The 53,135-nt window shown below is 41.8% G+C and carries 75 protein-coding genes (1 of these 75 running past the window's edge); 42 read left to right on the top strand and 33 right to left on the bottom strand.

The window, feature by feature from the left end:
• Both RMY27_RS20360 and RMY27_RS20355 read right to left on the bottom strand, forming a co-directional pair.
• A protein-coding gene (locus RMY27_RS20360) for a 3-oxoacyl-ACP synthase III family protein (RefSeq protein ID WP_322666208.1) crosses the window boundary here: on the bottom strand, positions 1-851 show its 5' portion. The gene continues 247 nt to the left of window position 1, outside the view; the window shows 851 of its 1,098 coding nt (coding positions 1-851); its start codon is at positions 849-851; the stop codon falls past the left edge of the window.
• 13 nt (positions 852-864) lie between these two features.
• Positions 865-2,622: a ScyA-related TPP-binding enzyme gene (locus RMY27_RS20355; RefSeq protein WP_322666207.1), complete on the bottom strand. Its 1,758-nt coding sequence runs from the start codon at positions 2,620-2,622 to the stop codon at positions 865-867.
• Between the two features lie 252 nt (positions 2,623-2,874).
• On the opposite strand from RMY27_RS20355, the gene RMY27_RS20350 reads away from it, so the two are divergent.
• From RMY27_RS20350 to RMY27_RS20340, 3 genes are all read left to right on the top strand, one after another.
• Positions 2,875-3,066, top strand: a complete 192-nt coding sequence (locus tag RMY27_RS20350; protein ID WP_322666205.1) for a hypothetical protein — start codon at positions 2,875-2,877, stop codon at positions 3,064-3,066.
• Positions 3,067-3,088: 22 nt separating this feature from the next.
• Positions 3,089-3,781 carry a haloacid dehalogenase type II gene (locus tag RMY27_RS20345; RefSeq protein ID WP_322666203.1) on the top strand — a complete coding sequence of 231 codons (693 nt, stop codon included), beginning with the start codon at positions 3,089-3,091 and terminating at the stop codon, positions 3,779-3,781.
• Between the two features lie 280 nt (positions 3,782-4,061).
• Positions 4,062-4,931 carry a DUF5895 domain-containing protein gene (locus RMY27_RS20340; RefSeq protein WP_322666201.1) on the top strand — a complete coding sequence of 290 codons (870 nt, stop codon included), beginning with the start codon at positions 4,062-4,064 and terminating at the stop codon, positions 4,929-4,931.
• Between the two features lie 110 nt (positions 4,932-5,041).
• On the opposite strand, the gene RMY27_RS20335 is transcribed toward RMY27_RS20340, so the two are convergent.
• Positions 5,042-6,301: a murein transglycosylase A gene (locus tag RMY27_RS20335; RefSeq protein ID WP_322666245.1), complete on the bottom strand. Its 1,260-nt coding sequence runs from the start codon at positions 6,299-6,301 to the stop codon at positions 5,042-5,044.
• A gap of 3 nt (positions 6,302-6,304) precedes the next feature.
• Positions 6,305-6,559 (bottom strand): hypothetical protein, encoded by a 255-nt coding sequence (locus RMY27_RS20330; protein ID WP_190728057.1) that lies wholly within the window; start codon positions 6,557-6,559, stop codon positions 6,305-6,307.
• Positions 6,560-6,938: 379 nt separating this feature from the next.
• Here RMY27_RS20330 and RMY27_RS20325 point away from each other — a divergent pair, with 379 nt between their 5' ends.
• Positions 6,939-7,265: a DUF4278 domain-containing protein gene (locus RMY27_RS20325; RefSeq protein WP_322666199.1), complete on the top strand. Its 327-nt coding sequence runs from the start codon at positions 6,939-6,941 to the stop codon at positions 7,263-7,265.
• A gap of 165 nt (positions 7,266-7,430) precedes the next feature.
• A complete protein-coding gene (locus RMY27_RS20320) occupies positions 7,431-8,891 on the top strand; it encodes a serine/threonine-protein kinase (RefSeq protein ID WP_322666198.1) in 1,461 nt (486 codons plus the stop codon).
• Positions 8,892-8,939: 48 nt separating this feature from the next.
• Here RMY27_RS20320 and RMY27_RS20315 read toward each other — a convergent pair whose 3' ends face one another.
• Positions 8,940-9,848 (bottom strand): Tll0287-like domain-containing protein, encoded by a 909-nt coding sequence (locus tag RMY27_RS20315; protein WP_322666196.1) that lies wholly within the window; start codon positions 9,846-9,848, stop codon positions 8,940-8,942.
• A gap of 178 nt (positions 9,849-10,026) precedes the next feature.
• On the opposite strand from RMY27_RS20315, the gene RMY27_RS20310 reads away from it, so the two are divergent.
• On the top strand, positions 10,027-10,881 hold the full coding sequence (locus RMY27_RS20310) for a phosphate/phosphite/phosphonate ABC transporter substrate-binding protein (protein WP_322666194.1): 855 nt from the start codon (positions 10,027-10,029) through the stop codon (positions 10,879-10,881).
• A gap of 138 nt (positions 10,882-11,019) precedes the next feature.
• Here RMY27_RS20310 and RMY27_RS20305 read toward each other — a convergent pair whose 3' ends face one another.
• The 10 genes from RMY27_RS20305 to RMY27_RS20260 form a co-directional block, all read right to left on the bottom strand.
• Positions 11,020-11,790, bottom strand: coding sequence for a hypothetical protein (locus tag RMY27_RS20305; RefSeq protein ID WP_322666192.1), 771 nt, complete (start codon positions 11,788-11,790; stop codon positions 11,020-11,022).
• A 629-nt stretch (positions 11,791-12,419) separates the two neighbouring features.
• Positions 12,420-15,185: a GAF domain-containing protein gene (locus RMY27_RS20300; protein ID WP_322666190.1), complete on the bottom strand. Its 2,766-nt coding sequence runs from the start codon at positions 15,183-15,185 to the stop codon at positions 12,420-12,422.
• 551 nt (positions 15,186-15,736) lie between these two features.
• A complete protein-coding gene (locus tag RMY27_RS20295) occupies positions 15,737-16,207 on the bottom strand; it encodes an N-glycosidase (RefSeq protein ID WP_322666188.1) in 471 nt (156 codons plus the stop codon).
• 86 nt (positions 16,208-16,293) lie between these two features.
• The gene (locus RMY27_RS20290) at positions 16,294-17,682 is read right to left on the bottom strand and encodes a transposase (RefSeq protein ID WP_322666186.1); all 1,389 of its coding nucleotides are present in this window, start codon (positions 17,680-17,682) and stop codon (positions 16,294-16,296) included.
• A gap of 324 nt (positions 17,683-18,006) precedes the next feature.
• Positions 18,007-18,252 (bottom strand): hypothetical protein, encoded by a 246-nt coding sequence (locus RMY27_RS20285; protein WP_322666184.1) that lies wholly within the window; start codon positions 18,250-18,252, stop codon positions 18,007-18,009.
• Positions 18,245-18,946 carry a hypothetical protein gene (locus RMY27_RS20280; protein ID WP_322666182.1) on the bottom strand — a complete coding sequence of 234 codons (702 nt, stop codon included), beginning with the start codon at positions 18,944-18,946 and terminating at the stop codon, positions 18,245-18,247. The genes RMY27_RS20285 and RMY27_RS20280 overlap by 8 nt, the downstream gene beginning before the upstream one ends.
• Positions 18,947-18,968: 22 nt before the next feature.
• A complete protein-coding gene (locus tag RMY27_RS20275) occupies positions 18,969-19,319 on the bottom strand; it encodes a hypothetical protein (RefSeq protein WP_322666180.1) in 351 nt (116 codons plus the stop codon).
• Positions 19,320-19,401: 82 nt separating this feature from the next.
• Positions 19,402-19,587 carry a hypothetical protein gene (locus RMY27_RS20270; RefSeq protein WP_322637050.1) on the bottom strand — a complete coding sequence of 62 codons (186 nt, stop codon included), beginning with the start codon at positions 19,585-19,587 and terminating at the stop codon, positions 19,402-19,404.
• Positions 19,588-19,682: 95 nt separating this feature from the next.
• Positions 19,683-19,997, bottom strand: a complete 315-nt coding sequence (locus RMY27_RS20265; RefSeq protein WP_322666179.1) for a hypothetical protein — start codon at positions 19,995-19,997, stop codon at positions 19,683-19,685.
• 84 nt (positions 19,998-20,081) lie between these two features.
• Complete coding sequence (locus tag RMY27_RS20260; RefSeq protein WP_322666177.1) at positions 20,082-20,267, bottom strand: hypothetical protein; 186 nt, start codon at positions 20,265-20,267, stop codon at positions 20,082-20,084.
• Positions 20,268-20,557: 290 nt separating this feature from the next.
• Between RMY27_RS20260 and RMY27_RS20255 the strand changes: the two genes are divergently transcribed.
• From RMY27_RS20255 to RMY27_RS20230, 6 genes are all read left to right on the top strand, one after another.
• The gene (locus RMY27_RS20255; RefSeq protein WP_322666175.1) at positions 20,558-20,968 is read left to right on the top strand and encodes a hypothetical protein; all 411 of its coding nucleotides are present in this window, start codon (positions 20,558-20,560) and stop codon (positions 20,966-20,968) included.
• Positions 20,969-21,044: 76 nt separating this feature from the next.
• Positions 21,045-21,422 (top strand): hypothetical protein, encoded by a 378-nt coding sequence (locus RMY27_RS20250; protein WP_322666173.1) that lies wholly within the window; start codon positions 21,045-21,047, stop codon positions 21,420-21,422.
• 44 nt (positions 21,423-21,466) lie between these two features.
• Positions 21,467-21,718 (top strand): hypothetical protein, encoded by a 252-nt coding sequence (locus RMY27_RS20245; protein ID WP_322666171.1) that lies wholly within the window; start codon positions 21,467-21,469, stop codon positions 21,716-21,718.
• The gene (locus RMY27_RS20240) at positions 21,715-21,939 is read left to right on the top strand and encodes a hypothetical protein (RefSeq protein WP_322666168.1); all 225 of its coding nucleotides are present in this window, start codon (positions 21,715-21,717) and stop codon (positions 21,937-21,939) included. The genes RMY27_RS20245 and RMY27_RS20240 overlap by 4 nt, the downstream gene beginning before the upstream one ends.
• A 68-nt stretch (positions 21,940-22,007) precedes the next feature.
• On the top strand, positions 22,008-22,745 hold the full coding sequence (locus tag RMY27_RS20235) for a hypothetical protein (RefSeq protein WP_322666166.1): 738 nt from the start codon (positions 22,008-22,010) through the stop codon (positions 22,743-22,745).
• Positions 22,746-22,796: 51 nt separating this feature from the next.
• Entirely contained in the window at positions 22,797-23,231 is a 435-nt protein-coding gene (locus tag RMY27_RS20230) for a DUF4102 domain-containing protein (protein WP_322666164.1), read from the top strand.
• Here RMY27_RS20230 and RMY27_RS20225 read toward each other — a convergent pair.
• From RMY27_RS20225 to RMY27_RS20210, 4 genes are all read right to left on the bottom strand, one after another.
• On the bottom strand, positions 23,158-23,493 hold the full coding sequence (locus RMY27_RS20225; RefSeq protein WP_322666162.1) for a hypothetical protein: 336 nt from the start codon (positions 23,491-23,493) through the stop codon (positions 23,158-23,160). The two genes, RMY27_RS20230 and RMY27_RS20225, sit on opposite strands and share 74 nt — an antisense overlap.
• A 152-nt stretch (positions 23,494-23,645) precedes the next feature.
• A complete protein-coding gene (locus RMY27_RS20220; protein ID WP_322666160.1) occupies positions 23,646-23,915 on the bottom strand; it encodes a hypothetical protein in 270 nt (89 codons plus the stop codon).
• Positions 23,884-24,036, bottom strand: a complete 153-nt coding sequence (locus RMY27_RS20215; RefSeq protein ID WP_322666158.1) for a hypothetical protein — start codon at positions 24,034-24,036, stop codon at positions 23,884-23,886. The genes RMY27_RS20220 and RMY27_RS20215 overlap by 32 nt, the downstream gene beginning before the upstream one ends.
• Positions 24,033-24,614, bottom strand: a complete 582-nt coding sequence (locus tag RMY27_RS20210) for a tyrosine-type recombinase/integrase (protein ID WP_322666156.1) — start codon at positions 24,612-24,614, stop codon at positions 24,033-24,035. The genes RMY27_RS20215 and RMY27_RS20210 overlap by 4 nt, the downstream gene beginning before the upstream one ends.
• 218 nt (positions 24,615-24,832) lie before the next feature.
• On the opposite strand from RMY27_RS20210, the gene RMY27_RS20205 reads away from it, so the two are divergent.
• From RMY27_RS20205 to RMY27_RS20155, 11 genes are all read left to right on the top strand, one after another.
• On the top strand, positions 24,833-25,165 hold the full coding sequence (locus RMY27_RS20205) for a hypothetical protein (protein ID WP_322666154.1): 333 nt from the start codon (positions 24,833-24,835) through the stop codon (positions 25,163-25,165).
• A gap of 2 nt (positions 25,166-25,167) precedes the next feature.
• A complete protein-coding gene (locus RMY27_RS20200) occupies positions 25,168-25,524 on the top strand; it encodes a hypothetical protein (RefSeq protein ID WP_322666152.1) in 357 nt (118 codons plus the stop codon).
• Positions 25,508-26,056 (top strand): hypothetical protein, encoded by a 549-nt coding sequence (locus RMY27_RS20195; protein ID WP_322666150.1) that lies wholly within the window; start codon positions 25,508-25,510, stop codon positions 26,054-26,056. The genes RMY27_RS20200 and RMY27_RS20195 overlap by 17 nt, the downstream gene beginning before the upstream one ends.
• Positions 26,053-26,628 (top strand): hypothetical protein, encoded by a 576-nt coding sequence (locus tag RMY27_RS20190; protein ID WP_322666148.1) that lies wholly within the window; start codon positions 26,053-26,055, stop codon positions 26,626-26,628. The genes RMY27_RS20195 and RMY27_RS20190 overlap by 4 nt, the downstream gene beginning before the upstream one ends.
• Complete coding sequence (locus tag RMY27_RS20185) at positions 26,629-26,952, top strand: hypothetical protein (RefSeq protein ID WP_322666146.1); 324 nt, start codon at positions 26,629-26,631, stop codon at positions 26,950-26,952. It abuts the gene before it with no gap.
• A gap of 2 nt (positions 26,953-26,954) precedes the next feature.
• Positions 26,955-29,462, top strand: a complete 2,508-nt coding sequence (locus RMY27_RS20180) for a hypothetical protein (protein WP_322666144.1) — start codon at positions 26,955-26,957, stop codon at positions 29,460-29,462.
• A gap of 2 nt (positions 29,463-29,464) precedes the next feature.
• A complete protein-coding gene (locus RMY27_RS20175) occupies positions 29,465-30,286 on the top strand; it encodes a hypothetical protein (protein ID WP_322666142.1) in 822 nt (273 codons plus the stop codon).
• A 98-nt stretch (positions 30,287-30,384) separates the two neighbouring features.
• A complete protein-coding gene (locus RMY27_RS20170) occupies positions 30,385-30,960 on the top strand; it encodes a hypothetical protein (RefSeq protein WP_322666140.1) in 576 nt (191 codons plus the stop codon).
• Positions 30,960-31,190, top strand: coding sequence for a hypothetical protein (locus RMY27_RS20165; RefSeq protein WP_322666138.1), 231 nt, complete (start codon positions 30,960-30,962; stop codon positions 31,188-31,190). Before RMY27_RS20170 ends, RMY27_RS20165 begins: the two co-directional genes overlap by 1 nt.
• Positions 31,190-31,564: a hypothetical protein gene (locus RMY27_RS20160; RefSeq protein WP_322666137.1), complete on the top strand. Its 375-nt coding sequence runs from the start codon at positions 31,190-31,192 to the stop codon at positions 31,562-31,564. The genes RMY27_RS20165 and RMY27_RS20160 overlap by 1 nt, the downstream gene beginning before the upstream one ends.
• A gap of 9 nt (positions 31,565-31,573) precedes the next feature.
• On the top strand, positions 31,574-32,008 hold the full coding sequence (locus RMY27_RS20155; protein WP_322666136.1) for a hypothetical protein: 435 nt from the start codon (positions 31,574-31,576) through the stop codon (positions 32,006-32,008).
• Between the two features lie 70 nt (positions 32,009-32,078).
• On the opposite strand, the gene RMY27_RS20150 is transcribed toward RMY27_RS20155, so the two are convergent.
• The 7 genes from RMY27_RS20150 to RMY27_RS20120 form a co-directional block, all read right to left on the bottom strand.
• Complete coding sequence (locus RMY27_RS20150) at positions 32,079-33,467, bottom strand: transposase (RefSeq protein WP_322666186.1); 1,389 nt, start codon at positions 33,465-33,467, stop codon at positions 32,079-32,081.
• Positions 33,468-33,791: 324 nt separating this feature from the next.
• On the bottom strand, positions 33,792-34,037 hold the full coding sequence (locus tag RMY27_RS20145) for a hypothetical protein (protein ID WP_322666184.1): 246 nt from the start codon (positions 34,035-34,037) through the stop codon (positions 33,792-33,794).
• Positions 34,030-34,731 (bottom strand): hypothetical protein, encoded by a 702-nt coding sequence (locus RMY27_RS20140; RefSeq protein WP_322666182.1) that lies wholly within the window; start codon positions 34,729-34,731, stop codon positions 34,030-34,032. The genes RMY27_RS20145 and RMY27_RS20140 overlap by 8 nt, the downstream gene beginning before the upstream one ends.
• Positions 34,732-34,753: 22 nt before the next feature.
• On the bottom strand, positions 34,754-35,104 hold the full coding sequence (locus RMY27_RS20135) for a hypothetical protein (protein WP_322666180.1): 351 nt from the start codon (positions 35,102-35,104) through the stop codon (positions 34,754-34,756).
• Positions 35,105-35,186: 82 nt separating this feature from the next.
• On the bottom strand, positions 35,187-35,372 hold the full coding sequence (locus RMY27_RS20130; protein ID WP_322637050.1) for a hypothetical protein: 186 nt from the start codon (positions 35,370-35,372) through the stop codon (positions 35,187-35,189).
• A gap of 95 nt (positions 35,373-35,467) precedes the next feature.
• Positions 35,468-35,782 carry a hypothetical protein gene (locus RMY27_RS20125; RefSeq protein WP_322666179.1) on the bottom strand — a complete coding sequence of 105 codons (315 nt, stop codon included), beginning with the start codon at positions 35,780-35,782 and terminating at the stop codon, positions 35,468-35,470.
• Between the two features lie 84 nt (positions 35,783-35,866).
• Positions 35,867-36,052: a hypothetical protein gene (locus tag RMY27_RS20120; protein ID WP_322666177.1), complete on the bottom strand. Its 186-nt coding sequence runs from the start codon at positions 36,050-36,052 to the stop codon at positions 35,867-35,869.
• 290 nt (positions 36,053-36,342) lie between these two features.
• On the opposite strand from RMY27_RS20120, the gene RMY27_RS20115 reads away from it, so the two are divergent.
• The 6 genes from RMY27_RS20115 to RMY27_RS20090 all read left to right on the top strand — a co-directional run bounded on the left by RMY27_RS20115 (position 36,343) and on the right by RMY27_RS20090 (position 39,016).
• On the top strand, positions 36,343-36,753 hold the full coding sequence (locus RMY27_RS20115) for a hypothetical protein (protein ID WP_322666175.1): 411 nt from the start codon (positions 36,343-36,345) through the stop codon (positions 36,751-36,753).
• Between the two features lie 76 nt (positions 36,754-36,829).
• Positions 36,830-37,207, top strand: coding sequence for a hypothetical protein (locus RMY27_RS20110; RefSeq protein WP_322666173.1), 378 nt, complete (start codon positions 36,830-36,832; stop codon positions 37,205-37,207).
• Between the two features lie 44 nt (positions 37,208-37,251).
• Entirely contained in the window at positions 37,252-37,503 is a 252-nt protein-coding gene (locus tag RMY27_RS20105; protein WP_322666171.1) for a hypothetical protein, read from the top strand.
• Complete coding sequence (locus RMY27_RS20100) at positions 37,500-37,724, top strand: hypothetical protein (protein ID WP_322666168.1); 225 nt, start codon at positions 37,500-37,502, stop codon at positions 37,722-37,724. Before RMY27_RS20105 ends, RMY27_RS20100 begins: the two co-directional genes overlap by 4 nt.
• 68 nt (positions 37,725-37,792) lie before the next feature.
• Positions 37,793-38,530, top strand: coding sequence for a hypothetical protein (locus tag RMY27_RS20095; RefSeq protein WP_322666166.1), 738 nt, complete (start codon positions 37,793-37,795; stop codon positions 38,528-38,530).
• Positions 38,531-38,581: 51 nt separating this feature from the next.
• Positions 38,582-39,016, top strand: a complete 435-nt coding sequence (locus RMY27_RS20090) for a DUF4102 domain-containing protein (RefSeq protein WP_322666164.1) — start codon at positions 38,582-38,584, stop codon at positions 39,014-39,016.
• On the opposite strand, the gene RMY27_RS20085 is transcribed toward RMY27_RS20090, so the two are convergent.
• The 4 genes from RMY27_RS20085 to RMY27_RS20070 all read right to left on the bottom strand — a co-directional run bounded on the left by RMY27_RS20085 (position 38,943) and on the right by RMY27_RS20070 (position 40,399).
• On the bottom strand, positions 38,943-39,278 hold the full coding sequence (locus RMY27_RS20085) for a hypothetical protein (protein WP_322666162.1): 336 nt from the start codon (positions 39,276-39,278) through the stop codon (positions 38,943-38,945). The genes RMY27_RS20090 and RMY27_RS20085 overlap by 74 nt on opposite strands.
• Before the next feature lie 152 nt (positions 39,279-39,430).
• A complete protein-coding gene (locus tag RMY27_RS20080; protein ID WP_322666160.1) occupies positions 39,431-39,700 on the bottom strand; it encodes a hypothetical protein in 270 nt (89 codons plus the stop codon).
• On the bottom strand, positions 39,669-39,821 hold the full coding sequence (locus RMY27_RS20075; RefSeq protein WP_322666158.1) for a hypothetical protein: 153 nt from the start codon (positions 39,819-39,821) through the stop codon (positions 39,669-39,671). The genes RMY27_RS20080 and RMY27_RS20075 overlap by 32 nt, the downstream gene beginning before the upstream one ends.
• Positions 39,818-40,399 carry a tyrosine-type recombinase/integrase gene (locus RMY27_RS20070; RefSeq protein WP_322666156.1) on the bottom strand — a complete coding sequence of 194 codons (582 nt, stop codon included), beginning with the start codon at positions 40,397-40,399 and terminating at the stop codon, positions 39,818-39,820. The genes RMY27_RS20075 and RMY27_RS20070 overlap by 4 nt, the downstream gene beginning before the upstream one ends.
• A 218-nt stretch (positions 40,400-40,617) precedes the next feature.
• On the opposite strand from RMY27_RS20070, the gene RMY27_RS20065 reads away from it, so the two are divergent.
• From RMY27_RS20065 to RMY27_RS20015, 11 genes are all read left to right on the top strand, one after another.
• Positions 40,618-40,950: a hypothetical protein gene (locus tag RMY27_RS20065; protein ID WP_322666154.1), complete on the top strand. Its 333-nt coding sequence runs from the start codon at positions 40,618-40,620 to the stop codon at positions 40,948-40,950.
• Positions 40,951-40,952: 2 nt separating this feature from the next.
• Positions 40,953-41,309: a hypothetical protein gene (locus RMY27_RS20060; RefSeq protein ID WP_322666152.1), complete on the top strand. Its 357-nt coding sequence runs from the start codon at positions 40,953-40,955 to the stop codon at positions 41,307-41,309.
• Positions 41,293-41,841, top strand: a complete 549-nt coding sequence (locus tag RMY27_RS20055; protein WP_322666150.1) for a hypothetical protein — start codon at positions 41,293-41,295, stop codon at positions 41,839-41,841. The genes RMY27_RS20060 and RMY27_RS20055 overlap by 17 nt, the downstream gene beginning before the upstream one ends.
• Entirely contained in the window at positions 41,838-42,413 is a 576-nt protein-coding gene (locus tag RMY27_RS20050) for a hypothetical protein (protein ID WP_322666148.1), read from the top strand. The genes RMY27_RS20055 and RMY27_RS20050 overlap by 4 nt, the downstream gene beginning before the upstream one ends.
• Positions 42,414-42,737, top strand: a complete 324-nt coding sequence (locus RMY27_RS20045) for a hypothetical protein (RefSeq protein ID WP_322666146.1) — start codon at positions 42,414-42,416, stop codon at positions 42,735-42,737.
• Between the two features lie 2 nt (positions 42,738-42,739).
• The gene (locus tag RMY27_RS20040; RefSeq protein WP_322666144.1) at positions 42,740-45,247 is read left to right on the top strand and encodes a hypothetical protein; all 2,508 of its coding nucleotides are present in this window, start codon (positions 42,740-42,742) and stop codon (positions 45,245-45,247) included.
• A 2-nt stretch (positions 45,248-45,249) separates the two neighbouring features.
• Positions 45,250-46,071, top strand: a complete 822-nt coding sequence (locus RMY27_RS20035) for a hypothetical protein (RefSeq protein ID WP_322666142.1) — start codon at positions 45,250-45,252, stop codon at positions 46,069-46,071.
• A 98-nt stretch (positions 46,072-46,169) separates the two neighbouring features.
• Complete coding sequence (locus tag RMY27_RS20030) at positions 46,170-46,745, top strand: hypothetical protein (RefSeq protein WP_322666140.1); 576 nt, start codon at positions 46,170-46,172, stop codon at positions 46,743-46,745.
• Positions 46,745-46,975 (top strand): hypothetical protein, encoded by a 231-nt coding sequence (locus RMY27_RS20025; RefSeq protein ID WP_322666138.1) that lies wholly within the window; start codon positions 46,745-46,747, stop codon positions 46,973-46,975. The genes RMY27_RS20030 and RMY27_RS20025 overlap by 1 nt, the downstream gene beginning before the upstream one ends.
• Positions 46,975-47,349: a hypothetical protein gene (locus RMY27_RS20020; protein WP_322666137.1), complete on the top strand. Its 375-nt coding sequence runs from the start codon at positions 46,975-46,977 to the stop codon at positions 47,347-47,349. The genes RMY27_RS20025 and RMY27_RS20020 overlap by 1 nt, the downstream gene beginning before the upstream one ends.
• 9 nt (positions 47,350-47,358) lie before the next feature.
• Positions 47,359-47,793 carry a hypothetical protein gene (locus RMY27_RS20015; protein WP_322666136.1) on the top strand — a complete coding sequence of 145 codons (435 nt, stop codon included), beginning with the start codon at positions 47,359-47,361 and terminating at the stop codon, positions 47,791-47,793.
• Between the two features lie 223 nt (positions 47,794-48,016).
• Here RMY27_RS20015 and RMY27_RS20010 read toward each other — a convergent pair whose 3' ends face one another.
• Both RMY27_RS20010 and RMY27_RS20005 read right to left on the bottom strand, forming a co-directional pair.
• Entirely contained in the window at positions 48,017-48,796 is a 780-nt protein-coding gene (locus tag RMY27_RS20010) for an SDR family oxidoreductase (protein WP_194044754.1), read from the bottom strand.
• Between the two features lie 110 nt (positions 48,797-48,906).
• Positions 48,907-49,746 (bottom strand): nuclear transport factor 2 family protein, encoded by an 840-nt coding sequence (locus tag RMY27_RS20005; RefSeq protein WP_322666134.1) that lies wholly within the window; start codon positions 49,744-49,746, stop codon positions 48,907-48,909.
• An 84-nt stretch (positions 49,747-49,830) separates the two neighbouring features.
• On the opposite strand from RMY27_RS20005, the gene murG reads away from it, so the two are divergent.
• Positions 49,831-50,904 carry an undecaprenyldiphospho-muramoylpentapeptide beta-N-acetylglucosaminyltransferase gene (murG, locus tag RMY27_RS20000; RefSeq protein WP_322666132.1) on the top strand — a complete coding sequence of 358 codons (1,074 nt, stop codon included), beginning with the start codon at positions 49,831-49,833 and terminating at the stop codon, positions 50,902-50,904.
• 25 nt (positions 50,905-50,929) lie between these two features.
• Positions 50,930-52,219, top strand: coding sequence for a hypothetical protein (locus RMY27_RS19995; protein ID WP_322666130.1), 1,290 nt, complete (start codon positions 50,930-50,932; stop codon positions 52,217-52,219).
• Positions 52,220-52,420: 201 nt separating this feature from the next.
• Here RMY27_RS19995 and RMY27_RS19990 read toward each other — a convergent pair whose 3' ends face one another.
• The gene (locus RMY27_RS19990; protein WP_322666128.1) at positions 52,421-52,786 is read right to left on the bottom strand and encodes a VOC family protein; all 366 of its coding nucleotides are present in this window, start codon (positions 52,784-52,786) and stop codon (positions 52,421-52,423) included.
• Between the last annotated feature and the right edge of the window lie 349 nt (positions 52,787-53,135).

The following is a 53,135-nucleotide window of genomic DNA, read 5'->3' as shown; positions in this document are numbered from 1 at the left end:
AACCAAGCAGTGGGAGTATTAAAAATAAAAAAGTCAATTTGCTCCAGGGTAACACCAGCAGCAGCAATAGCCCCCTTACAACAAGTAAGCAGTAAATCCGCAGCTGTTTCGCCGATCGCTTTATTCGTATCCTTGGGTACCTGCATTTGAAACCGTTGATTGCCTTCTTTGTCCTCAGTAAGTTTAAAAGACAATTGATCGCACAACATACTAGTATTAACCGTCTTTGTACCAAGAATGCCTTGGTCTGGTTTTAGTGAACTAACTAGGAAAGCTCCAGCACCATCGCTAAAAAACCATGAAAGAGTATCGTCTTTATCGAAGAAGCGAGAGTACGTACAAGAGATCGCCACTAGGACATTGCGGTGCATTCCTGCTTGTACTAAAGCACAAGCAGTTTGAAGGGCAATTAGGGTACTAGCACACGATCCATCAAGATTCCATGCGCCACACTGTAGTCCCAGTTGACGAGCAAGAAAGGCGGCATTGCCAAATCCGATTTGTTCAGGTAAAAAAGAGGCGACGAGCAGGAGATCTACGTCATTGACAGAAAGCTTTGCCGCTTTGATGGCATCCTTGGCTGCCCGATACTCCAGGGTCAGCGACGACTCACTAGGAGCAAGTATCCTCTGTTCAAAAGTGCCCCGAAAAGGATCTGAGAGATAAGGCATCATTTCTAACTCAAACTTGTTGCTAGGCGTGGAATTATTTAGAGAGATCATTCTTGCCAAGCTTTTTTGCTCTACTTGAGCCACTATCTCAGGATATTTTTCTTTGTAGTAATCTTTTGTACGTCTAATGCTAGGAAAGGTAACTGCTAGTGAGCAAATGCCCACAGAATGGTACACCATGTTTAAGGTTATTTCAATAATTTGTAGTGCTTTGAGAAATTAAGTTATTAATACGATTTGAAATCGGTGCCTTCCAACTTGGGTCGATTATTACATCAACAACGAACGGATTAGTTGAAACAAGGGCTTTCTCTAGCGCAGCTTGAATGTCAGACTCCCTTTCGACACGAATTCCATCGGCTCCCATCCCGCTGGCAATCTTAACGAAATCCGTCTGCGGAATTTCTACATTTACACCCTTGAACCCTTGCATTGTTGTTCCCTGCTTGCACATGTTATAGCGTGAGTCGTTAAGTACAATCCAGACAGCAGGAATCTGGTGTTGCACAGCTGTGCTTATCTCGTTATTCATAAGCATGGCACCATCTCCGACAATTGCGACAGCCTTGCCATTTCTTGCCAATGCCGTACCTACAACGCCCGTAACGAAATGCCCCATAGACCCGAAGCCAGTGCTGACCCGAAAGCGGCCTGGTTTAGTAAATCGCAGATGGTGAATTCCCCAGGCAAAGGAGTTACCCGATTCAGCCATTACTACTGCATCGCTTCCTTCAACAATCACTTGTTGAATCGCATCCATAAGTACTTTGGGTCGCACTAAACTGCCTGTACATGGCTTGATTAAATCAAGTTCAGGTCGAGGCAGCGTTACTGTTGTTGGGCGACTATTAGTTTCAGAAAAATGCTTCAACAGCTCCTTTATGAACACTTTTATGTCAGACTGGATAGCAAACGTCTTCGCATCTGGATATGCTGCTCCTGGGACATCTCGGTCAATGTCAATATGCAAAAATCCCCGCTGAGGAATCATTGTAGGGTTCCAGAACGATGTAAACTCACCAAGGCGCGTTCCCAGAACCAAAGTATGCAAAGGATAGTACTCTTGCATATATGTCAAAACTGACTTGTGTCCAGCAAAGCCCGTGACTCCTACAAATTGTGGATGATCTTCGGGAAAAATCCCCTTACCACGCGGCGAACACATTACCGTAGCTCCTGTTCTCTCTGCTAGCAGGCGAATCTCTTCGGCAGCATCACGCGCACCGTAGCCAACCCAGATGGCAAAGGGCCCTTCAGACAGTAACCGGACACATTCTGCAATTGTTTCTTCACTTGCTGTTGCTACAGCATGAGACAGAGTTACTCGTGGCAACGAAGTTGTTAGTGAACTTGTCTGGATATTTGTAGGGATACTTAGATACGCGACGAATCCTCCTGATTGTGCTAGCCCGAGGGCAAGCCTTCGAGAAATCTCTGTGAGTTCATCGCTACATTCGAGATTAGTTGCGTAATGGAATATTTGCCCTGAAGTAAAAATACTTGTGCTGGGCATAGTGTATGCGCTGGTTTCTTGGAAAGCCCAACGTCCCCGCTGTGGTGCTGAGGTTGAAGCTGACACAAGAATTACCTTAGCGCCCTCCCAACGAGCAGCTAATAGACCTGTCAAAGCGTTGGTGATCCCTGGACCAGTTGTAGTGAATACCACAACCGGGCGATCGCTAGCAAAATACGCCTCAATGGCTGCAAAAGCTGCTCCAGCTTCATGGCGAAAGTGCAGCACCTGGATGGAACTTTGATGTAATGCAGCCCATACTGGCGCGATCGCACCTCCCGAAACACCAAAGGCATACTGTACTCCCATATCTTCCAGGATTTTTACCACTGCCTCCGCTATCGAAAAAGTTTTGGATGGCTTGCTATGAGATGCCTGTTTACTTGAATTTAATTGTTTAGTGGTATTTGCTTGTGTATCCTGAAATTTAACATCCATACAAACTATACTTAGGAATAATTTCCTTTCTGGAATAACTATTATCCCACACCTATAAACTTAGTAATATTGTAATATCAATGTAATATGAATTTGCTTGGATAACGCCCATATAACTTCGGTTAGCACTGCTATCTAACGTAGGTATAAGGTAAAACCACCTTGGCGATTCACTTTGCCAATCTTTGAACAACCTATAAGTTCCGCGTTGCCCTGATATAAAAAAATGTTCAGAGACTTCAAGAACAGTGGATGTGGCGATGCCTGCGGTGGTCACTGACTTGTACTGAGCGCAGTCGAAGTAGCTTTGTCGTACCACTTGCCTACGGCACGCTCCGTGAACGTGGAAGCAAGCTAGGCGTAGCGTCTCGTAGAGAAGTGCGGACTGCGCCAACGCAGATGGGTTCACCTGTCTTTTGGTCTGTGAAAACTGAACACTATTAATCAAGCTCTGGAGTATAAAAAGGTGATTGACTTAAATAAGTATAAGGCTTTAACTTTCGATTGTTACGGAACCCTAATTGATTGGGAGAATGGCATCTTAGGAGTGCTAAAGCCACTTCTGCTGGCACACAACATTAATTTGGATGACGAGCAAATTCTCAATATTTTTGCTGAATTTGAAGCAGAACTGGAAAAAGGAGAATATATCAAATATCGAGAAGTTTTGAAAACAGTAGTTCAGAAATTAGGTGAACGATTTGGTTTTGAGCCAACTGCTGAGGAACTAAATTCACTTGCCGATTCGATTCAGCATTGGCTGCCTTTCCCCGATACAGTGGAGGCACTTAGAACTTTAAAGCAAAAGTTTAAGCTGGTAATTATCTCAAATGTAGATGACGATCTCTTTGCTTTTTCGGCAAAGCACTTGGAGGTGGAATTTGACCAGATAATTACAGCAGAACAGGCAAAAAGCTATAAACCCTCTTTCAACAACTTCAGGCTGGCTATTGAAAGAATTGATTTACCGCTAGAGCAGATATTACACGTTGCTGCTAGTGTATATCATGATATCGTGACAGCCAAATCTTTAGGTTTATCAACAGTCTGGGTAAATCGTCGAGCAGAGCAAGGGGCTAGTGCGAACTTACCACCAGTCAGTCAACCTGATTTAGAAGTGCCTGATTTGAAAACTCTCGCTGCTTTAAGTTCCCACTAATTTGCTGATTTGAATTTAACCACAAGAGAAACAAAAAGTAGATCCCATTATTGACCGAAAATAGCAGAAAATTGCACGGATATAGAGAGATGCCAAAGAAAGAATTTGTTGTTAAAAAACTAAACAGGGATTGCAACATAGATTAATTCTGTCTTACTCTAGAAAAACTACTATGCCAGTTTAATGTTCTTAAACTTTGGGAACCACATATAACTGGCTTTCCAGGATCAGCGCCCTGCCGATAACCTTGTTCAATAAAACACTTTGATAGCCTAAAACGATGAAAGCATCTGCTAATTTTGACTTTGAAGACGAGAAATTCAATGCACCGCCTTCTCAAGTCCTTCCCTGGTGTCAGATGATTAATCCTCGGTATGGCACAGATGGTATACAATCTCACGGTTTGGCGATTAAGCTGGATAATGCCGATGCTGTCGGCTTTGTGCCAGATGATAATTGGCAGCAAGTTGAGCATGAATTTAGCTCTGGAGTAGAAACAGTCTTCATTAGCGCTACTCCACGCTTGGTCATAGTGCGTCGTGGGCCATTGTCTGTTAAAGACCGGGAAAGTGGTCTAAAACTGGGTACACTCAAAGATAATTATGATGCTTTTTTAGCCGATAAACTTAAATTTAAAACCTTTACTCGCTATCTAATTTTTCTAGTGGGTGAGAATAAAAAGTTTTTACATGAATCACCACTACAACTAACTCTCAATGGTGCAGCCGGAGCGAGTTTCAGCAAAACCTACTGCGAATATCAACAAGGCAGAGTAGTAAGTGGATTCGTTGCTGAACTAGAAAAAGCTTATGCTATCTACCGTAAGCAACCTTTGACACCAAAAGGGCCTTTGTTCCACGCTCACGGGATTTTTTGTCCCATCATTGAGTGTGAAGAAAGAGGTATTGAACCAAATACAGTTTTGGTAGCTTCAACTGTGGACTATAAACATCCCACGGTAGGGACTTTAACGCAATATTTAATTGCTTCCGATGCTCTTGAATCTGCAATGATTTGTAAGACTTTTGAGGAATACAAAGATTTTGGCAAGGAACCTATAAAATCAGAAACCCCTAAATTGGCAATGGCAGGAGTTTCCAACTCTTACGTTTATGCTGATGAAGATGATTTTGCTTATCCGCCGTATTAGCTGAGGAGTGGGGAGCAGGGGAGCAGGGGAGCAGAGGAGCAGAGGAGCAGAGGAGCAGAGGAGAATAATTAATAACTAATGCCCAATGCCCCATGCCCCATGCCCAATATCTATTCTTTGAGCAGCAAATAATATAGTGAACCATTACCGCCTGTAACACCAGCGCGATCGCCTGCTAGTTTACCAGACCCCATAAAATAATCCACCCGACCCGGGCCTTTGATGGCGCTTCCTGTATCCTGGTCAAGCACAAAGCGGCTGACAGTACGCCTCTCTAGTTTGCCACCACTGGCAGGATAGGGAAATGAGTTGTAAATCAGGGCTAACGCTCCCGGTGGCATGAGAGACTTATCTGTAGCAATGGAACGTTCTGCTGTTACTGGCACATGAATACTACCAGTAGCAGGTCTACCGCTTGTTTCTTGAAAGAAAATAAATCGTTCCCAGCGGGGCAGATAATTGTTCAACTCCTTGGGTTTTTGTCGGAAATAACTAATCAGACGTGGCATTGTTAATCCTTCCAGTGGAAGTTTGCCATCTTTGGCTAATTCTTTGCCGATACTAGTCCAAGGGTAATCAGTTCCACCGGCATAGCCAATTGATGTTTTCTTGCCATTAGTTAATTTAATTTGGGCAGAACCTTGGATATGTACCATGTATGCGTCTAGGCGATCGCGAAACCAAAGCAGTTCTAAACCGCGTAACTTGCTCTTATTCCCTTGTAAACCATCCTTTCCTTCCAAATCAATTCGTTTTGGGTGGGGTTTCGGCCATTGGCTGAAATCAGGTGGTAGCCGATAAAGGGGATACTTATATGTTGCAGTCCTGACACGGCTAGCGGTATAAACAGGTTCGTAATAAGCAGTGAACTTAACAGTACCCTTGCCATCGTTGCCCACAGACTGGTAAAAGACAAACTCACGGCGGACAGCGGCTTGTAATTGCGCTGGTGACTTAGAACTGACAACCAGTTGGCGGAAACGTAGCAAACTCCGGCGGACGCGATCAAGAGTGATTTCCTTCATCGGATAATTTTGATATGCTGCGATCGCCTCTTTCTTTGCTAAGTAAACCAAACTGTTATCAATGGAAGCCAAGAGCGCTTTGCGATCGCCTATTTTACCTCTTTGACCCCAAATTTGCTCATCCCAACCCAAGCAAGTCGGCCGGAGTGTACAATCGCTTCCGATAGTGATTGGTTTTAGCGGCGGCGTGATCTCAGGAGTGATCGGTATTGGTATAGGTGGAAGATCGGGAGTAGTCGGTAGTGGCAACGGCAGTAAGTTAGGAACCTGAGCAACAGCCGACCAGAGAGGGTTTACGAGGGCAATTCCTAGACTTAAGGAAAGCAAAGCAAGGGTTTTTCTCATCATTTAGTTGAATCTTTCAACACTGGAACTAAAAATCGGTTCTACCCGGATTGCCACAATCCGAGAAGGGCGTACTACCATATATTCCCCTTGAATATTTTTGATCGGCACGCTAATAAAGTCATTAGAAGCAGATTTTGGCACAAGTTCGCCGCTATACCATTTCTGAAACTCTTGAATAGTAGGAAAACGTACTTCTTCTCGGTGGCCGCTTTCCAGTAGGAGGTATACGGCATATTCATTTGCGGTTCTAGCCATAAAGTTGAATCATTTAAAAAACATTCAACCCATTGTTAACCACGTAACCCCCGAATGAAAAGGGTAAGCATACGGGAGGTTGGGAGCAGGGGAGCAGGGGAGATGAGGGAAATGAGCAGACAAGGCGACAAGGAGATAAACAAAACTCTTAACTCTTAACTCTTAACTCTTAACTTCTAACTCAGCACGGGCTAAACGCCCCGCTACCGCTAACAGCACTCAGCACTCCTAATGCCCAATGACTCTCACTCTAGACGCCTAATCCTTTAAGCAGTTCCTTAAAAAGTGTAAGTTTACATTAGCTCTTGCATAACTCTTTAATCAACCTCTGATAAGTCATTGGCATTGTTGAAAAACAGTTATTTAGGAAGCGAAAATTATGAAACTTTACTATCGTGGTCTGAGCTACGAATATAACCAAAACAAAGTTGGCAGCAAAAAAACAGAACAGCCGTTTCAACCAGTTCCTCAAATTGGGCCAGCTTATAATTTGATGTACCGTGGTGTTAACTATTGTGTAGAGCCAAATTCTAAATCGGCAGAAGTTCCTCTAGCACCAGTAGCCTATAAATTGAGCTTTCGGGGAATAACCTATTTTGTCAATAAAACTCAATTAGGAGAGGTTAGCGTAGTCTCTCAACCAACAACTACTTCAAAAGCTGAGGCACTGGCGATTTCTGAGGAATTATTAAAGCTTCAACAATAATATGCCTGCAAGCCGATCTGGAGTTTAGTTAGTCATAAACTTGTAATATAATCTTCAAAAAATCTTGCTTGAAATTTTGGCACTACCTACTTTATGTCTCAACAAACCTTACCAAAGCTGGTAGTTGTGTCAAGATTAATTTGAGGAATTAAGGCTTGTGACACAATGTTAGGACAATTATTAGACGGACGTTACCAAGTCCTCCAGATATTAGGTGGAGGTGGATTCGGTCAAACCTACATAGCCCAAGATATTCATCGGCCAGGTTTTCCAAAATGCGTTGTCAAACACCTTAAGCCCGTCACTCGTAGTCCTGAATTTCTCAAAACTGCCAGACGGCTATTTACTAGTGAGGCAGAAACACTAGAACAACTCGGCTACCATGACCAGATTCCTCGGCTTTTAGCCTATTTTGAAGAAAACCAAGAGTTCTTCTTGGTGCAAGAATTCATTGAAGGACATACCCTGAAAGCGGAACTATTCCCCAATCAAGGTTGGACAGAAGATCGAGTAATTCAACTACTCCAACAGGTTCTGGGTATTCTACAATTTATTCACAGCCATAACGTTATTCATCGAGATATCAAACCGGACAATATAATTAGGCGGCAACAAGACGGTAAGTTAGTGCTGATTGACTTTGGCGCTGTTAAACAAGTCCAAACTCAACTGCTCACAATTGCAGGGCACACGGGGGCTACTATTATTATTGGTACTCCCGGATATATGTCTACAGAGCAGGGACGAGGTAAGCCCCGCCCCAACAGCGATATTTATTCCTTGGGCATTATTGGTATACAATCGCTGACAGGGTTACATCCGATAAACTTTGAAGAAGACCCAGATACAGGAGAAATTTCTTGGCAGCATCAAGCTAACGTCAGTTCTGAGTTGGCATCTGTGCTATCTAAGATGGTGCTACATCACTTTAAACAGCGCTATCAGTCTGCGGCCGAAGTTTTACACGTGCTTAAGAATCTCGATACTAGAGGAGAAGCGCGATCGCTTCAACTACCATCTTTGACATCTAAAGAGCAAGAATATTATCGTAAAGATTACCAGGTAGAAGCGCAATCACTTCAAGTACCAGATTTTACACAACCGCCTCAAGCTTCGCTTACTCAACAAAACTCAATTGGGTATCCGACTGCTTCTATTCTGTCTGGGGAAAGTTACAACCGCTTAGAAACAATTCTTTTAGAATTTGTCGGCCCCATCGCCTCAAGATTACTACGACAAGTTGCGGCATCAGCGTCCAATTTGGAAGAATTAATTAGTCAATTAGCTCTTCATCTTCGAGAAAATCAACAAATTGATTTTAAAAAGAAAACAACATTTCTACTAGAGAAACCTACTCTATTACAAGAACTTACTGTAAAATCCGACCAATCTGGTATTAACTCAAATAATTTAGCAAATCAAGAATCTAAAGTCATCAGTGAAAAATTTCTGGAAGAGTGCGAACGTGAATTGGCTAATTTAATTGGTCCAATAGCTAAGTTTCTAGTTCAAAAAGCTATGAAATCTTCTGGACAAATCTCTCGTGCAGAATTTGTGAAAATTTTAGCATCACAAATTCCTGAACCTCAAAAAGCTTTGCAATTTGAGCAACGCTTACTTTCTTGATTTTCTCGAAATTGCGTTTTTCTCTATATGAATTACGGATTATTAGCCTTAATTATTCAGCATCTCCAAAGCTATTTTCAAGCTAGCTTTCATCCGATTAAATGCTTCTGCTAACCCGCCAATTTCATCATGAGAGCTTTCTTCAAAATCAGCACTCATATCACCAATACTAACTTTTTGAGCGATTTTCTCTATTCTTCTGATGCGCTGAATCACATATTTTGTAATTAAGAAGTTAATTAAGAAAACTATGAGCGCAAAAATTGCAATTAAAAGCCCCATTATCAATATCCAAGTTTGTTTGGCATTAGCAAAAATATCTTGAGAAGGAACAGAGATTATTTGGGCAGAAACAATCTGATTAAGTTGCCAGCCAAAACCATTTTCCGAGCCATAATTTAGCAACTGACTTTTAGGAGCCTGATCTGGTGTAGAATGACATCGCAAACATTTTGCTTGTGTAATTTTTAGTGGTTGTGCAATGTAAAATACTTCGCCTTCTGACAATTTTCGAAATCCTGTAATTTCTAGAGTATTAGGTTCGTTGCGAAAACGCTCGACAAGTTGAGTTTCAAAATTATCAGCTTTATCCGCTAAATTGGTTGGATTAAGTGTTGCATCTTTATGAAAAAAGTTTTTAAATTCAGGCTTTTTACGAAAATTTTCGAAAACCTCTTTAGAGGAAAAAGTTGGTACTACTTCAGGTAGGAATGTTGGGTTAGTATCTAATCTAGGTTCTAATAGGGGAGCAATACGATTTTGTGTATAATCTCTAACTGCATTCACCATTTGGATGAGAATCTCTGCTTGAGAACTTACTTCATTTTGCGCTCTCCTTTGAAGTACACTGGATAAGGCAACGCCGCTTCCTAAAATACTGATGATGAAAACTAATATTAAAAGCAAGTTAAATTTAGCACCTATTTTTAAGTTTTTTAACGTAATGTTGTTTAACATAACCTAAGCAAGGAAGGTGGCCTGTGATGTCTAATATTTATTTATACCTGTTATAAAGCATCTCAACAGGATCTAAATAAATATTAATTTTTTACTGCAATATAACCCCTTTAGGCAGCAGTCAAATTTATCTAAATTAGTCCTGAAAGCCAAATTATTTTCTTAACCATAATTAGTGATGTTTGTGCGATTTCCCCGTCGTTTATTTTTGTTTCATCTACTAGGTTTTACATTTGTTGCTTGCAAACCACAAGGTGGGGTTGAGGGCACGTTAACTATTGGTGTGATTAACTATGGTGGAGGCGAACAGATAATTAATCAATATGCTAAATTTAATAGTTACTTAGGTGAAAAAACAAACTCATATATTCAGCTAGAGCCTGTTTTTAATGAAAATAGAGCGGTTGAGCGCCTTGACGCTCGTGCTTGGTCATTGGTATTTGCTCCACCGGGTTTAGCGGCTATTGCGATCGCACGTCACCAATATGTTCCTCTATTTCCTTTAATAGGTATTAGTAATTTACGTTCAATCTTCGTTGTTCGTAAAGATAATCCGATAACTGAATTGAAACAATTGCAAGGCAAAACAGTGGCTTTAGGACAGTTAGGTTCAGCAACAGGATATTATTTTCCTCTTTACAATCTTTATGGTACAACACTAGCTGAAATACTGTTTGCACCCACACCCAAAGCAGCACTGGAATTGGTCGCTCAAGGAAAAGCGATCGCCTGTGCCGTCTCGGAGGCGGAATTAAGTCTCTACAGTTCACAGTTGGCGCCAACCGAATTCCGCATACTATTTAAAGACCCTCACTATGTACCATTAGGTGTGGTCTTGATTGGGCCGAATGTAGAACGTAACCGTCAAGAGTTTATCCGCAAAGTCATGAGTGAATCGTCTTCAGATTTAGCTCAAGAAGTGGGGTATGTACCCAATGGACAAGTACCAGATTACAAATACATGATTTCTGTGGTCGATCGGGTAAGCTCAATTAGTTCTCAACTGCAAAAGAAGCCTGTTCGTTTATTTTAATTAAAGCAATAACAATACTTTCAATCTTTGCTTTATCTAAAAAAACCCTCCTGTTAAAGAAAGCATTGTTATTGCTAAATTTTGTAAAGTATAAATTGAGAAGAAAAAACAGCCAGCAAGTCTGACTGGGAAATTAGGTCAAAAAAACAATTTGAATCGTGCTAGCTGGTTTTTAATCGTCTCTGTCAGAATTTTATTCAGTTCTGTAGTGTCTTGAAATTGTAAAATTTGCTGTGTTGGCAAGTCGAAAGGAAATTCACCTTCAAAATCTGGGCGTTGCATTTGCGCTAGTAGAATCTGTTCAGACCGCTTACTTTGGATGGCATAGCCAATCTCAATACAGACATTGGGACTAGGAATTAATTGGGAGGTTTCTTTCCCATCAATACTAGCAATAGGCGTGGTGTCAGCGATAAATAACAAACTCTTACGGATTTTCCGCATGATTGTGCGGTTAATTCGGAAAGTAGCACCGCTAGGACGAGAGGATTCTATTAATGTTAGGGGAAGACGCGATCGCAAGTTTAAATCGTCTAAACTTTTTCGCAGTTCTTCTTTGAGAATATTCGTCGCTGCGGCATACTCAGTTTGATAGGATAAAAAAATCGTTGGTTCTAACTGAGCCAACACCGCCTGCTTGGTGAAATAAATTTCATGACTAATTAAGTCAATGTTAGAGACGCAATAGCCGCCACTACCTTCAATATAAAATTCAATATTTTCCCCTTCTAAATAGCGCCCAAACCAAGTTGATTTCTTAACTTCGTCACTGTCTTCCAAAAAGTCTGCTCGCAATGCTGATTTCAGCAAGCTTTTTTTGCTTAAGCGAATGTCTGGCTGACGTTTTTCCAGTTCTGGAATCGGCTCATAATCCTGTAGATACCACGCTCTGAGCGCAATTATTGACATAAGGCGCTATTTTAACTGTTTCTCACTATTCAACTTCGTATAATCTTACACCCAGAGGAGTCCCTATTATCAGACTTCTCTTTAAACACAACAACACCCAAGCCTCTAGTCGCTGAACTATCCCCTCTCTTTGTTGGTTATACCCAGGGATGTACTAACTTCCATTGCTTTTATAAACAAGTAATGAAAATCAGTTACAGTGCCCCCTAATCTTCCACATTTGAGGAAATAGCAGTTTTCGTGTTGGGTGTTGCTGTATTTTGACGAGACAGATGTAAGTTAAACAGCGTCTTATACCTCTTACTAACATTTCAAACGCAGCTGTTATATCTGCCACGGGAAGCTTGTTTCTTAGCTTCAACTATTAGATTATCACTTGTAGTTGGGAGGGATTTATTTTGCAACCAAACTTTACTTTTAAATGAGTTTGAATCAAATTAAATATATTGCACACCCAGGATCGCTGATAGGTATTTTTTTAGTTTATATGTTAAGAAAATTATCATCTATCTTGTGGTTGAATTTAAAAATTGCTCAGTCAAGTTTTAAGTTTTGAAACTAACAATAGAGCATTGGTCAGTAACCAATAGTGATTCTTCCCCTGCCTCCTCATCCCCCACTTCCTATTGCTAGTTAACTATTTTGGCTGGAGGCTTGACGGGAATCTCAATCCAGAACTCTGTACCTTTACCAGGTTCTGAAATACACTCCATTATTCCCCCATGTTTTTCGACAATAATTTGATAACTAATTGCTAGTCCCAATCCTGTACCTTTACCCACAGGCTTGGTAGTGTAAAACGGGTCAAAAATTCGCTTTCTAACGTCTTCATTCATTCCAGACCCGTTGTCAGTAATCCGAATTAACAGACGAGAGTTGTCTGCTGAGACTTTAGTGGAAATCTGGATAGTCGGAATTGGGCGCTTGTACTGAGCGTAGCCGAAGTATGAATGATTCTCCTTTTCACCCAGATCCTGCCACCCCTGACTACTTACTTCCAAAGCATCTATGGCATTGCTGAAAATATTCATGAATACCTGATTCATTTGACCGGCATAGCATTCCACCCGTGGGATGTTGCCATAATCTTTAATTATCTCAATGCGTGGAAATTCGGCATTTCCTTTCAACCGATGTTGTAAAATTAACAAGGTGTTGTCAATGCCTTCATGCAAGTCAACGCGCTTGTTTTCAGACTCATCCAAGCGAGAAAAATTGCGTAACGACAACACTATTGAGCGAATGCGCTCGGTTCCTACTTGCATTGAGGTCATAATTTTGGGGAGGTCTTCTACCAAAAATTCAAAATCGATCGCTTCGATCGCGGCTTGAATTTCACTATGGGGATGGGGATAGTGTAGCTGGTAGAGACGTAAAATTTCTAGCAGTTGTTCAGTGTAATCACTGGCGTGGCACAGATTACCGTAAATAAAGTTGACAGGGTTGTTGATTTCGTGGGCGACACCCGCCACCAACTGTCCTAAACCGGACATTTTTTCGGTTTGAATCAATCTTGTCTGTGTTTCTTGGAGTTCATGTAGGGTCTGCTCTAACTGAGCAGCTTGATTTCTGGCTTCAGTTTCGGCCTCAGAGGTTTGTTGGTAGAGTTGTGCTTGTTGAATCGCGATCGCAGCCTGATCTGCTAGCTGCTGCAATAAATCAATTTCTGTATCCTGCCAATTTCTGGGAGCCTCACACTCATGGGCAATTAGTAAGCCCCATAGTTCCATACCCATATTAATCGGAACTATTAAGTTTGCTTGCACTTGCAGACTCTGCAAAAACTCTCGATGACAATCACTTATAGAAGCCGTTGAAAGGTTGTTAATTGCCCGTACCCTACCCTGAGAGTATAGACGGGTATACTCATCAGGAAAACATTCTGGTGGTGTATTCACTCCCAAAACTGACTGCCAATTACCATTAATTTCTTCCACAATCACTGATTTAGTCTTCAGGTCGAAAATCAGCACTCGGTCTGAATTTAACAGGGGACGGACTTCCTGAACTATGGATTGCAGAGTTGCCTGCAAGTCCAATGTACGGCGAATATGCTCTGTGACTTGCTTAATGACTTTGGTAAACAGTAATGATTTTTCGAGTTCAGCAGTTTGCTCTTGCACCCGCAGTTCTAGGTTGGCATTCAGAGATTGCACCTGTTTATACATTTGCTGCTGCTGAATTGCCATTGAGAAATGATCGTATAAGGCTTGTGCTAAAAAGATGTCTTCCAACTTCCACTCAGGTGCTTGCCCTTTTTTCTGCTCTCGCCAAACCTCAAAGGAAAGCTGGGGTAAAAGTTGTCGCCGATTTTGTTCGCATCGTCCCGCCCACAAAATTTCCGTTTCAAATTCAGAGCGGAAAATACTTAATACACCGAGAAATTTTTCACGGTAATGTAGCGGAATCACCATGAGTCCGCGAATTTGAGTAGAACGGAATGCTAAAGCCAAAACTCGCAAACGTGGTTCTTTATAAAGGTCAGTAGTTGCCCAAATATTACCTTGTTGAAACTCAGCCATCCAGTTTTGCCAGATGGGATGCTGTTCGATAATGCTGTTATCTAACTCGTAGGAGAGTATCGGTTGCTCGCCCCAAGTGTATAGTTCTTGACTCTCTACAATGTAAAGCCTGCCACCTGCTCCACTGAAAGCTGTAATAACTTCTTCTAGCGCTCCTTGTAATTGGATTGTCGGCAGTTTATGCAATAGTGTGGTGACTCGATTAATAGTAGCTTCTCGTTTTTGCTTGGCGTGGGCTTCAGTGAGTAGATTACTTTGAGCGATCGCGATCGCTACTTGGTCAGCAACTTGCTGCAATACTTTTAGTTGCCGCTTCAAAATCTTTTGCGGTTCACTGTGGTGAGCTACCAACAATCCCCACAATTTAGGCTTTGCTGATTGTTCTTGGGGATCGCAATCTAAAATTGGTACTACCAACGAAGACTGCACGCCCATTGCTTTTAGATATTGAATATGGCACTGGTCTACCTGCCGATAGTAGATATTAGTTTCTAGACGTTTGCCAGTTTTTTTTGACTGTAGAGGCGATAGCCCGATCTTCTCATTTGCCACATCGACAATCGAACGTTGCCCCACTAACAAAAACATCTCTCTAACGGCTTCTGGAATATCATCAGCTGGGAAGCGTTGACCTAATAAGGATGGCAGACGTTGTTCATGAATAGATTCTGCAATGACTTCACCACTACCATCAGCATCAAAGCGATACATTTTAACCCGATCTGCACTCAAAAATAAACGCACTTCACTAACAGTTGTCGTTAATATCTCTTGAAGGTCGAGCGATCGCCTGATCTGTTTTGTCATCCGGTGCAGTAAACTTTCTCGATCAAAGGTTTGCTGCAACTCGTTTGGTTTATCCCTACGTGTCATTGCTTGTATACACCATGACTGAAGTATAATTTTTTATATATTTGTCCCTGATCAGAATTGTCAACTTACAATACTTTATTTTCATCCTATTTCCAGAAACTCCTGCTAATAATGCGTTGCTAAGGGCATACATGTATTACAAGTATTTTTGGAAATGGATTAGAGGATGTTTTAAAAGTAACAGATATTTTGCTTGTTCCCTGTAGCCCTTATAAAGTGGATTTAGGGATATATAAAACCGCTGTATTATTAAATACTCCTCAAATCTAATCTCAAGTCTAAAGTTAAGAAATTTTTAATCATTGACAATTTCTAATTTTATATTCTTAATCATTAAACTATTCCAGTAATTTTACTTAATTTGGCTTTGGAATAATTTCTTGAAATTAAAAATATTTTTTTAACATTTTGCCCATTAATTCAATTAATTAAAATTTCTTCAAAGCAATAACTAAGTTATTAGTAATTATTTAAAATGTTTTGGACTGGGGAATTTGACTATTCCCCGTTTAATTGCTGACTTTATGTTGAATGTAACTCTTTTGATTAAATTATTCGTAAATTACTGTTAAAGATAATAAATTACGAATTTCTTCACGCACACTCATGAGAGTTTTGCCGAGATGGTTTTGACCACTTTTATTAGCACCACAACCCCAAAAAGAATCGGTTGGGGAGTTTTCAACTAAAATCTCATCACCTGTCTTCAGGAGAACTTCTCTGATATCAGTATGAGTGAGAAACTTTTTGAGTACAGCTTCTCGCATAATTTGAGTTTTCACCAAATCCCAGTCTCGACGGAGTTGGCGAGTGCTACATCTTCCCAAAGTGGCAGCTTCTTCTGGGGTGGCGGCAGCATGGATAAGAGGTATAATTGCCGCATCCCTGCTGCCTACAAACTTTTGCGCTTGATAATAATGCTCAACAGTTGGCCAGTAAGCACCATCGATGTGGATTCCGTGGGGAGAAAAGTTAGAAAAACAGCCATAAGGCTGCCAAACCTTATAAAAGTAAATGGTCATTTGAAAATTGCTCTTTTATATATCAATTTCAGGGTAACTGAAAGTTTAGGGTTCAAAACCCTTCATTTGGATGAAGGGCTTTAACATCAGGTCACGGGAATAACTTTACACAATTCCTGGAACAGTAAGTTTACTACTTTACTCATCAGTTTTCCCTGAATGTGTTTACCACCTAGCAGCTTCTCACCTTGTTCAGTGACGTTAGCTTTGAGTGAGTCGCGGTAGTTAATCAATTCCCTAGTCAGTTCGTTTTCTGGCAGCCTTCCAGTTTCCACGCCAGTCAGCACATACTGCCATAAACTAATTCGACACAGTGACGAACCACTGGCTTTTTCAACTAAACCGTCCCCAGACTGTTCTAAGACAGTACCCATCCCTAACCTCATTTTGAAAGTGTCGCGGCTGCGGTTGCGTTTAATTCGTTTGGTGTCGCCGGCTAACCGCTTCACGGTGGTTTTTCCGTCTTTGCGTAGCTTGCCGCCGTAGGCATCGCGCTCCGTTTTCTTCACCTCCCGCACTTCGTATTCAATGACTGGCTTACCATTTACACTCAGGAACGACTCAAAGGGATAAATCCTGGTGAGCAGTCGCGATCGCACTCGTAACCCAAAGCCGAATTTATCAAACACGCTCGTGTAAGGCTTAAATTCTGTCAGAGAAAGGATTTGAGTGATTCTTGCCTCCAAGCGCTGCTCGTAGAGCGAAATATCACACATCCATTCGGCGTGTAGTTCCAAGATTGGATCAATCTCAATCCCGTAGTCTTTGGCAACGGATATTTTATAGAGATTTTCGATTCTGGTTTTCCCGGCGGGCGAAATTTCCAGCCTTTTCGCTAGCCATCCCCAAAGGGGCGCTAACCATCCAGCCTTACTAGATGCACTCTTGGTATGCGCCACTTCTGGGAATTGCCAAGCTAGAAGCTGACGGGCATAATTCACAATTGGCGATTGCACCCGGTTGAGATGTTCGAGTTGCTGACAGAGGTCGCGGAGTTCATCGATGGGTTCTGGGCGGTGCATGAGGAAATACCTCAAATTCAGTTCCCCAGTCTCCAGTCGGTGATCTGGATCGTGACCGTAGGCGGCCATTGCTAAAGCATCAGCTAGATCGCTTTTATTGGGGAGATTTTTACCTCCGCGATAACGGCGCAGTTCCACATGACCCACCCAGAGAATTTTGATTTCTAATTTCTTAAGGATAGAAGCCCACAGTCTAGAATAGTGGTTTCCTGTCGGTTCGAGTATTGCATAATCTGCCTTGATTTCTGCTAGATAATCAGCAAAGTCAAAAGCTGATTTTTGCCTCTTCTTAGCATCAGGATTGGAGTAAAAAGCCGGATATAAAGTAGATGCTTTATTTCTTGTTTTATTCCAATATGCTTGCAATCCGCCCTTGGGATACTGTGTTAAAATGTGAGTGGTTATACTCGATTTACTAACATCAATTCCCAGAATTATTAATTCTGTTGTCATGGTTCTGCGAACAATAAGAGGTGGTTTTCAAGGACTGGCATCCTTTTGTTGACCCGAACTTAATAGCGCACGAATCACCCTAACGCCCCACACGAGAGGGGCGCGATTCAGGAGTAAACGCATTCGGGAAGTTAACAGGAGAATTGCCGCGCATGAAATTGAGAACACCACAATTCAGTAGTGCAGTTCACTCTGAACGCTGCATTTTCTCTTGCTAAGTTGCTGATTGCTTTGGACACAACCCGCGACGGTGGCAATGATGTCACCGTTTCGGCTACTGTGTCAGGTAGCCCACGCATGAAGCGCGATCGCAATTGCGATTCATCAGGCGGTTATTTCGTCATCCAGAGACTTAACTATTTCTTGAATTCTTTCAGCAGATAATTCACGGTATTGTTCGCCAGCTTTTGCCCCTACATATTCTTTCCAATCCTCTATGCTTTCCCCAGTTACTTTGGCAAGAATTTGTATCGCTACTCCCATAGCTAAACTGTTTAGTACATATAACTCTTTTGTTAAAGTCACAAAGTTATTATTTAGTGGTTTAGTTATCAAGTTTTCATCACTCATAAATTTCATCATCATCAAATTCGTCATCATCAAAATCGTCATATCCAACTAATGAATATGAGTTTTCCGGGTCAATAATGTTAAGAGCGTCGGTGAATGCTCGACCCGTGAGAACATCAAGAACTGAGTAGTTACCCTGCGCGATGCCTTCGGCGGCAAGCAACGCAGCCTCAACCTTCCTCATCTTGAAAGCTTGCTCCAGTTCTGGAGTGCGTAATCTGGGGTCAACGTCCTCGATGGAATTGATGGGCGGGGGCACTTCATCCCCTTCAATCCAGCGTTCGTGCTGGCTGTTGTAGAATTTGCGCCAAGCCCTAGCGCTGGGTGGCTGTGGTGCAGTTTCAAAAAAATCAGCGACTTCCTTTGACCTTTGGAACCCTTCAGCATCACATTCCATTGATTCAACCCACCCGTCACTCAGTCCAAAACCACCAAGGGATGCAGTCTCGGCTTGTACTTCGATTACCTCAGCACCAAGGCGTGTGGCAATGAGTTGAGTTATCGCATTTATTTGAATCGGGGAGAGCCGCTCTAAGTCAATAATCCACAGCACTACCCTTTCACCATTTGGCTCGGTGGTTTGCTCCAAGGGGAACGGGTCGCGCATGGGTATCTTGCCATCTGGAAACAGGTCTAACACTGACTCGTAAGGATTGCCGGGCTTGAGTTTTACCCAAGTGTCGTGTTTGGTCATGATGTAAAAGATTCGCTAAAAATTAAAAATCGTCCGCTTCTTCGGCAGAAACAGGAAGGATGCCAAATGTAGGACTGGGCTGTATTGGTTCATTTCCTGTGTATTCGAGTTGATACTTGAGAGCTTTAAGTTGAGGCTTGAGATCGGAGATTTGATCTATTAGGTTTGCTTCTGTCTCTTGAAGACGTAGGATTTCAAGTTTTATTTCTTTTTCTGTTTCCTCCCTAATTTTTCGCTCTACAAGTTCTGCTAGAGATGAAATTGCAGTCTCTACATCCTCTCCCTCTTCAACTTCCGCAAACAGTTCTAGGTGCTTATTTTCGTAGTTTCCGAGATTAATTACCCGTTTGTAAGAAATGGTTTTTATTTGCATAGTTATGTGATATTTTTTACTTGTTTGGATCGATTAATCAGTTGCGATCGCGGTGCGTTACCCGATCGCAATTGATTTTGAGCTATCCTTTAACTTCCTGGTGCTGGGGTAAATCGAAAACTACCTCAAAAATTCCCCCTCCCTGACGCAGAATGCTGGTGTAAGCGTCTGCGTCAGACTGGGTGCGAAATCGATAAACACAATTACTTCTGCCATTGGGCAAACGTTGGAAAATTGCCCACGGTCTAAGTCCGTCGCTGTAAGTCATAATCTAAAATCCTAATTGTGTAAAAAACCAGCGCAAGCTCTCCAGCCAGCGCTGGTGCAACCTTATATATTCAGGGGTGTTGTAGTTAGTGGGGTTTATTGCTGCATAGGCGATACCTCCGTATCTGAAAGACTGCGCCCCCAACGGACTTGATTAATCAGCGCTTCGACTAATCCCTCTCTGTCGCCCACGGGTAGGGAGCTATTAACTTGATGACCCACTACATAAATTTCATTGCGGCAGCTTCCTGGTGATTGGTCGCAAAGTTGAATCGCGATCGCACTAATTAAAAACAGCTTTTCGCGTCTGGTCATCCGCTCAAGGGTGGGCCCGTACTCCTCCTGGAGGGATTCGAGTAACGAGCCGTCGTTTAAGGTGTAACTAGTAAAATGTCCTATTGGCTTTGACAATTGGTAAAATCTCCTCAATGCAAATAATCGTAGACTTGGCGATCGCTATCCAAAATCAGGGATGGTAGGCGATCGCCTTTTCAATTAGATTTCCTCCTCCTCATCTGGCTCAGACTCTACGATTTCGCCAATGACTATAGTCACGCCGTCATCAGAAGATTGGTAATCAACGATCGCAAATTCCTCATCATCAACATCCTTGATGTTTACCACCGTTGCACCGGGGTAATGCTTCAGGTTTTCAATCAGTTCTAAAACTGTGGTTGTCATGTTGTTTTAAAGGTTGTAGGTGTGCAGACATCAAAATATCACCACGCAGACAACTCGTGAGCCGCGCTTCGTTCTCTGGTGATTAGGGTGTTTCCGCGCCGGGGCTTATGCAGTGGCGTGGGTGCTTGCTCCATATAGTCCTCACGGGCACAGTGGCAAATGTGGGGAGGGAGCTTTTTATAATTTTGTTTTCACAAAACTCTGCTAACATAATCGTACACCCAAAATTATAAGTCAAGTGTGAACACAAAACTTTTTGTGCTGACAAAATTACAATAGAGAAAAGGTATATGAGTGAAAGCAGTAATGACAACGCCACAAAAGCCCGGACGCCCAAAAACATTGCCAAACGAAGAGGCGAGACTGTCGGTAAGGCTTTCTCCGGAACAGAGGGACGCCCTGTTGAGCAAAGCCAAGTCAATGGGATACAAGGACACGTCTCAAATGATCAGGGGTCTAGCATCAGGGGAAGTGGGTGTAAGTCTAGCCAATCCACAAGCCCAAGTACTGGGAAAATCCTAGAGGCCGTCAAGCTAATTGAAGAAAAGCATCTTTCTTATGTCAAGGCGCACCAGCAGCGGCTGATCACCAGACTTGACGAAAGTAAGGAAAGTGAAAACGACTTCAAAAAAGCTATCCAAGAGCTTGAGGCCCAGATTCAGCAATTGATTTCTGATAAAGGTATTGAAGAACCTGAATAAAACCGTCCTGCCCACTGTGGTAAGGGCGGTTTTGTTTTGTGAAGAGGGTGCGAAGTTACAAATGCGGGATCTCCCGATGTCTCAATCAGGGTATTTCCCGCATCGTGGAATTGAACATCTACTTTCAATTCCTATGGAAATTCTAACCAGCCTGTACTTTGTAGTCGCTGTGTTTTATCTTATTCTCGCGCTGATTCAAATACTTCAGCAATTTCATTGTCAGTGGCAAGCCTTCATAGCGAATCGTCCTCGGCAACCGCATGGAAGAGTTTCAGACTCATATCGCAACGACCCCAGAAACAGATACCTCCAAGCTGATTTACTAACTTTGCTCAAAGGTGACGTGGCATCCGCCAAAAGACTTTTGGCACAACAGCGGCGAAAAAACCCAGGACAGTCAGATAACTGGTATTTAGAGAAAGTTATTTATGACCTAGAGCGCGATCGGCGATAACCAACTGCGATCGCAGTTGACTAATGACCAATGACCAATGACCAATGACTAAACACAAAATCTCATCAAAAGTAGTTCGAGCCAGAAGCCTTGCCATCTATGAGCTAGAGAAATTTTTCGACTATATCCGCACCATTGAACCAGAACTGGAACCCGACCAAGCGATCGTGTTAACAGCATACGTCTTGAGTGATTTACCAAACTTGTTTCGACAAAATCCTGAGTTAGTCGAACGGATAAAAGAGATAGCGACCAACATCAAGCTTAATAAACATCGCTCTCCTAATAACCAATGAAGAAACAAACGATTTACGTTGCTCTTGCCCTAAACCCTGATAAAAATGGGCTTGTTGCCCTGTGCTGGCACACAGATAAAAGTAGAGCCGGCGATGTCGGCACAGCACTGACTCAACAAAACGGGCTTGCTTTTTTCGGTGTTACCAGCTGTGAAAATGCTGATTTTGAAGCAGATTCCAGCTTCCCCGATGACCACTGGTTGAACGCAAAGAAGACCTAAAAAAACCAAAAAGCCACCAGAAGATTTCGCGATCGTGGTGGCTCTCTGTGAGAATAACTAATAGTATTATGCCACAAAATAGCCAAAATAATCCTAATTTCTGGACGCAGAAACATCAAGAACTTTGCTTGAAATATCGGATAAAAGCAGCATATCAACAGTTCTGGTGCTGGTTAATAAACTATGCCAAACCAGGCAAAGTAATAGAAGTTACATTGCATGAATTTAATGCCTGGGTAGAAAAGCAATCAGGACAACCACTATCCGAGAGACATCTAAAAAATCTCCTTAAAAGACTACTTGATTTCGGACTAGTCAGACTGATAAAAAAATATAACTGGCACGAATTCAAGTTAATAATCAAACCTTTAGAGTGGTTAGAACCACCTAGAAAACGAGCGGAAAAAAGATCCGAAATCAGGATTGATAGTTCCAAAATATCGCCTCAAACCCAAGAAAACAGTTCGCTTGCTCATCAGGAGCCTAGTCAGCAGCAGCAATTAGATATTAAGCCAAACAACCATGTATCCGATGAAACCAAAAACGAAATTAAACAACTTGCCCAAAAAGTAGACATTCATTTACCTGAAAAATGTGAAGTTTACTATTACCCAATTGAAAAAATCTTCTTAGCTTTAAACCTTGTCTTCTTGCGCAATAAACGAGACTCAATTGATAACCGCATCGGCTTATTGATTGATTGCTTGCGCTGGGAATACTGGAATGAACCAGAGAACCTACGTTTACTTCACAAAGCCGGAATTATCACTCCAGAGTCTCTTTACTACGACTATTACTCCACATAAAAACTGCTTCCACTTTCCAGTAGAAGCAGCGACATAATAACCAACTCGATTATGAACCAACCCACACTTTTTGATTTACAAGCTTTTACTAAAACTGGATCTTCTCCTGTTTATGCTTATGATCCGTTCTGGGATGAACTTACCCCCCAAGAGTCACATAGTGTTGGGGGGCAAATTTCAGACTCGGAATCTCCGTGTAAAAGTGTTGGGGAGCAAGTTACATTAACTACTCAAAAATCTGCCCCCCAACACGATACCCACTGGATTGAGGAATACTGGGTTGAGAGATGCTCTAATAAATACTGGTACTACCGTTACTGCTGGATGCAGGGCCGAAAGATCCATCGGCTTTACCTGGGTAGCGTTAATAGTGCGATCGCAAAACAGAAAAAGGCAGATGTGGAAATTGCAATTAGCGACGGGCAGTCACCCCAGGAGATTGAAGAGTTGATTCGCTCCTGGCGTGGTTTGCGATCGCACTCCTAAACCGCCGCAGTTCATCCCAGCGTCGGCTAGTGGTCGAGCCAGTATGGCTGTACTGGTTGGGGTGGAATTTTGAGATTCTGGATTCTACAAAAGAGTCGATGGCCCGCAGAATCATCTGTTGATCCATTATTAGACCGGAGTCGATTGCATAGGCGTATTCTAAAATTTGTTCTGCGAGTGCGACTGGTACACGGATCGATTGAGTTTTACCGTGATTCCAAGCTGGTTGCCAGCTGGTGCGATTCTTCCCCGGCTTTAGCATTACCATTACCTTGAAAGGCCTGTTTCAAGGCAGGATACAGCGTTTTTTAAACTTATGCAATCGTTTTTTTTGGCGATCGCCGGTTCACTACCCCGCTCCCTGTTCCCCATTCCCCAATCCCTCTTCCCCCAATACCCAACGACTATATAGTGTCAAGCATTCTCAACAAGAAGAAGTTGTGCTGCGGGCCTCCACAAGTGGGGTGAAAGCATTGATTTTTCGTGATAAAAGTGCTTAAAAGCAAATTTTTTATTGGGAGTCAATTTCATTAAGACTCTAATTACAATAAAAAGCGATCGCACCAAATAGGATGAATGTGCGATCGCAATAAATCCAATAAGGTTAGGTGTTTCTAACCGAGTCCAGCTTATCCGCCCTGGCTGCGGTTTGTCATAAGTTCGGGTACACCCGGTCAACTTCATCCCATGCCTGGTTAGTGAGATTTTCCAGTGCCATAGCCAAATACACAGGATGATCGTATTCCCCTTTCTGCAAGCGGTCGAAGAATATCTCGATTTGGAGGAATAGGAGGTTGGGGTTCATAGAGTTGCGATCGCGCTTTTGACTTCATCCAGTTCAACATCGATATAAGGGTCAAGTCCTTTGTTGTCACGGTGTCCGGTGATTTTGCGAATCACGTCCTTGTCAACAGAATTTTTCCGCAATCGGTTCACTAAGCTCCGGCGGGTACTGTGAGTTGAGATTCCCTTGGTACTCATTCCCGCCTTTTCGGTGGCCCGCTGGAGGATATCGTAGGCGTTTCGCCAAGTAATTGGCTTTGTGCCGCAGCGCGAAGGGAAAAGCCACCCAGAGTTGTCAGGTTCAAATCCTTTGAGAGATTCTTTCAAATTTTCATGAACTGGAATCTCTACAGTTTCAGCTGTCCCATCTGGGCGATGCTTTCTGACCATTGCCGGAAAAATCAGTACATCCTTGGGTTGGCCATTGCGATCGTAAACATCTTCAGTTTTGAGTTGAACCAGTGCCCCCCAGCGCTCACCTGTATACCAAGCTAAATCCATCAGTAATTTATATTTGTCGGTTCTCACTTGTCGTTTGATTTTGACAAACTCACCATCTGAGATGACCGAGGCTTTTCCCTTTCTGTTATTCTTTGGCATAGACATAAAATAATTTTCGAGTATTCCGCTTTTACCTGGAAAGGAGGTAAAAGCGGAATTTACTAAATATTCACTAACCGTAAATATTCGCTCAATCCTATTCCCAGCAAAGGATACGCGTCGTCAGGATATATACCACTTCTACATAAAAGTGGAACATTTACACTTTTTTTGTTAAGCCATACAACGGATTTATTCACCTCATCAAATCCGCTTTTATGGAACCAACACTTACTGCCGTATTTGGGGCTAACGCCACACAGGATGCAGATACTTTAACTATCAGCAAAGCCGATCTAACTTCTACAGGTTTAACCCCTGGTGCTAATAACACCGCAGAATCTTTGTTAATAGCGCTGATGCTCAAATTCAAAGCTGCACTAACAGATGCGGGTAAAGATACCAATATAGACCAATCTGTTGCAGTTGTAGATGGTTTTAGCCCCAGCATCACGACTCGCAATGATGCTATTTACTTGCGAAATACCATATCCGTGGAAATCGACCGGGTGCTTACAGGAGCAGCCACAATTGACCCCAATTTGTATTAATCATGCTTTCATTAACACTTGCTCAATTATTTGGTGTTAATGCTAGCCAAACTGCTACTGAATTGGTAATTCAAAAAGCCGATTTAGTAGCAATAGGTTTAACACCGCAGTCAAATAATCGTGCTGAACAATTACTAGTTGCTCTTTTATTGCAAGCACTAAGCAACTTTTACGGATACATCACAGACGAAAACGGCAATATTATTACCGATGAGAATAATGTCCCAATTGGATACGACAATCGTCAGTTGTATGAACTTCTAGAAATGTTTCGCTGGGATGCCTATGCTAAAGAGCGAAATGGCAATGTTTATCTATCAGAAACAATCATAATTCATTCTTATGCTGAAGCAGATTAAAGATTTAGGTACAGAAAAAATCATTCCTGATGATACAGACGTTATTGCATTTCAACAAACTGATGGGCTTACAGGGCACATCTCACGAGCTAATTTTCTCTCTGGAATTAGCGGAGACGGTGACTATCCTACTTCTTTTACTCACTGGCACGATGAAAGTATTATCCTATCGGGCAATTCTTTAATTTATGATATTACTCCGTCTTACACCTACGGACTAGGCGTGATACAGCATCCGCCAAGTAGTTCCGATAGTTTTAAATGGAGTTCGTTGCTTGATGCAGGTAATTATGGATTGAATTTTTTAGTAGGGGCAGGTAGCAATAGAGGAATTGGATCGTTGTATATAAATGGAATTCTTGCACACAATGATTTAGATTTATATGCCCCTAGTACTAGCAGCATTATTCTCAAAAGGAATATTACAATCAACAATGCTGGATTGCACGAATTTAAGATTAATGTTTCTGACAAGAATATCTCATCAAGTAATTATTATTTTGTGATGACAAAAGCTTGGGGGAGCAAATGACTTCATACTGCTCTCTCGGCGACAAGACAACCGTAGAAATTTTGTCCCCAGCAAAAGAAATTCTTATTTTCGACAACGCTCCCATCACGGTAGAGGTGATAACTTCCAATGAGGGAGAATATCAAGACTATACACATAACATGAATCAAAAGATAGACAAATCTTTTGCTAAAAATGTTGTTTCTGTTATTGTCAACGATCCAATAAATGATTGGATTTTTTCAGGTGAGTATCCTCCTGATAATCCTATTGTTCATAGAACTTGTCCTATTCCTTCAGTAATAGATGGAAAAATTTATCTTGATTTTGATCCATTGGGTTACTCAGATAATATCGGCTCTTGTACTTATAAGGTCTATTTTGGGGGATACAAATTAACAGCTACAGACGCACGAGGAATAAAAATTCAAAGGACTTATGACCAAGAGCCAAAATACACCGTAGCTTGTGGTGATAATTGCCCAGAAGGTAGCCACAAATGCACACACAAGAAATACCCAGGTTATTGCTGTGTTCCGTGCAAAGAAGTCGGCGATCGCCTGAAAAATATTGCAAATAAAGTAGGTCGATAAATGGCAGAAGTTTGTAAGGATATTGACGCTGGTCTAGCGGCTTTAAATCGCAAAATCGATGCACAAAATCAGCGCATACGAGAATTAGAGCGCAAGCAACAGCAGTGTTGTGAAGGTCATGAAGACGATAGCAATGCTGACCTTTCACAAATTCTTAAAAGGCTAAAGAAAGCAGAAACAGACATTCTTGAACTTGGCGGCGTACTTAAAACCGTTATCGATGACGTGAAAGACCTATTAGATGCTGCGGTTGAACATACTGAAACAGCTAATCAATCACAAGGCATTTTTGCAGCAATTATTGATTTCTTCGTAGATGAGTAATCATGGCAGTCTCTCAACAAATATCACCCAGTGCTTTAAGGGCTTACAAACTATCTAAATACGCTAATGGTCAGCCGGGAAAGATGCTACTTGAAGCCAAAAGGGTAAAGCGAGTAACGTCTCAATTTATGACTAAAAGTGGTGCAAAAGAAGCTGCTAAACGCATGAAGACTCTTAAAAAAACTGCTGCTAATGCAAAGAAAGTTGCAGATGCTACAAAGAAAGCCTCTGACCTTGCTACCAAAGTAAATGAAGTACTCTTTAAAAATATTCCTGGTAGCGCTGTACTTGATAAAGCCTCTCGCGTTGGCGGTATCCTTGGTATTCTTTCTGCAATTGGGTTGGTGCTTTTAGTCAAACTTCAAGAGTTTGTCTCAAGCAGGGCTTTTGATGATATTAGTCAGATAGGAATCGAGCTAACGAAGACTAATACAATAGCAGTAAACAATGGATTAAAGCTCAAAACCATTGATACCAAAATGCAGAAGCTTGAGCAAGAATTAAGTGCCAATGCTAGGGATTTTTATCAATTAAATAAGCAAGCCGGAACTATTGCTAAAAATGCCGCAGAAGCTAAAAAGCAAAGTAATGATGCATTATACGAAACTCGGCAAGGGAGAACAATTCTTGAGGGGAAAATAGCTGAATCTAAAAAGCAGAGTAACGATGCTTTGTACGAAACTCGTCAAACAAAGTTTAGTTTAGATAGCAAAATTCAACAAATTAACGCCAACATAGCGCGAATTAGCTCAAAGGCTAATGATGGATTTCAAAATGCCATCAATACCACTATTTCTAAACTACAGGCAGAATTAGCATCGGTTAGAGCGAGTCTTAAGACAATCAAGCCAGCTACACCTGTCGATACTGCATCTATTACCGCAAATGCCGTCAGTGCTGCAAAAGCTGAGGCGCGAATCGCACAATCTCAAGTTTCTGCACTGCAAGCTGTGGTAGCTGGATTAAGTGGCCAAATTGCTGGAGCCATAACTTTAGGAAGTACTGCTATTAATGGAGTTTCAAATTTAGGTAATGCTGTAAATGCTGTGAACAATACTGCTAATACTGCATTAAATGAAGCTAAGAAAAATGCAGGAATTGCACCATTACAGCAATCAAATTTATCGAAGGAGTTTGACCAAAAGCTTGCTGACTTCGAGAGACTTAGTACAATGACTGCCGATGAACGCTTTGAAGAATTCAAAAAAGAAAATAACAAAGCGCTCGGAATTCGGGACTTGCAACAATCAAATTTATCGAAGGAATTTGATAAAAGACAAGCCGACTTTGAACGACTTAGTACAATGACTGCCGACCAACGATTTGAGGAATTTCAAAGAACAAATCGTGAGTCTTTGGGACTACTAGAAAAAGATTTAACTCAAACCAAAAAAGAGGTTGACAGCAACCGAGCAACAATTACAAAAATTGACACAAAGCTAGGACAACAAGCAAAAGTGAACGAGGAAGCTTTACCAAAACTTGATCAAATACTCGGAATACTCCCCTTAATTCCGGCGCGGGCTGCGGCCGCAATTAAACCGGATATACCAACAATTCCACAGATCGAGCAAGCAGCCGCGACTGGAACATGCAGAACCACCCAGCCGGGGGGCTGCATGAATAAAGCACTAAAAGACAATGCAGCCGACATTACCAACAATAACAATACCAATTCAGCCAATATTTTAGATGCGGTAAATACTGGTGCAAATGCTGCGCTCCTCCAGGGACAGCAAACAATATTAGCAAGACTAGGTGATCAACTTCCGGGAGGCATCGGTGGGAAGCTATCCCGCTTTGCAGATTGGATGCACTTGGATAGAGTACTCAACATGATGATATTAGGCGCTACTATCCACAATGCATTAATGCTTTCCAACGACATCGGACAAACTTTTGTTGGAATAATCAACAATGTATTGCAGTTAATCGGATTGAAAAAAGAAGATGGTAGTACGTTTGACATCGGTTCTGTCATTAGTAGTTCAATTGAAAATCTTATTAAAAATGCAATTGGAGCCGAGAATTATACAAATCTAACAACAGCTTGGGCTAAGGCTAATAGAATTTATCAAGCTTCAGTTAATATATTAAATGCTTTTCAAGGGCTGTCATCTGCAATACTTACTGGCTTAGAGATGACGGCTGGCAAAGTTGCCAAAATTGGAAATGCACTTCGCAATGCTGGTGAAGTTTTAGAAAGTGCTTACGGTTGGATGAATCCACAGCCCAAATTTAATCGTGTTACTCAAACTCTAGAAAACTTGCAACAAGGAGCATCAACCATACAAATGGTAACTCAAGCCCCATTAGATATTATCAATGCCACCACTGAATTAACGACAGCAACCACTGAATTAACTAACGCAATTAAGCAGGATGAGAACCCAGCTAACAAAGGTAAAGAATCGCCAGAGCCAGATAAACTCAAAGCGGATCAAGCAACAGCTAAATTAGCGAGTGCTGGCTTAGAAATAGTAGATTTAGATTTAGATCCAGATGACTAAATATGCCACTACCAGATAACTTTAATGAATGGGAATTTTTGCAAGATACTGTAAGACGTTGGCATAATAAAGCCGTTATCCAGTGGTTTAAAAATCAAGCAGTTGACGACATTTCTACACCGAAAGCAGCTTTACGCCATGCCTGTACAATGAAGGATGGCGACACTTCCACAATGACCATGATGAGGTTGTGGTTATTTGAGGTTACTGCTGGTCACGCTCAATCTTTGCAAGCTCCTATTTATGGAATTCCAGTTGCGGATTTCCAGCGTGATGTCAGCTTCAAGCCACAGGTCAAGCTGTACTTTCGTGAGAGATACACTAACCTAACCGACCGTACAGCGCCGGGACGCGGAGAAATTTGCTTTCGACTGATGAATGAATCAGCCCAAACTTACACTCGCGCCAAAGCTGAAGAAATGGCGAGAGACATTAAACGTGAATTTGCAAATCCCATATTTGTTTGGGAAAAGGGCATACATTACTACTACTACCGTGATCCAGAAAGAGGGTATGATTTACGGCTTTTGGTAAAGTCAAAAGCTGAGGGTGAGAGACTGGCGCGTAATGTACTTCAGATCCAGGGACACCCATTTGATAGTACCAATGTAGATTTTATGGACACTGACAAACTTTATCCCAGCAATCCAGGCACTCAGCTAGTGTACGGGCGGCAGGTCAAGAAACCTGTAAAACGTCCTATCGTGGATGTTCGCTTTCGTCATGCTCAGTTATTCCTGAATGGACGGCAGACAGTTATTAATCTTGTGTCAACTCCAGAAAGCGCTTTGCGATCGGTAATTGAAAGGGTGAATACTGCGTAGTTTTTTCATGGAAACAAGTATACTGATCGACACGAATTCTGTGCGCTTTGCCCAATGTTATACAGGATGTATAAAACGCGACCGAGTAGTGTACAGCAATGGCTAAACGATTTAATAACTTAGATGCAGCATTAAAATATCTTCGCCCAACTTCATCAGGAGAAGATGGAGTAGTACCAGACGCACCAGCTGGTACTCCATTAAAGAAATACCAGGATTGGAAAGCGGGAAAAGTTGATATTGACTATCCCAGATCAGCATCATCTAATCCTGGGAAGTTTGAAAAAATTGGCATCAAACCTTTCGCGCTGCCCGCAGCATCAACAGTTGAATATGTGACAACCATATCCGCCAGAGCGCAAGGACAGTACGCTCTATTTGGATTAGGTACAGCTGCTTTAGGGATAGAAGCTCCAGATAGTGACGATATTGTAGCTGTAGGTTATAAACCAGCGAAAGCTTCCTGCCGGAATATTACAGGAACTACAGCAACTAGTGTAACGAGTAAACTGACTGGCATACCCTACAAAACTAAAGCTGATACAGCTTATATTTTCCCATTTGGCAGGATTACAGCAAACGCAACTTATAGCGAACAAAAAGCGGCTATTCTTGCGCTTGTCACTGCGGCAGCTGGAACTAAATCTGTATCCTTTATTCCTGAAAAATTCTAATGCTTGCAGACTTGACTAAGTGCGAAATTATTCTCGTTCCTCAAGTCTCCCAAGAAGAAATAAGCGATTTAATCAAGCGGGAGGAAATCACCTCATTAGCAAATTCTCGGTTTGCTAAAGGTGAAATTTCCTTCCAAGATTACATTGATTGCTTGGAAGTCGTGGGAGTTTGTATTGATGATTATTTGCTAACAGTTGAAAATAATTTGACAATAGCAGGAGTCTTATAGTGACTCAGTTTAATGATGCGAATAAGTGGAATCTAATTATGGATTCCACTAAAAATGCAACGATGTCGGGTGAGAAGATCATTCAATCAATAGCAGCTTTTGAACCTTCTCACCTTTTTTTATCTTCAATTGTGGCAGTTCAAGTATTCAGTGCTACAGCCAAACCAAATTGGTATAAAGCTGGATATTTAAATCAAGCTATTCCAGTGCCGTTTTCGCTAGGTTTAGCACTTGGGGAATTTCGCTTTATTCCTCTTTATACGCCAGTAATTATTAAATTTTTGCACTTTCAGAGTAATTATCAAGTTTCGTTTGAAGTGCCACCATACTTTCAAGATTGCAATTTTAAGATATGGGAATTTGTAGATAACTAATTTTAAACAATGACTACTGCACAGCCAATAATAGCTGTTACCAATTCTTCTAGTAGCTCCCCAGGAATAACACTAACTCTAGAAAGCACTGGTATATTTTTAGGGATTCTTGTTAGCGCTTCTGTTCTTGGTGGTGTAGCTGTTACCGTCATCAGCAAAATGAATCGAATTTCAAATTCGATTACTCAAATTGAAAAGACTCTTGAAGAACAAGCGAGGAATGCTGAAAAAATTCGTGAGATTGATAGGACATTAGCTTTACATATTCAAGAGTATGTGAATCGAAAAGATGTTGTCCAGATGGTTTTGGGTCAATTAAATGAGAAAATTGACCACAAATTCAAGCGAGTATTATTTTACACTAGAGATATCCAGCGGTTTCTTCAGCGTGATACTGATTTCAAGATCCGTGAGTACGAGGAAACGACTCAGCCGGATGAATAACTCACTGGGGATTCAGGGTAACTGAAAGTTTAGGGTTCAAAACCCTTCATTTGGATGAAGGGCTTTAACATCAGGTCACGGGAATAACTTTACACAATTCCTGGAACAGTAAGTTTACTACTTTACTCATCAGTTTTCCCTGAATGTGTTTACCACCTAGCAGCTTCTCACCTTGTTCAGTGACGTTAGCTTTGAGTGAGTCGCGGTAGTTAATCAATTCCCTAGTCAGTTCGTTTTCTGGCAGCCTTCCAGTTTCCACGCCAGTCAGCACATACTGCCATAAACTAATTCGACACAGTGACGAACCACTGGCTTTTTCAACTAAACCGTCCCCAGACTGTTCTAAGACAGTACCCATCCCTAACCTCATTTTGAAAGTGTCGCGGCTGCGGTTGCGTTTAATTCGTTTGGTGTCGCCGGCTAACCGCTTCACGGTGGTTTTTCCGTCTTTGCGTAGCTTGCCGCCGTAGGCATCGCGCTCCGTTTTCTTCACCTCCCGCACTTCGTATTCAATGACTGGCTTACCATTTACACTCAGGAACGACTCAAAGGGATAAATCCTGGTGAGCAGTCGCGATCGCACTCGTAACCCAAAGCCGAATTTATCAAACACGCTCGTGTAAGGCTTAAATTCTGTCAGAGAAAGGATTTGAGTGATTCTTGCCTCCAAGCGCTGCTCGTAGAGCGAAATATCACACATCCATTCGGCGTGTAGTTCCAAGATTGGATCAATCTCAATCCCGTAGTCTTTGGCAACGGATATTTTATAGAGATTTTCGATTCTGGTTTTCCCGGCGGGCGAAATTTCCAGCCTTTTCGCTAGCCATCCCCAAAGGGGCGCTAACCATCCAGCCTTACTAGATGCACTCTTGGTATGCGCCACTTCTGGGAATTGCCAAGCTAGAAGCTGACGGGCATAATTCACAATTGGCGATTGCACCCGGTTGAGATGTTCGAGTTGCTGACAGAGGTCGCGGAGTTCATCGATGGGTTCTGGGCGGTGCATGAGGAAATACCTCAAATTCAGTTCCCCAGTCTCCAGTCGGTGATCTGGATCGTGACCGTAGGCGGCCATTGCTAAAGCATCAGCTAGATCGCTTTTATTGGGGAGATTTTTACCTCCGCGATAACGGCGCAGTTCCACATGACCCACCCAGAGAATTTTGATTTCTAATTTCTTAAGGATAGAAGCCCACAGTCTAGAATAGTGGTTTCCTGTCGGTTCGAGTATTGCATAATCTGCCTTGATTTCTGCTAGATAATCAGCAAAGTCAAAAGCTGATTTTTGCCTCTTCTTAGCATCAGGATTGGAGTAAAAAGCCGGATATAAAGTAGATGCTTTATTTCTTGTTTTATTCCAATATGCTTGCAATCCGCCCTTGGGATACTGTGTTAAAATGTGAGTGGTTATACTCGATTTACTAACATCAATTCCCAGAATTATTAATTCTGTTGTCATGGTTCTGCGAACAATAAGAGGTGGTTTTCAAGGACTGGCATCCTTTTGTTGACCCGAACTTAATAGCGCACGAATCACCCTAACGCCCCACACGAGAGGGGCGCGATTCAGGAGTAAACGCATTCGGGAAGTTAACAGGAGAATTGCCGCGCATGAAATTGAGAACACCACAATTCAGTAGTGCAGTTCACTCTGAACGCTGCATTTTCTCTTGCTAAGTTGCTGATTGCTTTGGACACAACCCGCGACGGTGGCAATGATGTCACCGTTTCGGCTACTGTGTCAGGTAGCCCACGCATGAAGCGCGATCGCAATTGCGATTCATCAGGCGGTTATTTCGTCATCCAGAGACTTAACTATTTCTTGAATTCTTTCAGCAGATAATTCACGGTATTGTTCGCCAGCTTTTGCCCCTACATATTCTTTCCAATCCTCTATGCTTTCCCCAGTTACTTTGGCAAGAATTTGTATCGCTACTCCCATAGCTAAACTGTTTAGTACATATAACTCTTTTGTTAAAGTCACAAAGTTATTATTTAGTGGTTTAGTTATCAAGTTTTCATCACTCATAAATTTCATCATCATCAAATTCGTCATCATCAAAATCGTCATATCCAACTAATGAATATGAGTTTTCCGGGTCAATAATGTTAAGAGCGTCGGTGAATGCTCGACCCGTGAGAACATCAAGAACTGAGTAGTTACCCTGCGCGATGCCTTCGGCGGCAAGCAACGCAGCCTCAACCTTCCTCATCTTGAAAGCTTGCTCCAGTTCTGGAGTGCGTAATCTGGGGTCAACGTCCTCGATGGAATTGATGGGCGGGGGCACTTCATCCCCTTCAATCCAGCGTTCGTGCTGGCTGTTGTAGAATTTGCGCCAAGCCCTAGCGCTGGGTGGCTGTGGTGCAGTTTCAAAAAAATCAGCGACTTCCTTTGACCTTTGGAACCCTTCAGCATCACATTCCATTGATTCAACCCACCCGTCACTCAGTCCAAAACCACCAAGGGATGCAGTCTCGGCTTGTACTTCGATTACCTCAGCACCAAGGCGTGTGGCAATGAGTTGAGTTATCGCATTTATTTGAATCGGGGAGAGCCGCTCTAAGTCAATAATCCACAGCACTACCCTTTCACCATTTGGCTCGGTGGTTTGCTCCAAGGGGAACGGGTCGCGCATGGGTATCTTGCCATCTGGAAACAGGTCTAACACTGACTCGTAAGGATTGCCGGGCTTGAGTTTTACCCAAGTGTCGTGTTTGGTCATGATGTAAAAGATTCGCTAAAAATTAAAAATCGTCCGCTTCTTCGGCAGAAACAGGAAGGATGCCAAATGTAGGACTGGGCTGTATTGGTTCATTTCCTGTGTATTCGAGTTGATACTTGAGAGCTTTAAGTTGAGGCTTGAGATCGGAGATTTGATCTATTAGGTTTGCTTCTGTCTCTTGAAGACGTAGGATTTCAAGTTTTATTTCTTTTTCTGTTTCCTCCCTAATTTTTCGCTCTACAAGTTCTGCTAGAGATGAAATTGCAGTCTCTACATCCTCTCCCTCTTCAACTTCCGCAAACAGTTCTAGGTGCTTATTTTCGTAGTTTCCGAGATTAATTACCCGTTTGTAAGAAATGGTTTTTATTTGCATAGTTATGTGATATTTTTTACTTGTTTGGATCGATTAATCAGTTGCGATCGCGGTGCGTTACCCGATCGCAATTGATTTTGAGCTATCCTTTAACTTCCTGGTGCTGGGGTAAATCGAAAACTACCTCAAAAATTCCCCCTCCCTGACGCAGAATGCTGGTGTAAGCGTCTGCGTCAGACTGGGTGCGAAATCGATAAACACAATTACTTCTGCCATTGGGCAAACGTTGGAAAATTGCCCACGGTCTAAGTCCGTCGCTGTAAGTCATAATCTAAAATCCTAATTGTGTAAAAAACCAGCGCAAGCTCTCCAGCCAGCGCTGGTGCAACCTTATATATTCAGGGGTGTTGTAGTTAGTGGGGTTTATTGCTGCATAGGCGATACCTCCGTATCTGAAAGACTGCGCCCCCAACGGACTTGATTAATCAGCGCTTCGACTAATCCCTCTCTGTCGCCCACGGGTAGGGAGCTATTAACTTGATGACCCACTACATAAATTTCATTGCGGCAGCTTCCTGGTGATTGGTCGCAAAGTTGAATCGCGATCGCACTAATTAAAAACAGCTTTTCGCGTCTGGTCATCCGCTCAAGGGTGGGCCCGTACTCCTCCTGGAGGGATTCGAGTAACGAGCCGTCGTTTAAGGTGTAACTAGTAAAATGTCCTATTGGCTTTGACAATTGGTAAAATCTCCTCAATGCAAATAATCGTAGACTTGGCGATCGCTATCCAAAATCAGGGATGGTAGGCGATCGCCTTTTCAATTAGATTTCCTCCTCCTCATCTGGCTCAGACTCTACGATTTCGCCAATGACTATAGTCACGCCGTCATCAGAAGATTGGTAATCAACGATCGCAAATTCCTCATCATCAACATCCTTGATGTTTACCACCGTTGCACCGGGGTAATGCTTCAGGTTTTCAATCAGTTCTAAAACTGTGGTTGTCATGTTGTTTTAAAGGTTGTAGGTGTGCAGACATCAAAATATCACCACGCAGACAACTCGTGAGCCGCGCTTCGTTCTCTGGTGATTAGGGTGTTTCCGCGCCGGGGCTTATGCAGTGGCGTGGGTGCTTGCTCCATATAGTCCTCACGGGCACAGTGGCAAATGTGGGGAGGGAGCTTTTTATAATTTTGTTTTCACAAAACTCTGCTAACATAATCGTACACCCAAAATTATAAGTCAAGTGTGAACACAAAACTTTTTGTGCTGACAAAATTACAATAGAGAAAAGGTATATGAGTGAAAGCAGTAATGACAACGCCACAAAAGCCCGGACGCCCAAAAACATTGCCAAACGAAGAGGCGAGACTGTCGGTAAGGCTTTCTCCGGAACAGAGGGACGCCCTGTTGAGCAAAGCCAAGTCAATGGGATACAAGGACACGTCTCAAATGATCAGGGGTCTAGCATCAGGGGAAGTGGGTGTAAGTCTAGCCAATCCACAAGCCCAAGTACTGGGAAAATCCTAGAGGCCGTCAAGCTAATTGAAGAAAAGCATCTTTCTTATGTCAAGGCGCACCAGCAGCGGCTGATCACCAGACTTGACGAAAGTAAGGAAAGTGAAAACGACTTCAAAAAAGCTATCCAAGAGCTTGAGGCCCAGATTCAGCAATTGATTTCTGATAAAGGTATTGAAGAACCTGAATAAAACCGTCCTGCCCACTGTGGTAAGGGCGGTTTTGTTTTGTGAAGAGGGTGCGAAGTTACAAATGCGGGATCTCCCGATGTCTCAATCAGGGTATTTCCCGCATCGTGGAATTGAACATCTACTTTCAATTCCTATGGAAATTCTAACCAGCCTGTACTTTGTAGTCGCTGTGTTTTATCTTATTCTCGCGCTGATTCAAATACTTCAGCAATTTCATTGTCAGTGGCAAGCCTTCATAGCGAATCGTCCTCGGCAACCGCATGGAAGAGTTTCAGACTCATATCGCAACGACCCCAGAAACAGATACCTCCAAGCTGATTTACTAACTTTGCTCAAAGGTGACGTGGCATCCGCCAAAAGACTTTTGGCACAACAGCGGCGAAAAAACCCAGGACAGTCAGATAACTGGTATTTAGAGAAAGTTATTTATGACCTAGAGCGCGATCGGCGATAACCAACTGCGATCGCAGTTGACTAATGACCAATGACCAATGACCAATGACTAAACACAAAATCTCATCAAAAGTAGTTCGAGCCAGAAGCCTTGCCATCTATGAGCTAGAGAAATTTTTCGACTATATCCGCACCATTGAACCAGAACTGGAACCCGACCAAGCGATCGTGTTAACAGCATACGTCTTGAGTGATTTACCAAACTTGTTTCGACAAAATCCTGAGTTAGTCGAACGGATAAAAGAGATAGCGACCAACATCAAGCTTAATAAACATCGCTCTCCTAATAACCAATGAAGAAACAAACGATTTACGTTGCTCTTGCCCTAAACCCTGATAAAAATGGGCTTGTTGCCCTGTGCTGGCACACAGATAAAAGTAGAGCCGGCGATGTCGGCACAGCACTGACTCAACAAAACGGGCTTGCTTTTTTCGGTGTTACCAGCTGTGAAAATGCTGATTTTGAAGCAGATTCCAGCTTCCCCGATGACCACTGGTTGAACGCAAAGAAGACCTAAAAAAACCAAAAAGCCACCAGAAGATTTCGCGATCGTGGTGGCTCTCTGTGAGAATAACTAATAGTATTATGCCACAAAATAGCCAAAATAATCCTAATTTCTGGACGCAGAAACATCAAGAACTTTGCTTGAAATATCGGATAAAAGCAGCATATCAACAGTTCTGGTGCTGGTTAATAAACTATGCCAAACCAGGCAAAGTAATAGAAGTTACATTGCATGAATTTAATGCCTGGGTAGAAAAGCAATCAGGACAACCACTATCCGAGAGACATCTAAAAAATCTCCTTAAAAGACTACTTGATTTCGGACTAGTCAGACTGATAAAAAAATATAACTGGCACGAATTCAAGTTAATAATCAAACCTTTAGAGTGGTTAGAACCACCTAGAAAACGAGCGGAAAAAAGATCCGAAATCAGGATTGATAGTTCCAAAATATCGCCTCAAACCCAAGAAAACAGTTCGCTTGCTCATCAGGAGCCTAGTCAGCAGCAGCAATTAGATATTAAGCCAAACAACCATGTATCCGATGAAACCAAAAACGAAATTAAACAACTTGCCCAAAAAGTAGACATTCATTTACCTGAAAAATGTGAAGTTTACTATTACCCAATTGAAAAAATCTTCTTAGCTTTAAACCTTGTCTTCTTGCGCAATAAACGAGACTCAATTGATAACCGCATCGGCTTATTGATTGATTGCTTGCGCTGGGAATACTGGAATGAACCAGAGAACCTACGTTTACTTCACAAAGCCGGAATTATCACTCCAGAGTCTCTTTACTACGACTATTACTCCACATAAAAACTGCTTCCACTTTCCAGTAGAAGCAGCGACATAATAACCAACTCGATTATGAACCAACCCACACTTTTTGATTTACAAGCTTTTACTAAAACTGGATCTTCTCCTGTTTATGCTTATGATCCGTTCTGGGATGAACTTACCCCCCAAGAGTCACATAGTGTTGGGGGGCAAATTTCAGACTCGGAATCTCCGTGTAAAAGTGTTGGGGAGCAAGTTACATTAACTACTCAAAAATCTGCCCCCCAACACGATACCCACTGGATTGAGGAATACTGGGTTGAGAGATGCTCTAATAAATACTGGTACTACCGTTACTGCTGGATGCAGGGCCGAAAGATCCATCGGCTTTACCTGGGTAGCGTTAATAGTGCGATCGCAAAACAGAAAAAGGCAGATGTGGAAATTGCAATTAGCGACGGGCAGTCACCCCAGGAGATTGAAGAGTTGATTCGCTCCTGGCGTGGTTTGCGATCGCACTCCTAAACCGCCGCAGTTCATCCCAGCGTCGGCTAGTGGTCGAGCCAGTATGGCTGTACTGGTTGGGGTGGAATTTTGAGATTCTGGATTCTACAAAAGAGTCGATGGCCCGCAGAATCATCTGTTGATCCATTATTAGACCGGAGTCGATTGCATAGGCGTATTCTAAAATTTGTTCTGCGAGTGCGACTGGTACACGGATCGATTGAGTTTTACCGTGATTCCAAGCTGGTTGCCAGCTGGTGCGATTCTTCCCCGGCTTTAGCATTACCATTACCTTGAAAGGCCTGTTTCAAGGCAGGATACAGCGTTTTTTAAACTTATGCAATCGTTTTTTTTGGCGATCGCCGGTTCACTACCCCGCTCCCTGTTCCCCATTCCCCAATCCCTCTTCCCCCAATACCCAACGACTATATAGTGTCAAGCATTCTCAACAAGAAGAAGTTGTGCTGCGGGCCTCCACAAGTGGGGTGAAAGCATTGATTTTTCGTGATAAAAGTGCTTAAAAGCAAATTTTTTATTGGGAGTCAATTTCATTAAGACTCTAATTACAATAAAAAGCGATCGCACCAAATAGGATGAATGTGCGATCGCAATAAATCCAATAAGGTTAGGTGTTTCTAACCGAGTCCAGCTTATCCGCCCTGGCTGCGGTTTGTCATAAGTTCGGGTACACCCGGTCAACTTCATCCCATGCCTGGTTAGTGAGATTTTCCAGTGCCATAGCCAAATACACAGGATGATCGTATTCCCCTTTCTGCAAGCGGTCGAAGAATATCTCGATTTGGAGGAATAGGAGGTTGGGGTTCATAGAGTTGCGATCGCGCTTTTGACTTCATCCAGTTCAACATCGATATAAGGGTCAAGTCCTTTGTTGTCACGGTGTCCGGTGATTTTGCGAATCACGTCCTTGTCAACAGAATTTTTCCGCAATCGGTTCACTAAGCTCCGGCGGGTACTGTGAGTTGAGATTCCCTTGGTACTCATTCCCGCCTTTTCGGTGGCCCGCTGGAGGATATCGTAGGCGTTTCGCCAAGTAATTGGCTTTGTGCCGCAGCGCGAAGGGAAAAGCCACCCAGAGTTGTCAGGTTCAAATCCTTTGAGAGATTCTTTCAAATTTTCATGAACTGGAATCTCTACAGTTTCAGCTGTCCCATCTGGGCGATGCTTTCTGACCATTGCCGGAAAAATCAGTACATCCTTGGGTTGGCCATTGCGATCGTAAACATCTTCAGTTTTGAGTTGAACCAGTGCCCCCCAGCGCTCACCTGTATACCAAGCTAAATCCATCAGTAATTTATATTTGTCGGTTCTCACTTGTCGTTTGATTTTGACAAACTCACCATCTGAGATGACCGAGGCTTTTCCCTTTCTGTTATTCTTTGGCATAGACATAAAATAATTTTCGAGTATTCCGCTTTTACCTGGAAAGGAGGTAAAAGCGGAATTTACTAAATATTCACTAACCGTAAATATTCGCTCAATCCTATTCCCAGCAAAGGATACGCGTCGTCAGGATATATACCACTTCTACATAAAAGTGGAACATTTACACTTTTTTTGTTAAGCCATACAACGGATTTATTCACCTCATCAAATCCGCTTTTATGGAACCAACACTTACTGCCGTATTTGGGGCTAACGCCACACAGGATGCAGATACTTTAACTATCAGCAAAGCCGATCTAACTTCTACAGGTTTAACCCCTGGTGCTAATAACACCGCAGAATCTTTGTTAATAGCGCTGATGCTCAAATTCAAAGCTGCACTAACAGATGCGGGTAAAGATACCAATATAGACCAATCTGTTGCAGTTGTAGATGGTTTTAGCCCCAGCATCACGACTCGCAATGATGCTATTTACTTGCGAAATACCATATCCGTGGAAATCGACCGGGTGCTTACAGGAGCAGCCACAATTGACCCCAATTTGTATTAATCATGCTTTCATTAACACTTGCTCAATTATTTGGTGTTAATGCTAGCCAAACTGCTACTGAATTGGTAATTCAAAAAGCCGATTTAGTAGCAATAGGTTTAACACCGCAGTCAAATAATCGTGCTGAACAATTACTAGTTGCTCTTTTATTGCAAGCACTAAGCAACTTTTACGGATACATCACAGACGAAAACGGCAATATTATTACCGATGAGAATAATGTCCCAATTGGATACGACAATCGTCAGTTGTATGAACTTCTAGAAATGTTTCGCTGGGATGCCTATGCTAAAGAGCGAAATGGCAATGTTTATCTATCAGAAACAATCATAATTCATTCTTATGCTGAAGCAGATTAAAGATTTAGGTACAGAAAAAATCATTCCTGATGATACAGACGTTATTGCATTTCAACAAACTGATGGGCTTACAGGGCACATCTCACGAGCTAATTTTCTCTCTGGAATTAGCGGAGACGGTGACTATCCTACTTCTTTTACTCACTGGCACGATGAAAGTATTATCCTATCGGGCAATTCTTTAATTTATGATATTACTCCGTCTTACACCTACGGACTAGGCGTGATACAGCATCCGCCAAGTAGTTCCGATAGTTTTAAATGGAGTTCGTTGCTTGATGCAGGTAATTATGGATTGAATTTTTTAGTAGGGGCAGGTAGCAATAGAGGAATTGGATCGTTGTATATAAATGGAATTCTTGCACACAATGATTTAGATTTATATGCCCCTAGTACTAGCAGCATTATTCTCAAAAGGAATATTACAATCAACAATGCTGGATTGCACGAATTTAAGATTAATGTTTCTGACAAGAATATCTCATCAAGTAATTATTATTTTGTGATGACAAAAGCTTGGGGGAGCAAATGACTTCATACTGCTCTCTCGGCGACAAGACAACCGTAGAAATTTTGTCCCCAGCAAAAGAAATTCTTATTTTCGACAACGCTCCCATCACGGTAGAGGTGATAACTTCCAATGAGGGAGAATATCAAGACTATACACATAACATGAATCAAAAGATAGACAAATCTTTTGCTAAAAATGTTGTTTCTGTTATTGTCAACGATCCAATAAATGATTGGATTTTTTCAGGTGAGTATCCTCCTGATAATCCTATTGTTCATAGAACTTGTCCTATTCCTTCAGTAATAGATGGAAAAATTTATCTTGATTTTGATCCATTGGGTTACTCAGATAATATCGGCTCTTGTACTTATAAGGTCTATTTTGGGGGATACAAATTAACAGCTACAGACGCACGAGGAATAAAAATTCAAAGGACTTATGACCAAGAGCCAAAATACACCGTAGCTTGTGGTGATAATTGCCCAGAAGGTAGCCACAAATGCACACACAAGAAATACCCAGGTTATTGCTGTGTTCCGTGCAAAGAAGTCGGCGATCGCCTGAAAAATATTGCAAATAAAGTAGGTCGATAAATGGCAGAAGTTTGTAAGGATATTGACGCTGGTCTAGCGGCTTTAAATCGCAAAATCGATGCACAAAATCAGCGCATACGAGAATTAGAGCGCAAGCAACAGCAGTGTTGTGAAGGTCATGAAGACGATAGCAATGCTGACCTTTCACAAATTCTTAAAAGGCTAAAGAAAGCAGAAACAGACATTCTTGAACTTGGCGGCGTACTTAAAACCGTTATCGATGACGTGAAAGACCTATTAGATGCTGCGGTTGAACATACTGAAACAGCTAATCAATCACAAGGCATTTTTGCAGCAATTATTGATTTCTTCGTAGATGAGTAATCATGGCAGTCTCTCAACAAATATCACCCAGTGCTTTAAGGGCTTACAAACTATCTAAATACGCTAATGGTCAGCCGGGAAAGATGCTACTTGAAGCCAAAAGGGTAAAGCGAGTAACGTCTCAATTTATGACTAAAAGTGGTGCAAAAGAAGCTGCTAAACGCATGAAGACTCTTAAAAAAACTGCTGCTAATGCAAAGAAAGTTGCAGATGCTACAAAGAAAGCCTCTGACCTTGCTACCAAAGTAAATGAAGTACTCTTTAAAAATATTCCTGGTAGCGCTGTACTTGATAAAGCCTCTCGCGTTGGCGGTATCCTTGGTATTCTTTCTGCAATTGGGTTGGTGCTTTTAGTCAAACTTCAAGAGTTTGTCTCAAGCAGGGCTTTTGATGATATTAGTCAGATAGGAATCGAGCTAACGAAGACTAATACAATAGCAGTAAACAATGGATTAAAGCTCAAAACCATTGATACCAAAATGCAGAAGCTTGAGCAAGAATTAAGTGCCAATGCTAGGGATTTTTATCAATTAAATAAGCAAGCCGGAACTATTGCTAAAAATGCCGCAGAAGCTAAAAAGCAAAGTAATGATGCATTATACGAAACTCGGCAAGGGAGAACAATTCTTGAGGGGAAAATAGCTGAATCTAAAAAGCAGAGTAACGATGCTTTGTACGAAACTCGTCAAACAAAGTTTAGTTTAGATAGCAAAATTCAACAAATTAACGCCAACATAGCGCGAATTAGCTCAAAGGCTAATGATGGATTTCAAAATGCCATCAATACCACTATTTCTAAACTACAGGCAGAATTAGCATCGGTTAGAGCGAGTCTTAAGACAATCAAGCCAGCTACACCTGTCGATACTGCATCTATTACCGCAAATGCCGTCAGTGCTGCAAAAGCTGAGGCGCGAATCGCACAATCTCAAGTTTCTGCACTGCAAGCTGTGGTAGCTGGATTAAGTGGCCAAATTGCTGGAGCCATAACTTTAGGAAGTACTGCTATTAATGGAGTTTCAAATTTAGGTAATGCTGTAAATGCTGTGAACAATACTGCTAATACTGCATTAAATGAAGCTAAGAAAAATGCAGGAATTGCACCATTACAGCAATCAAATTTATCGAAGGAGTTTGACCAAAAGCTTGCTGACTTCGAGAGACTTAGTACAATGACTGCCGATGAACGCTTTGAAGAATTCAAAAAAGAAAATAACAAAGCGCTCGGAATTCGGGACTTGCAACAATCAAATTTATCGAAGGAATTTGATAAAAGACAAGCCGACTTTGAACGACTTAGTACAATGACTGCCGACCAACGATTTGAGGAATTTCAAAGAACAAATCGTGAGTCTTTGGGACTACTAGAAAAAGATTTAACTCAAACCAAAAAAGAGGTTGACAGCAACCGAGCAACAATTACAAAAATTGACACAAAGCTAGGACAACAAGCAAAAGTGAACGAGGAAGCTTTACCAAAACTTGATCAAATACTCGGAATACTCCCCTTAATTCCGGCGCGGGCTGCGGCCGCAATTAAACCGGATATACCAACAATTCCACAGATCGAGCAAGCAGCCGCGACTGGAACATGCAGAACCACCCAGCCGGGGGGCTGCATGAATAAAGCACTAAAAGACAATGCAGCCGACATTACCAACAATAACAATACCAATTCAGCCAATATTTTAGATGCGGTAAATACTGGTGCAAATGCTGCGCTCCTCCAGGGACAGCAAACAATATTAGCAAGACTAGGTGATCAACTTCCGGGAGGCATCGGTGGGAAGCTATCCCGCTTTGCAGATTGGATGCACTTGGATAGAGTACTCAACATGATGATATTAGGCGCTACTATCCACAATGCATTAATGCTTTCCAACGACATCGGACAAACTTTTGTTGGAATAATCAACAATGTATTGCAGTTAATCGGATTGAAAAAAGAAGATGGTAGTACGTTTGACATCGGTTCTGTCATTAGTAGTTCAATTGAAAATCTTATTAAAAATGCAATTGGAGCCGAGAATTATACAAATCTAACAACAGCTTGGGCTAAGGCTAATAGAATTTATCAAGCTTCAGTTAATATATTAAATGCTTTTCAAGGGCTGTCATCTGCAATACTTACTGGCTTAGAGATGACGGCTGGCAAAGTTGCCAAAATTGGAAATGCACTTCGCAATGCTGGTGAAGTTTTAGAAAGTGCTTACGGTTGGATGAATCCACAGCCCAAATTTAATCGTGTTACTCAAACTCTAGAAAACTTGCAACAAGGAGCATCAACCATACAAATGGTAACTCAAGCCCCATTAGATATTATCAATGCCACCACTGAATTAACGACAGCAACCACTGAATTAACTAACGCAATTAAGCAGGATGAGAACCCAGCTAACAAAGGTAAAGAATCGCCAGAGCCAGATAAACTCAAAGCGGATCAAGCAACAGCTAAATTAGCGAGTGCTGGCTTAGAAATAGTAGATTTAGATTTAGATCCAGATGACTAAATATGCCACTACCAGATAACTTTAATGAATGGGAATTTTTGCAAGATACTGTAAGACGTTGGCATAATAAAGCCGTTATCCAGTGGTTTAAAAATCAAGCAGTTGACGACATTTCTACACCGAAAGCAGCTTTACGCCATGCCTGTACAATGAAGGATGGCGACACTTCCACAATGACCATGATGAGGTTGTGGTTATTTGAGGTTACTGCTGGTCACGCTCAATCTTTGCAAGCTCCTATTTATGGAATTCCAGTTGCGGATTTCCAGCGTGATGTCAGCTTCAAGCCACAGGTCAAGCTGTACTTTCGTGAGAGATACACTAACCTAACCGACCGTACAGCGCCGGGACGCGGAGAAATTTGCTTTCGACTGATGAATGAATCAGCCCAAACTTACACTCGCGCCAAAGCTGAAGAAATGGCGAGAGACATTAAACGTGAATTTGCAAATCCCATATTTGTTTGGGAAAAGGGCATACATTACTACTACTACCGTGATCCAGAAAGAGGGTATGATTTACGGCTTTTGGTAAAGTCAAAAGCTGAGGGTGAGAGACTGGCGCGTAATGTACTTCAGATCCAGGGACACCCATTTGATAGTACCAATGTAGATTTTATGGACACTGACAAACTTTATCCCAGCAATCCAGGCACTCAGCTAGTGTACGGGCGGCAGGTCAAGAAACCTGTAAAACGTCCTATCGTGGATGTTCGCTTTCGTCATGCTCAGTTATTCCTGAATGGACGGCAGACAGTTATTAATCTTGTGTCAACTCCAGAAAGCGCTTTGCGATCGGTAATTGAAAGGGTGAATACTGCGTAGTTTTTTCATGGAAACAAGTATACTGATCGACACGAATTCTGTGCGCTTTGCCCAATGTTATACAGGATGTATAAAACGCGACCGAGTAGTGTACAGCAATGGCTAAACGATTTAATAACTTAGATGCAGCATTAAAATATCTTCGCCCAACTTCATCAGGAGAAGATGGAGTAGTACCAGACGCACCAGCTGGTACTCCATTAAAGAAATACCAGGATTGGAAAGCGGGAAAAGTTGATATTGACTATCCCAGATCAGCATCATCTAATCCTGGGAAGTTTGAAAAAATTGGCATCAAACCTTTCGCGCTGCCCGCAGCATCAACAGTTGAATATGTGACAACCATATCCGCCAGAGCGCAAGGACAGTACGCTCTATTTGGATTAGGTACAGCTGCTTTAGGGATAGAAGCTCCAGATAGTGACGATATTGTAGCTGTAGGTTATAAACCAGCGAAAGCTTCCTGCCGGAATATTACAGGAACTACAGCAACTAGTGTAACGAGTAAACTGACTGGCATACCCTACAAAACTAAAGCTGATACAGCTTATATTTTCCCATTTGGCAGGATTACAGCAAACGCAACTTATAGCGAACAAAAAGCGGCTATTCTTGCGCTTGTCACTGCGGCAGCTGGAACTAAATCTGTATCCTTTATTCCTGAAAAATTCTAATGCTTGCAGACTTGACTAAGTGCGAAATTATTCTCGTTCCTCAAGTCTCCCAAGAAGAAATAAGCGATTTAATCAAGCGGGAGGAAATCACCTCATTAGCAAATTCTCGGTTTGCTAAAGGTGAAATTTCCTTCCAAGATTACATTGATTGCTTGGAAGTCGTGGGAGTTTGTATTGATGATTATTTGCTAACAGTTGAAAATAATTTGACAATAGCAGGAGTCTTATAGTGACTCAGTTTAATGATGCGAATAAGTGGAATCTAATTATGGATTCCACTAAAAATGCAACGATGTCGGGTGAGAAGATCATTCAATCAATAGCAGCTTTTGAACCTTCTCACCTTTTTTTATCTTCAATTGTGGCAGTTCAAGTATTCAGTGCTACAGCCAAACCAAATTGGTATAAAGCTGGATATTTAAATCAAGCTATTCCAGTGCCGTTTTCGCTAGGTTTAGCACTTGGGGAATTTCGCTTTATTCCTCTTTATACGCCAGTAATTATTAAATTTTTGCACTTTCAGAGTAATTATCAAGTTTCGTTTGAAGTGCCACCATACTTTCAAGATTGCAATTTTAAGATATGGGAATTTGTAGATAACTAATTTTAAACAATGACTACTGCACAGCCAATAATAGCTGTTACCAATTCTTCTAGTAGCTCCCCAGGAATAACACTAACTCTAGAAAGCACTGGTATATTTTTAGGGATTCTTGTTAGCGCTTCTGTTCTTGGTGGTGTAGCTGTTACCGTCATCAGCAAAATGAATCGAATTTCAAATTCGATTACTCAAATTGAAAAGACTCTTGAAGAACAAGCGAGGAATGCTGAAAAAATTCGTGAGATTGATAGGACATTAGCTTTACATATTCAAGAGTATGTGAATCGAAAAGATGTTGTCCAGATGGTTTTGGGTCAATTAAATGAGAAAATTGACCACAAATTCAAGCGAGTATTATTTTACACTAGAGATATCCAGCGGTTTCTTCAGCGTGATACTGATTTCAAGATCCGTGAGTACGAGGAAACGACTCAGCCGGATGAATAACTCACTGGGGATTCACTCTAGCTGAGTAGCTAAAGCCTTAACAAACTCTCTAGACGTAAACTGAAACATAAACTGTAAAAGTTTAGATATCTGGTTTAAATATGCATTATCCAGAACCCTTGTAGAGATGTAGCAGTGCTACATCTCTACATTTTTTCTACCAAATATCTCTTGAGTAGAGTAAGTGAAAGGGGTAAGCTTTTTTAAAATCGTATGAGATGGGCTACTTTGATGTTCGTCGATTAACTAGGGTAGCGCTAGCTTGGTCAACAGGCATTAGCACAACTTCATTAATATTGACATGGGGCGATCGCGTCACACAGAAAAATATCACATCAGCCACATCATCTGCTGTTAGGGGTGTAACTCCCTGGTAGACTTTGTTGGCGCGTTCAGTATTTCCGTGAAAGCGTACCTCGCTAAATTCCGTTTCTACCATACCAGGGTCAACGGAAGTTACACGTACCTGTGTTCCTAATAGGTCTTGTTTTAAACCTTCAGAAATTGCTCTGACAGCAGCTTTGGTAGCACAGTAGACATTACCACCGGGATAGGTTTGATGTCCGGCGATGGAACCTAAATTTACCACATGACCGCGATCGCGGCTTACCATTCCCGGAACGACATAGCGGGAGACGTAAAGTAAACCCTTAACGTTAGTATCAATCATGTCTTCCCAATCTTGAAAGCTGCCTTCGTGCAACTTGTCTAAACCACGACTTAGACCAGCATTATTAATGAGAATATCGATGTCAGACCAGGCAGAGGGTAGAGTCGCAATGGCAGATTCAACAGCATGGCGATCGCGCACATCTAGTTGTAGTAAATGAATTTCAGTACTAAAATCTTTACTTAGAGTATCTGCTAGCTGCTGCAAACGTTCTAACCGTCGTGCTGCTAAAATCAGTTTTGCACCCGCACCAGCAAAGATTTTTGCACAAGCAGTACCAATACCACTACTTGCACCAGTGATCAAAATAATTTGATTTTGTAGGGAAATCATTAGGATAGTTAGGAGTGAGGAGTTAACAGTTATGAATTATGAATTAGCACAAGTTTCATCGTTCATAATTTATCATCAGTCGGCCATAACTCCTAACTCCTAACTCCTAACTACTTCTTCACTACTTGCAAGCGCTGAGTTACCATAGTCATTCCATTACCCCGCAGGATGACCGCAGAAACCCATTGGCTACCTGGGGTAGATGGTGCTTGTCCAACTTTAAACAGTCCGCCAGATGTTAATAATTGCAAATCTACGGGTGTAGGGTTAAGAAATTTATCTGGTTTAATGGGTTCTTCTAGCGCCGTTCCTAGTAGAAAATCATCACCAAGTGGCTCTTGGACGATCGCATCAAAATTATACTTCTGACCAACTTGCACCTGCTGTGGTAATTTAAAATCAATTTGGGGTGGTTTGCTACCAGAGGTAAGCAAGGTTCGTTCTGACAAAATATCTTGGCGGACTATTTTTCCGCCTTCAATACGCTGACGCGATTTAATCGTCGCATTAAGAGCCAACTTATTAGTGTTACCAGAGGGTAAGCCAGTTATCTTTGTTTCTGTTTCAGCAATAATCCCATTGGCTTCAGGTTTTGAAGATAGCAGTTTCGTGCTGTATTGCAATTTCGGATATCGTTGCCAAAGTGAAGTCAAAGACTTTTCCAGGGTTTGGAGGTTTAATCCATCGCCATGAGTGAAATTGGGGCTGTAAAATTGCAACACTCCTCTAACATCGCCTCGGCTAGCAGCGCTATCAACTTGTGTCAACAGGTTTTTCAGATCGGCTGGTGCATTTTGGGGTGTTGTGGCTTGGGATAATTGCTGTGGTGTTGCAGCTTGAGTACGTTGCCAACCAGTTGTTAAACCAATAGTCAGTAAGAGCGAAACCAGCCAGATATTTGCTGGAAATTTGAGTTGTCGTCTCACTAAGGCGGTAATAATGTTAGTCATTGGTAAGAATTTACTGATTTGATTAGAGAAAGTAAGCAAATTGTTTTATCTTAGTTAAGCTAGACGCTAAACGGTAGAGGTTTGATGGCAAACGCACCGATACGATTATTAATAGCTGCCAGTGGGACTGGTGGACATTTGTTTCCAGCGATCGCCCTGGCGCAAAAACTTCCAGACTATCAAATAGAATGGCTGGGAGTACCCGATCGGCTAGAAACTCAACTTGTCCCCAAACAGTATCCCTTGAATACTATTGCAGTTGAAGGGTTTCAGCAAGGGTTTGGACTTTCTTCGATTCGCATTTTGGGTAAACTCGCCCTTTCGATTTTAGAAGTCAGACGAATTCTCAAACAGGGGAATTTTCAAGGGGTATTTACCACAGGCGGTTACATTGCCGGGCCAGCCGTCATTGCGGGGCGTTCTCTCGGTTTACCAGTGATTTTCCACGAATCTAACGCCTTACCAGGTAAAGTAACTCGCTTTTTTGGCCCTTGGTGTAGTGCGGTAGCCTTGGGATTTGAAGTAGCTGCTAAGTATTTACCTCGTGCCAAAAATGTCTATGTTGGTACTCCTGTAAGAGAGCAATTTCTTGATGGGGCAATTAATGCACCATTGAATTTAGCTATTCCTGATGGTGTTCCTTTAATTGTTGTTTTTGGTGGTAGCCAGGGTGCAGTTGCAGTAAATAAGTTGGTGCGCGAATCTGCAAAAGCTTGGTTTGATGCTGGTATTTATGTAGTACATTTAACTGGCGATCGCGATCCCGAAGCAGACAGTCTCAAACATCCACAGTACATAGCCTTACCTTTTTACAACAAGATGGCAGCGTTGTTGCAACGTGCTTCTTTGGCGATTAGTCGTTCTGGCGCAGGTAGCTTAACAGAGTTGGCAGTATGTGGAACGCCAGCGATTTTGATTCCTTACCCCTTTGCCGCAGAAGACCATCAATCTTACAATGCAGACGTATTTACAAAAGCTGGTGCGGCGTTAACACTGAAGCAATCGGAGTTGACGACTGAAGCATTGCAAAGTAATGTGTTGAATTTATTGCAGTCACCGCAAGAGTTAACAAATATGGGGGAAAAAGCAAAGGCGATCGCAGTTCCTGATAGTGCCGACAAGTTGGCGCAGTTAGTGCGTGAGGTGATAGAAAAATAACTTTGATTATTTAGTATTACAGAATATGTTATTTAGCAAAAAATTCCGCTTTACAGTAGGTTGTGCTGCCTTATTACTTGTCAGTTTAGCAAGTAGTTATCTATATACCCACTCAAAAACTAAACAGCTAGCTCAAAAAAATCACTCATTTACTCAACCAGAAAATTCTACCCTACTTCAATCACAGATTTCTCTGACCTCAAATCAAGCTGCTGATCAACTTACTTCAAGGTTTCAAAATGCTTTTTCATCTCGACAGAACTTGTTAGCAGCATCTGTACCCTATCCAGTTATTGATGAGTTCAAAAAATATAAATTTAACATTAATGGCAGCCAGATTGCTACCTCAGGGAAATTACCAAATAGTAAAGTTAAATTTAATCAAGGAGATTTATTAACTGTTCTCGTTAATACTAAAAAATATTTTCAAGATTATGCTTCAAAAGACCCAGATATTATGCGTCCAGGAGTACTTACTACTCAAGGAGTTACTGTACCAGATGTGCTCAAAACTTTGGATTTCATGATTGCTGTTTTGAAGGAGGATATTGCTAATAATCGGGCTACTCGTTTACAAGACTCTAAATTTATTAATACCAATTTTCGAGTCATTAAATGGTCTGCCTACAACCCCAAAAGTAAACAGCAAAAACAATTACGAATCACCAAATATGCTGTATTTACTCACCCTGGTTCCCGCAAGAAAACCTCTACTTTTAATATACCAATTTATAGCTTAAAAGATAACTATAATAACGATAAGTTTTACACCCGGTACACAAAGCAAGATGTTTTGTCTGGTATTTATGAACCAGGTGGTAGAGAATTTGGAAAAGTTACAACTCTTGCTTATCTAACTAGAAATGGCTTAGAAGAAGCAATTATGCAAGGAACAATCCTGATTAATTTTACAGATGGTGATCAGGCATTTTTTAATGTAGATAGAAACAATGGAATGGCTTATATCCGCGGATTAAAGGCAACAGCACAAAAGCGTTATTGGTATTTTAGAGAAGTTGATGATATTAAAGGCTATGGATACAAAATAGATGCAAAAATTTCTATTAAACCCGGAGTTACTTTTGCTGGAGATGTTTTGAATATCGGTTTAGGTAAGGTGATTGTGATTGAGCATACTCAAGGTGGTCGCAAACATTTGCAAATGGGAGTCATCGCCGATACAGGTGGAGCATTTTTACCCAATCTTTATCAGCTAGATTTTTTGGCAGGTATTTTTAAGAATAAAAAAGAATTTGGGCAAAATATAAGCCAATTACCGGAATATGCCACAGCATATTTTTTAGTCAAGAAGTAATGCATTGACCAAAGAGGGGGGAAAGGGGAAAGGGGAAAGGTTAAAGGGAAAGGAAAAAGATGTATTTCGAGATACGTAGTACGAGAAATACAGCGTCCTCGCCTCGTATCAAGCCCCTAACTTTAGTTATGGGGTTCCCTTTCCCTTTTGCCTTTAACCTTTTCCCTGCCCGAAGGAAGGGCTTGACCTGATGTCAAAAATCTATGCACGGGTTAACAATTCTAAGTTGTGGCCATCGGAATCATAGAAATAGAAGCCACGACCTTCCTTTCTGTGGTTAATTTGTCCTTTATTCTGATGCATAGGGTCGCTACTGTATTCAATCCCTGCCTCTTTGATGCGTGCAAAAATTGCATCAAATTCTTCATCACTGACATGGAACGCATAATGATGTGGCTCGAACGCTTCAGCGTCGGCGAAGTCGAGCGTTAATGCATCATTTATATGCACAGCAGCGAAGTGACCAACGGGAAGCTCGATCTCTAAACCGAAAATTTTTGCAAAGAACCTCGCCGATGCTTCTTTATTATGTGCGGGCACTATGGTGTGATTTAAAGTAATTGTCATGTCACACCTTCCCTCCTAATTTTGGTAGTAATCCATATCAACTCTCGATTTCAGAGTCGATAACAACAATGTTCCTTTCTATTTTATCTTTTGGGCGCTAACGCCGAAGTAAATATATCTAAATCCTGTGTTCAATGTATTTGGAACAACTACAAACACTAAACATCAAGCTTAAATAAGCAAACCTGATAACTCATATCAGTTTTACTATAGTAATAAAACTTGATTAAAAATTGTAAAGCAGTGTAAAGTACATTCACAGGGAAAAACTTTACCGCCTGATTCATAAATAACTAACCGCACTTATAAAACAATGACAACAACCTTACAACAGCGCTCAAGCGCCAAT

It is taken from the genome of Nostoc sp. DedQUE09 (assembly GCF_034530915.1).
In the GTDB taxonomy this organism is placed as follows: Bacteria; Cyanobacteriota; Cyanobacteriia; order Cyanobacteriales; family Nostocaceae; genus Nostoc.
The sequence above is the reverse complement of the archived record's forward strand: the minus strand, read 5'-3'. Positions and strand labels throughout refer to the sequence as shown.

What these genes read in the sequence shown, in the direction of transcription:
- RMY27_RS20355 (WP_322666207.1), bottom strand. Translation starts at nt 2,622, where the DNA reads ATGGATGTTAAATTTCAGGATACACAAGCAAATACCACTAAACAATTA.
- RMY27_RS20350 (WP_322666205.1), top strand. Translation starts at nt 2,875, where the DNA reads ATGTGGCGATGCCTGCGGTGGTCACTGACTTGTACTGAGCGCAGTCGA.
- RMY27_RS20340 (WP_322666201.1), top strand. Translation starts at nt 4,062, where the DNA reads ATGAAAGCATCTGCTAATTTTGACTTTGAAGACGAGAAATTCAATGCA.
- RMY27_RS20335 (WP_322666245.1), bottom strand. Translation starts at nt 6,301, where the DNA reads ATGAGAAAAACCCTTGCTTTGCTTTCCTTAAGTCTAGGAATTGCCCTC.
- RMY27_RS20330 (WP_190728057.1), bottom strand. Translation starts at nt 6,559, where the DNA reads ATGGCTAGAACCGCAAATGAATATGCCGTATACCTCCTACTGGAAAGC.
- RMY27_RS20325 (WP_322666199.1), top strand. Translation starts at nt 6,939, where the DNA reads ATGAAACTTTACTATCGTGGTCTGAGCTACGAATATAACCAAAACAAA.
- RMY27_RS20320 (WP_322666198.1), top strand. Translation starts at nt 7,431, where the DNA reads ATGTTAGGACAATTATTAGACGGACGTTACCAAGTCCTCCAGATATTA.
- RMY27_RS20315 (WP_322666196.1), bottom strand. Translation starts at nt 9,848, where the DNA reads ATGTTAAACAACATTACGTTAAAAAACTTAAAAATAGGTGCTAAATTT.
- RMY27_RS20310 (WP_322666194.1), top strand. Translation starts at nt 10,027, where the DNA reads ATGTTTGTGCGATTTCCCCGTCGTTTATTTTTGTTTCATCTACTAGGT.
- RMY27_RS20305 (WP_322666192.1), bottom strand. Translation starts at nt 11,790, where the DNA reads ATGTCAATAATTGCGCTCAGAGCGTGGTATCTACAGGATTATGAGCCG.
- RMY27_RS20300 (WP_322666190.1), bottom strand. Translation starts at nt 15,185, where the DNA reads ATGACACGTAGGGATAAACCAAACGAGTTGCAGCAAACCTTTGATCGA.
- RMY27_RS20295 (WP_322666188.1), bottom strand. Translation starts at nt 16,207, where the DNA reads ATGACCATTTACTTTTATAAGGTTTGGCAGCCTTATGGCTGTTTTTCT.
- RMY27_RS20290 (WP_322666186.1), bottom strand. Translation starts at nt 17,682, where the DNA reads ATGACAACAGAATTAATAATTCTGGGAATTGATGTTAGTAAATCGAGT.
- RMY27_RS20285 (WP_322666184.1), bottom strand. Translation starts at nt 18,252, where the DNA reads ATGAGTGATGAAAACTTGATAACTAAACCACTAAATAATAACTTTGTG.
- RMY27_RS20280 (WP_322666182.1), bottom strand. Translation starts at nt 18,946, where the DNA reads ATGACCAAACACGACACTTGGGTAAAACTCAAGCCCGGCAATCCTTAC.
- RMY27_RS20275 (WP_322666180.1), bottom strand. Translation starts at nt 19,319, where the DNA reads ATGCAAATAAAAACCATTTCTTACAAACGGGTAATTAATCTCGGAAAC.
- RMY27_RS20270 (WP_322637050.1), bottom strand. Translation starts at nt 19,587, where the DNA reads ATGACTTACAGCGACGGACTTAGACCGTGGGCAATTTTCCAACGTTTG.
- RMY27_RS20260 (WP_322666177.1), bottom strand. Translation starts at nt 20,267, where the DNA reads ATGACAACCACAGTTTTAGAACTGATTGAAAACCTGAAGCATTACCCC.
- RMY27_RS20255 (WP_322666175.1), top strand. Translation starts at nt 20,558, where the DNA reads ATGAGTGAAAGCAGTAATGACAACGCCACAAAAGCCCGGACGCCCAAA.
- RMY27_RS20250 (WP_322666173.1), top strand. Translation starts at nt 21,045, where the DNA reads ATGTCTCAATCAGGGTATTTCCCGCATCGTGGAATTGAACATCTACTT.
- RMY27_RS20245 (WP_322666171.1), top strand. Translation starts at nt 21,467, where the DNA reads ATGACTAAACACAAAATCTCATCAAAAGTAGTTCGAGCCAGAAGCCTT.
- RMY27_RS20240 (WP_322666168.1), top strand. Translation starts at nt 21,715, where the DNA reads ATGAAGAAACAAACGATTTACGTTGCTCTTGCCCTAAACCCTGATAAA.
- RMY27_RS20235 (WP_322666166.1), top strand. Translation starts at nt 22,008, where the DNA reads ATGCCACAAAATAGCCAAAATAATCCTAATTTCTGGACGCAGAAACAT.
- RMY27_RS20230 (WP_322666164.1), top strand. Translation starts at nt 22,797, where the DNA reads ATGAACCAACCCACACTTTTTGATTTACAAGCTTTTACTAAAACTGGA.
- RMY27_RS20225 (WP_322666162.1), bottom strand. Translation starts at nt 23,493, where the DNA reads ATGCTAAAGCCGGGGAAGAATCGCACCAGCTGGCAACCAGCTTGGAAT.
- RMY27_RS20220 (WP_322666160.1), bottom strand. Translation starts at nt 23,915, where the DNA reads ATGAAGTTGACCGGGTGTACCCGAACTTATGACAAACCGCAGCCAGGG.
- RMY27_RS20215 (WP_322666158.1), bottom strand. Translation starts at nt 24,036, where the DNA reads ATGAACCCCAACCTCCTATTCCTCCAAATCGAGATATTCTTCGACCGC.
- RMY27_RS20210 (WP_322666156.1), bottom strand. Translation starts at nt 24,614, where the DNA reads ATGCCAAAGAATAACAGAAAGGGAAAAGCCTCGGTCATCTCAGATGGT.
- RMY27_RS20205 (WP_322666154.1), top strand. Translation starts at nt 24,833, where the DNA reads ATGGAACCAACACTTACTGCCGTATTTGGGGCTAACGCCACACAGGAT.
- RMY27_RS20200 (WP_322666152.1), top strand. Translation starts at nt 25,168, where the DNA reads ATGCTTTCATTAACACTTGCTCAATTATTTGGTGTTAATGCTAGCCAA.
- RMY27_RS20195 (WP_322666150.1), top strand. Translation starts at nt 25,508, where the DNA reads ATGCTGAAGCAGATTAAAGATTTAGGTACAGAAAAAATCATTCCTGAT.
- RMY27_RS20190 (WP_322666148.1), top strand. Translation starts at nt 26,053, where the DNA reads ATGACTTCATACTGCTCTCTCGGCGACAAGACAACCGTAGAAATTTTG.
- RMY27_RS20185 (WP_322666146.1), top strand. Translation starts at nt 26,629, where the DNA reads ATGGCAGAAGTTTGTAAGGATATTGACGCTGGTCTAGCGGCTTTAAAT.
- RMY27_RS20180 (WP_322666144.1), top strand. Translation starts at nt 26,955, where the DNA reads ATGGCAGTCTCTCAACAAATATCACCCAGTGCTTTAAGGGCTTACAAA.
- RMY27_RS20175 (WP_322666142.1), top strand. Translation starts at nt 29,465, where the DNA reads ATGCCACTACCAGATAACTTTAATGAATGGGAATTTTTGCAAGATACT.
- RMY27_RS20170 (WP_322666140.1), top strand. Translation starts at nt 30,385, where the DNA reads ATGGCTAAACGATTTAATAACTTAGATGCAGCATTAAAATATCTTCGC.
- RMY27_RS20165 (WP_322666138.1), top strand. Translation starts at nt 30,960, where the DNA reads ATGCTTGCAGACTTGACTAAGTGCGAAATTATTCTCGTTCCTCAAGTC.
- RMY27_RS20155 (WP_322666136.1), top strand. Translation starts at nt 31,574, where the DNA reads ATGACTACTGCACAGCCAATAATAGCTGTTACCAATTCTTCTAGTAGC.
- RMY27_RS20150 (WP_322666186.1), bottom strand. Translation starts at nt 33,467, where the DNA reads ATGACAACAGAATTAATAATTCTGGGAATTGATGTTAGTAAATCGAGT.
- RMY27_RS20145 (WP_322666184.1), bottom strand. Translation starts at nt 34,037, where the DNA reads ATGAGTGATGAAAACTTGATAACTAAACCACTAAATAATAACTTTGTG.
- RMY27_RS20140 (WP_322666182.1), bottom strand. Translation starts at nt 34,731, where the DNA reads ATGACCAAACACGACACTTGGGTAAAACTCAAGCCCGGCAATCCTTAC.
- RMY27_RS20135 (WP_322666180.1), bottom strand. Translation starts at nt 35,104, where the DNA reads ATGCAAATAAAAACCATTTCTTACAAACGGGTAATTAATCTCGGAAAC.
- RMY27_RS20130 (WP_322637050.1), bottom strand. Translation starts at nt 35,372, where the DNA reads ATGACTTACAGCGACGGACTTAGACCGTGGGCAATTTTCCAACGTTTG.
- RMY27_RS20120 (WP_322666177.1), bottom strand. Translation starts at nt 36,052, where the DNA reads ATGACAACCACAGTTTTAGAACTGATTGAAAACCTGAAGCATTACCCC.
- RMY27_RS20115 (WP_322666175.1), top strand. Translation starts at nt 36,343, where the DNA reads ATGAGTGAAAGCAGTAATGACAACGCCACAAAAGCCCGGACGCCCAAA.
- RMY27_RS20110 (WP_322666173.1), top strand. Translation starts at nt 36,830, where the DNA reads ATGTCTCAATCAGGGTATTTCCCGCATCGTGGAATTGAACATCTACTT.
- RMY27_RS20105 (WP_322666171.1), top strand. Translation starts at nt 37,252, where the DNA reads ATGACTAAACACAAAATCTCATCAAAAGTAGTTCGAGCCAGAAGCCTT.
- RMY27_RS20100 (WP_322666168.1), top strand. Translation starts at nt 37,500, where the DNA reads ATGAAGAAACAAACGATTTACGTTGCTCTTGCCCTAAACCCTGATAAA.
- RMY27_RS20095 (WP_322666166.1), top strand. Translation starts at nt 37,793, where the DNA reads ATGCCACAAAATAGCCAAAATAATCCTAATTTCTGGACGCAGAAACAT.
- RMY27_RS20090 (WP_322666164.1), top strand. Translation starts at nt 38,582, where the DNA reads ATGAACCAACCCACACTTTTTGATTTACAAGCTTTTACTAAAACTGGA.
- RMY27_RS20085 (WP_322666162.1), bottom strand. Translation starts at nt 39,278, where the DNA reads ATGCTAAAGCCGGGGAAGAATCGCACCAGCTGGCAACCAGCTTGGAAT.
- RMY27_RS20080 (WP_322666160.1), bottom strand. Translation starts at nt 39,700, where the DNA reads ATGAAGTTGACCGGGTGTACCCGAACTTATGACAAACCGCAGCCAGGG.
- RMY27_RS20075 (WP_322666158.1), bottom strand. Translation starts at nt 39,821, where the DNA reads ATGAACCCCAACCTCCTATTCCTCCAAATCGAGATATTCTTCGACCGC.
- RMY27_RS20070 (WP_322666156.1), bottom strand. Translation starts at nt 40,399, where the DNA reads ATGCCAAAGAATAACAGAAAGGGAAAAGCCTCGGTCATCTCAGATGGT.
- RMY27_RS20065 (WP_322666154.1), top strand. Translation starts at nt 40,618, where the DNA reads ATGGAACCAACACTTACTGCCGTATTTGGGGCTAACGCCACACAGGAT.
- RMY27_RS20060 (WP_322666152.1), top strand. Translation starts at nt 40,953, where the DNA reads ATGCTTTCATTAACACTTGCTCAATTATTTGGTGTTAATGCTAGCCAA.
- RMY27_RS20055 (WP_322666150.1), top strand. Translation starts at nt 41,293, where the DNA reads ATGCTGAAGCAGATTAAAGATTTAGGTACAGAAAAAATCATTCCTGAT.
- RMY27_RS20050 (WP_322666148.1), top strand. Translation starts at nt 41,838, where the DNA reads ATGACTTCATACTGCTCTCTCGGCGACAAGACAACCGTAGAAATTTTG.
- RMY27_RS20045 (WP_322666146.1), top strand. Translation starts at nt 42,414, where the DNA reads ATGGCAGAAGTTTGTAAGGATATTGACGCTGGTCTAGCGGCTTTAAAT.
- RMY27_RS20040 (WP_322666144.1), top strand. Translation starts at nt 42,740, where the DNA reads ATGGCAGTCTCTCAACAAATATCACCCAGTGCTTTAAGGGCTTACAAA.
- RMY27_RS20035 (WP_322666142.1), top strand. Translation starts at nt 45,250, where the DNA reads ATGCCACTACCAGATAACTTTAATGAATGGGAATTTTTGCAAGATACT.
- RMY27_RS20030 (WP_322666140.1), top strand. Translation starts at nt 46,170, where the DNA reads ATGGCTAAACGATTTAATAACTTAGATGCAGCATTAAAATATCTTCGC.
- RMY27_RS20025 (WP_322666138.1), top strand. Translation starts at nt 46,745, where the DNA reads ATGCTTGCAGACTTGACTAAGTGCGAAATTATTCTCGTTCCTCAAGTC.
- RMY27_RS20015 (WP_322666136.1), top strand. Translation starts at nt 47,359, where the DNA reads ATGACTACTGCACAGCCAATAATAGCTGTTACCAATTCTTCTAGTAGC.
- RMY27_RS20010 (WP_194044754.1), bottom strand. Translation starts at nt 48,796, where the DNA reads ATGATTTCCCTACAAAATCAAATTATTTTGATCACTGGTGCAAGTAGT.
- RMY27_RS20005 (WP_322666134.1), bottom strand. Translation starts at nt 49,746, where the DNA reads ATGACTAACATTATTACCGCCTTAGTGAGACGACAACTCAAATTTCCA.
- murG (WP_322666132.1), top strand. Translation starts at nt 49,831, where the DNA reads ATGGCAAACGCACCGATACGATTATTAATAGCTGCCAGTGGGACTGGT.
- RMY27_RS19995 (WP_322666130.1), top strand. Translation starts at nt 50,930, where the DNA reads ATGTTATTTAGCAAAAAATTCCGCTTTACAGTAGGTTGTGCTGCCTTA.
- RMY27_RS19990 (WP_322666128.1), bottom strand. Translation starts at nt 52,786, where the DNA reads ATGACAATTACTTTAAATCACACCATAGTGCCCGCACATAATAAAGAA.